Annotated in this window: 53 protein-coding genes and 1 pseudogene (1 of these 54 running past the window's edge); 29 read left to right on the top strand and 25 right to left on the bottom strand. The window is 70.1% G+C overall.

Annotation, left to right across the window (positions count from 1 at the left end):
- Positions 1 to 553 carry the 5' portion of a hydrogen peroxide-inducible genes activator gene (locus CS062_RS10490; RefSeq protein WP_099861596.1) on the bottom strand. Its footprint begins 368 nt before the window's first position, so 553 of the gene's 921 nt are visible here — the first part of the coding sequence; it begins with the start codon at positions 551 to 553; its stop codon lies beyond the left edge, outside the window.
- Between the two features lie 95 nt (positions 554 to 648).
- On the opposite strand from CS062_RS10490, the gene panB reads away from it, so the two are divergent.
- The 3 genes from panB to CS062_RS10475 all read left to right on the top strand — a co-directional run bounded on the left by panB (position 649) and on the right by CS062_RS10475 (position 3,258).
- Positions 649 to 1,497, top strand: coding sequence for a 3-methyl-2-oxobutanoate hydroxymethyltransferase (gene panB, locus CS062_RS10485; protein WP_099861595.1), 849 nt, complete (start codon positions 649 to 651; stop codon positions 1,495 to 1,497).
- A 2-nt stretch (positions 1,498 to 1,499) separates the two neighbouring features.
- A complete protein-coding gene (gene panC, locus CS062_RS10480; RefSeq protein ID WP_099861594.1) occupies positions 1,500 to 2,333 on the top strand; it encodes a pantoate--beta-alanine ligase in 834 nt (277 codons plus the stop codon).
- Positions 2,334 to 2,538: 205 nt separating this feature from the next.
- Positions 2,539 to 3,258, top strand: coding sequence for a peptidylprolyl isomerase (locus CS062_RS10475; protein ID WP_099861593.1), 720 nt, complete (start codon positions 2,539 to 2,541; stop codon positions 3,256 to 3,258).
- A gap of 202 nt (positions 3,259 to 3,460) precedes the next feature.
- Here CS062_RS10475 and recG read toward each other — a convergent pair whose 3' ends face one another.
- The gene (gene recG, locus CS062_RS10470; protein ID WP_099861592.1) at positions 3,461 to 5,635 is read right to left on the bottom strand and encodes an ATP-dependent DNA helicase RecG; all 2,175 of its coding nucleotides are present in this window, start codon (positions 5,633 to 5,635) and stop codon (positions 3,461 to 3,463) included.
- A 130-nt stretch (positions 5,636 to 5,765) separates the two neighbouring features.
- Between recG and CS062_RS10465 the strand changes: the two genes are divergently transcribed.
- The 5 genes from CS062_RS10465 to CS062_RS10445 all read left to right on the top strand — a co-directional run bounded on the left by CS062_RS10465 (position 5,766) and on the right by CS062_RS10445 (position 12,235).
- Positions 5,766 to 8,132, top strand: a complete 2,367-nt coding sequence (locus CS062_RS10465; RefSeq protein ID WP_158238742.1) for a YCF48-related protein — start codon at positions 5,766 to 5,768, stop codon at positions 8,130 to 8,132.
- Positions 8,133 to 8,341: 209 nt separating this feature from the next.
- On the top strand, positions 8,342 to 9,091 hold the full coding sequence (locus tag CS062_RS10460; protein ID WP_099861590.1) for a substrate-binding periplasmic protein: 750 nt from the start codon (positions 8,342 to 8,344) through the stop codon (positions 9,089 to 9,091).
- 94 nt (positions 9,092 to 9,185) lie between these two features.
- Positions 9,186 to 10,229 (top strand): tRNA preQ1(34) S-adenosylmethionine ribosyltransferase-isomerase QueA, encoded by a 1,044-nt coding sequence (queA, locus tag CS062_RS10455; RefSeq protein ID WP_099861589.1) that lies wholly within the window; start codon positions 9,186 to 9,188, stop codon positions 10,227 to 10,229.
- 125 nt (positions 10,230 to 10,354) lie between these two features.
- A complete protein-coding gene (sigJ, locus tag CS062_RS10450) occupies positions 10,355 to 11,413 on the top strand; it encodes an RNA polymerase sigma factor SigJ (protein ID WP_099861588.1) in 1,059 nt (352 codons plus the stop codon).
- Positions 11,414 to 11,560: 147 nt separating this feature from the next.
- The gene (locus CS062_RS10445; protein WP_099861587.1) at positions 11,561 to 12,235 is read left to right on the top strand and encodes a PEP-CTERM sorting domain-containing protein; all 675 of its coding nucleotides are present in this window, start codon (positions 11,561 to 11,563) and stop codon (positions 12,233 to 12,235) included.
- A 121-nt stretch (positions 12,236 to 12,356) separates the two neighbouring features.
- Here the strand turns inward: CS062_RS10445 and argG are convergent, their stop codons facing one another.
- A complete protein-coding gene (argG, locus tag CS062_RS10440; protein WP_099861586.1) occupies positions 12,357 to 13,697 on the bottom strand; it encodes an argininosuccinate synthase in 1,341 nt (446 codons plus the stop codon).
- Between the two features lie 219 nt (positions 13,698 to 13,916).
- Between argG and CS062_RS10435 the strand changes: the two genes are divergently transcribed.
- Positions 13,917 to 14,258 carry a helix-turn-helix domain-containing protein gene (locus tag CS062_RS10435; protein WP_099861585.1) on the top strand — a complete coding sequence of 114 codons (342 nt, stop codon included), beginning with the start codon at positions 13,917 to 13,919 and terminating at the stop codon, positions 14,256 to 14,258.
- Between the two features lie 4 nt (positions 14,259 to 14,262).
- The gene (locus CS062_RS26165; RefSeq protein WP_158238741.1) at positions 14,263 to 14,409 is read left to right on the top strand and encodes a hypothetical protein; all 147 of its coding nucleotides are present in this window, start codon (positions 14,263 to 14,265) and stop codon (positions 14,407 to 14,409) included.
- Here CS062_RS26165 and CS062_RS10430 read toward each other — a convergent pair.
- Positions 14,406 to 15,002, bottom strand: a complete 597-nt coding sequence (locus CS062_RS10430; RefSeq protein WP_099861584.1) for an IMPACT family protein — start codon at positions 15,000 to 15,002, stop codon at positions 14,406 to 14,408. The two genes, CS062_RS26165 and CS062_RS10430, sit on opposite strands and share 4 nt — an antisense overlap.
- Before the next feature lie 39 nt (positions 15,003 to 15,041).
- Positions 15,042 to 15,821 carry a substrate-binding periplasmic protein gene (locus CS062_RS10425; protein ID WP_158238740.1) on the bottom strand — a complete coding sequence of 260 codons (780 nt, stop codon included), beginning with the start codon at positions 15,819 to 15,821 and terminating at the stop codon, positions 15,042 to 15,044.
- Between the two features lie 112 nt (positions 15,822 to 15,933).
- On the opposite strand from CS062_RS10425, the gene tgt reads away from it, so the two are divergent.
- A complete protein-coding gene (gene tgt / locus CS062_RS10420) occupies positions 15,934 to 17,061 on the top strand; it encodes a tRNA guanosine(34) transglycosylase Tgt (RefSeq protein WP_099861582.1) in 1,128 nt (375 codons plus the stop codon).
- 41 nt (positions 17,062 to 17,102) lie between these two features.
- Positions 17,103 to 17,675: pseudogene (cysC, locus tag CS062_RS10415) on the top strand (adenylyl-sulfate kinase); the annotation flags it as partial.
- Between the two features lie 7 nt (positions 17,676 to 17,682).
- Here the strand turns inward: cysC and CS062_RS10410 are convergent.
- The gene (locus CS062_RS10410; protein ID WP_158238739.1) at positions 17,683 to 19,152 is read right to left on the bottom strand and encodes a tetratricopeptide repeat-containing sulfotransferase family protein; all 1,470 of its coding nucleotides are present in this window, start codon (positions 19,150 to 19,152) and stop codon (positions 17,683 to 17,685) included.
- Between the two features lie 78 nt (positions 19,153 to 19,230).
- Here CS062_RS10410 and CS062_RS10405 point away from each other — a divergent pair, with 78 nt between their 5' ends.
- Positions 19,231 to 19,758, top strand: coding sequence for a hypothetical protein (locus CS062_RS10405; RefSeq protein WP_099861579.1), 528 nt, complete (start codon positions 19,231 to 19,233; stop codon positions 19,756 to 19,758).
- Between the two features lie 104 nt (positions 19,759 to 19,862).
- Here CS062_RS10405 and CS062_RS10400 read toward each other — a convergent pair whose 3' ends face one another.
- The 5 genes from CS062_RS10400 to CS062_RS10380 all read right to left on the bottom strand — a co-directional run bounded on the left by CS062_RS10400 (position 19,863) and on the right by CS062_RS10380 (position 25,077).
- A complete protein-coding gene (locus CS062_RS10400) occupies positions 19,863 to 21,803 on the bottom strand; it encodes an MFS transporter (RefSeq protein ID WP_099861578.1) in 1,941 nt (646 codons plus the stop codon).
- Positions 21,804 to 21,861: 58 nt separating this feature from the next.
- Positions 21,862 to 22,689, bottom strand: a complete 828-nt coding sequence (locus tag CS062_RS10395; RefSeq protein WP_099861577.1) for a DUF2145 domain-containing protein — start codon at positions 22,687 to 22,689, stop codon at positions 21,862 to 21,864.
- Complete coding sequence (locus CS062_RS10390; RefSeq protein WP_099861576.1) at positions 22,686 to 23,129, bottom strand: hypothetical protein; 444 nt, start codon at positions 23,127 to 23,129, stop codon at positions 22,686 to 22,688. Before CS062_RS10390 ends, CS062_RS10395 begins: the two co-directional genes overlap by 4 nt.
- A 56-nt stretch (positions 23,130 to 23,185) precedes the next feature.
- Positions 23,186 to 23,656, bottom strand: coding sequence for a YiaA/YiaB family inner membrane protein (locus CS062_RS10385; protein ID WP_099861575.1), 471 nt, complete (start codon positions 23,654 to 23,656; stop codon positions 23,186 to 23,188).
- 176 nt (positions 23,657 to 23,832) lie between these two features.
- Positions 23,833 to 25,077: an amidohydrolase family protein gene (locus CS062_RS10380; protein WP_158238738.1), complete on the bottom strand. Its 1,245-nt coding sequence runs from the start codon at positions 25,075 to 25,077 to the stop codon at positions 23,833 to 23,835.
- Between the two features lie 138 nt (positions 25,078 to 25,215).
- On the opposite strand from CS062_RS10380, the gene CS062_RS10375 reads away from it, so the two are divergent.
- Positions 25,216 to 25,980: a helix-turn-helix domain-containing protein gene (locus tag CS062_RS10375; RefSeq protein WP_099861573.1), complete on the top strand. Its 765-nt coding sequence runs from the start codon at positions 25,216 to 25,218 to the stop codon at positions 25,978 to 25,980.
- A 55-nt stretch (positions 25,981 to 26,035) separates the two neighbouring features.
- On the opposite strand, the gene CS062_RS10370 is transcribed toward CS062_RS10375, so the two are convergent.
- The 4 genes from CS062_RS10370 to CS062_RS10355 are packed head-to-tail and all read right to left on the bottom strand — an operon-like array spanning position 26,036 to position 29,046.
- Positions 26,036 to 26,710: a CAAX prenyl protease-related protein gene (locus CS062_RS10370; protein ID WP_099861572.1), complete on the bottom strand. Its 675-nt coding sequence runs from the start codon at positions 26,708 to 26,710 to the stop codon at positions 26,036 to 26,038.
- Positions 26,711 to 26,764: 54 nt separating this feature from the next.
- Positions 26,765 to 27,172, bottom strand: a complete 408-nt coding sequence (locus tag CS062_RS10365; protein ID WP_099861571.1) for a DUF2000 domain-containing protein — start codon at positions 27,170 to 27,172, stop codon at positions 26,765 to 26,767.
- Positions 27,173 to 27,212: 40 nt separating this feature from the next.
- Complete coding sequence (locus CS062_RS10360; RefSeq protein ID WP_099861619.1) at positions 27,213 to 28,100, bottom strand: AraC family transcriptional regulator; 888 nt, start codon at positions 28,098 to 28,100, stop codon at positions 27,213 to 27,215.
- Between the two features lie 37 nt (positions 28,101 to 28,137).
- On the bottom strand, positions 28,138 to 29,046 hold the full coding sequence (locus CS062_RS10355; RefSeq protein WP_368372852.1) for a LysR family transcriptional regulator: 909 nt from the start codon (positions 29,044 to 29,046) through the stop codon (positions 28,138 to 28,140).
- 136 nt (positions 29,047 to 29,182) lie between these two features.
- On the opposite strand from CS062_RS10355, the gene CS062_RS10350 reads away from it, so the two are divergent.
- Positions 29,183 to 29,824, top strand: coding sequence for an NAD(P)-dependent oxidoreductase (locus CS062_RS10350; RefSeq protein WP_099861570.1), 642 nt, complete (start codon positions 29,183 to 29,185; stop codon positions 29,822 to 29,824).
- Positions 29,825 to 29,919: 95 nt separating this feature from the next.
- Here the strand turns inward: CS062_RS10350 and CS062_RS10345 are convergent, their stop codons facing one another.
- A complete protein-coding gene (locus tag CS062_RS10345) occupies positions 29,920 to 30,774 on the bottom strand; it encodes a 23S rRNA (adenine(2030)-N(6))-methyltransferase RlmJ (RefSeq protein WP_099861569.1) in 855 nt (284 codons plus the stop codon).
- A gap of 30 nt (positions 30,775 to 30,804) precedes the next feature.
- Positions 30,805 to 32,013, bottom strand: coding sequence for a right-handed parallel beta-helix repeat-containing protein (locus tag CS062_RS10340; protein ID WP_099861568.1), 1,209 nt, complete (start codon positions 32,011 to 32,013; stop codon positions 30,805 to 30,807).
- A 278-nt stretch (positions 32,014 to 32,291) separates the two neighbouring features.
- Between CS062_RS10340 and CS062_RS10335 the strand changes: the two genes are divergently transcribed.
- The gene (locus tag CS062_RS10335) at positions 32,292 to 33,368 is read left to right on the top strand and encodes an alkene reductase (RefSeq protein WP_099861567.1); all 1,077 of its coding nucleotides are present in this window, start codon (positions 32,292 to 32,294) and stop codon (positions 33,366 to 33,368) included.
- Positions 33,369 to 33,401: 33 nt separating this feature from the next.
- Here the strand turns inward: CS062_RS10335 and CS062_RS10330 are convergent, their stop codons facing one another.
- From CS062_RS10330 to CS062_RS10320, 3 genes are all read right to left on the bottom strand, one after another.
- Positions 33,402 to 33,974, bottom strand: a complete 573-nt coding sequence (locus CS062_RS10330) for an MOSC domain-containing protein (protein ID WP_099861566.1) — start codon at positions 33,972 to 33,974, stop codon at positions 33,402 to 33,404.
- Positions 33,940 to 35,286 carry a GAF domain-containing protein gene (locus CS062_RS10325; RefSeq protein WP_158238737.1) on the bottom strand — a complete coding sequence of 449 codons (1,347 nt, stop codon included), beginning with the start codon at positions 35,284 to 35,286 and terminating at the stop codon, positions 33,940 to 33,942. Before CS062_RS10325 ends, CS062_RS10330 begins: the two co-directional genes overlap by 35 nt.
- 174 nt (positions 35,287 to 35,460) lie before the next feature.
- Positions 35,461 to 36,390 carry a DMT family transporter gene (locus CS062_RS10320; RefSeq protein WP_099861564.1) on the bottom strand — a complete coding sequence of 310 codons (930 nt, stop codon included), beginning with the start codon at positions 36,388 to 36,390 and terminating at the stop codon, positions 35,461 to 35,463.
- 107 nt (positions 36,391 to 36,497) lie between these two features.
- Between CS062_RS10320 and CS062_RS10315 the strand changes: the two genes are divergently transcribed.
- Together CS062_RS10315 and CS062_RS10310 are read left to right on the top strand one after the other, a co-directional pair.
- Entirely contained in the window at positions 36,498 to 36,968 is a 471-nt protein-coding gene (locus CS062_RS10315; protein WP_099861563.1) for an Lrp/AsnC family transcriptional regulator, read from the top strand.
- A 232-nt stretch (positions 36,969 to 37,200) separates the two neighbouring features.
- Complete coding sequence (locus tag CS062_RS10310; RefSeq protein WP_099861562.1) at positions 37,201 to 39,069, top strand: phosphoenolpyruvate carboxykinase (GTP); 1,869 nt, start codon at positions 37,201 to 37,203, stop codon at positions 39,067 to 39,069.
- A 201-nt stretch (positions 39,070 to 39,270) separates the two neighbouring features.
- Here CS062_RS10310 and CS062_RS10305 read toward each other — a convergent pair whose 3' ends face one another.
- Positions 39,271 to 39,513, bottom strand: a complete 243-nt coding sequence (locus CS062_RS10305; RefSeq protein ID WP_091729319.1) for a hypothetical protein — start codon at positions 39,511 to 39,513, stop codon at positions 39,271 to 39,273.
- A 297-nt stretch (positions 39,514 to 39,810) separates the two neighbouring features.
- Here CS062_RS10305 and CS062_RS10300 point away from each other — a divergent pair, with 297 nt between their 5' ends.
- Both CS062_RS10300 and CS062_RS10295 read left to right on the top strand, forming a co-directional pair.
- On the top strand, positions 39,811 to 40,755 hold the full coding sequence (locus CS062_RS10300; RefSeq protein ID WP_099861561.1) for a LysR family transcriptional regulator: 945 nt from the start codon (positions 39,811 to 39,813) through the stop codon (positions 40,753 to 40,755).
- The gene (locus CS062_RS10295; RefSeq protein WP_099861560.1) at positions 40,752 to 41,564 is read left to right on the top strand and encodes a UPF0149 family protein; all 813 of its coding nucleotides are present in this window, start codon (positions 40,752 to 40,754) and stop codon (positions 41,562 to 41,564) included. Before CS062_RS10300 ends, CS062_RS10295 begins: the two co-directional genes overlap by 4 nt.
- Positions 41,565 to 41,732: 168 nt before the next feature.
- On the opposite strand, the gene CS062_RS10290 is transcribed toward CS062_RS10295, so the two are convergent.
- Complete coding sequence (locus CS062_RS10290) at positions 41,733 to 42,521, bottom strand: IclR family transcriptional regulator (protein ID WP_099861618.1); 789 nt, start codon at positions 42,519 to 42,521, stop codon at positions 41,733 to 41,735.
- 257 nt (positions 42,522 to 42,778) lie between these two features.
- Between CS062_RS10290 and CS062_RS10285 the strand changes: the two genes are divergently transcribed.
- The 3 genes from CS062_RS10285 to CS062_RS10275 are packed head-to-tail and all read left to right on the top strand — an operon-like array spanning position 42,779 to position 45,763.
- A complete protein-coding gene (locus CS062_RS10285) occupies positions 42,779 to 43,708 on the top strand; it encodes a Bug family tripartite tricarboxylate transporter substrate binding protein (RefSeq protein ID WP_233218013.1) in 930 nt (309 codons plus the stop codon).
- A 16-nt stretch (positions 43,709 to 43,724) separates the two neighbouring features.
- Positions 43,725 to 44,927, top strand: a complete 1,203-nt coding sequence (locus CS062_RS10280; RefSeq protein WP_099861558.1) for a CaiB/BaiF CoA transferase family protein — start codon at positions 43,725 to 43,727, stop codon at positions 44,925 to 44,927.
- On the top strand, positions 44,924 to 45,763 hold the full coding sequence (locus CS062_RS10275) for a citryl-CoA lyase (RefSeq protein ID WP_099861557.1): 840 nt from the start codon (positions 44,924 to 44,926) through the stop codon (positions 45,761 to 45,763). The genes CS062_RS10280 and CS062_RS10275 overlap by 4 nt, the downstream gene beginning before the upstream one ends.
- Here the strand turns inward: CS062_RS10275 and CS062_RS10270 are convergent.
- Positions 45,750 to 46,592, bottom strand: a complete 843-nt coding sequence (locus CS062_RS10270; protein ID WP_099861556.1) for a metallophosphoesterase — start codon at positions 46,590 to 46,592, stop codon at positions 45,750 to 45,752. The two genes, CS062_RS10275 and CS062_RS10270, sit on opposite strands and share 14 nt — an antisense overlap.
- A 180-nt stretch (positions 46,593 to 46,772) precedes the next feature.
- Here CS062_RS10270 and CS062_RS10265 point away from each other — a divergent pair, with 180 nt between their 5' ends.
- On the top strand, positions 46,773 to 47,195 hold the full coding sequence (locus CS062_RS10265) for a universal stress protein (RefSeq protein ID WP_091729294.1): 423 nt from the start codon (positions 46,773 to 46,775) through the stop codon (positions 47,193 to 47,195).
- Positions 47,196 to 47,243: 48 nt separating this feature from the next.
- Here CS062_RS10265 and CS062_RS10260 read toward each other — a convergent pair whose 3' ends face one another.
- Positions 47,244 to 47,465, bottom strand: a complete 222-nt coding sequence (locus tag CS062_RS10260; RefSeq protein WP_099861555.1) for a hypothetical protein — start codon at positions 47,463 to 47,465, stop codon at positions 47,244 to 47,246.
- Positions 47,466 to 47,737: 272 nt separating this feature from the next.
- On the opposite strand from CS062_RS10260, the gene CS062_RS10255 reads away from it, so the two are divergent.
- The gene (locus CS062_RS10255) at positions 47,738 to 47,950 is read left to right on the top strand and encodes a hypothetical protein (RefSeq protein ID WP_143742308.1); all 213 of its coding nucleotides are present in this window, start codon (positions 47,738 to 47,740) and stop codon (positions 47,948 to 47,950) included.
- A 31-nt stretch (positions 47,951 to 47,981) separates the two neighbouring features.
- Here the strand turns inward: CS062_RS10255 and CS062_RS10250 are convergent, their stop codons facing one another.
- Complete coding sequence (locus CS062_RS10250) at positions 47,982 to 48,944, bottom strand: LysR family transcriptional regulator ArgP (RefSeq protein ID WP_099861553.1); 963 nt, start codon at positions 48,942 to 48,944, stop codon at positions 47,982 to 47,984.
- Positions 48,945 to 49,117: 173 nt separating this feature from the next.
- Between CS062_RS10250 and CS062_RS10245 the strand changes: the two genes are divergently transcribed.
- The 4 genes from CS062_RS10245 to CS062_RS10230 all read left to right on the top strand — a co-directional run.
- Complete coding sequence (locus tag CS062_RS10245; RefSeq protein WP_099861552.1) at positions 49,118 to 49,738, top strand: LysE/ArgO family amino acid transporter; 621 nt, start codon at positions 49,118 to 49,120, stop codon at positions 49,736 to 49,738.
- Positions 49,739 to 49,792: 54 nt separating this feature from the next.
- Positions 49,793 to 51,106, top strand: a complete 1,314-nt coding sequence (locus CS062_RS10240; RefSeq protein WP_099861551.1) for a D-amino acid dehydrogenase — start codon at positions 49,793 to 49,795, stop codon at positions 51,104 to 51,106.
- Between the two features lie 126 nt (positions 51,107 to 51,232).
- Positions 51,233 to 52,552, top strand: coding sequence for an Hsp70 family protein (locus CS062_RS10235; protein WP_099861550.1), 1,320 nt, complete (start codon positions 51,233 to 51,235; stop codon positions 52,550 to 52,552).
- Between the two features lie 114 nt (positions 52,553 to 52,666).
- On the top strand, positions 52,667 to 55,190 hold a 2,524-nt coding region (locus tag CS062_RS10230; RefSeq protein WP_099861549.1), incomplete at its 3' end, for an alpha/beta hydrolase family protein.

The following is a 55,190-nucleotide window of genomic DNA, read 5'->3' as shown; positions in this document are numbered from 1 at the left end:
CCTCGGCGCTGATGCGCTCCTTCTTCGCCAGCGGATGCACCGCCGGCACCGCGACGACGAAGGACTCGTCGTACAGCGGCGCCACCGCCAGGCCGGCGTCGGGGAAGGGCTCGGCCATGATCGCGCAGTCCAGCTCGCCGGTGCGCAGCATGTCCAGCAGCTTCTGGGTGAAGTTCTCCTGCAGCATCAGCGGCATGCGCGGGTAGAGGTCGATGCAGTGCCGCACCAGCTCGGGCAGCAGGTAGGGGCCGATCGTGTAGATGATCCCCAGCCGCAGCGGTCCGTCCAGCGGGTCCTTGCCGCGCTTGGCGATGTCCTTGATCGCGCTGGCCTGCTCGATCACCGACTGGGCCTGGCGCACGATGTCCTCGCCCAGCGGGGTCATCGTCACCTCGTTGGCGCCGCGCTCGAAGATCTTGACGTCGAGCTCCTCCTCCAGCTTCTTGATCGCCACCGACAGCGTCGGTTGCGAGACGAAGCAGGCCTCCGCCGCACGGCCAAAGTGGCGCTCGCGGGCGACGGCGACGATGTAGCGCAATTCGGTGAGGGTCATGGGCCGGCATTGTCCTCAGAAAGCGGCCTTCTGGCACCGTCCCGGTACACTGCCGCCCCACCCCAGGGCCCCGGCCCATCCTCCAGGGGACATGCATGACCGAACCGACCACCCCCTACGCCGCGCCGCGCCCGCAGGCGACCGCCGACCGCAAGCCCGTGACGCTGCAGCGCCTGCTCGACATGCATGCCGCCGGCGAGAAGATCGCGATGCTCACCGCCTACGACGCCACCTTCGCCCATGCGATGGAGGACGCGGGCGTCGATTCGATCCTGATCGGCGACTCGCTGGGCAATGTGGTCCAGGGGCTGCAGACGACGGTGCCGGTGACGCTGGACGCGATGGTCTATCACACCGAATGCGTGGCGCGTGCGCGCCGCCTGGCGTGGATCCTGGCGGACCTGCCCTACGGCACGTACCACGAGTCGCCGCAGGTGGCCTGGCGCAACGCGATGCGGCTGGCGCAGGCCGGCGCCCACATGGTCAAGCTCGAGGGCGGCGGCTGGACCACCGGCACGGTGCGCTTCCTGACCGAGCGCGGCATTCCCGTCTGCGCCCACCTCGGGCTGACGCCGCAGACCGTCACCGCGCTGAGCGGCTACAAGGTCCAGGGTCGCGATGAAGCCGGCGCGGCGCAGATCCGGGCGCATGCGCGCGAGCTCGTCGACGCCGGCGCACAGATGCTGCTGCTGGAGATGGTGCCCGCCGCGCTGGCCGGCGAGCTCACGCGCACGCTGGGCGTGCCGGTGATCGGCATCGGCGCCGGCGCCGAGTGCTCCGGCCAGGTGCTGGTGATGCACGACATGCTGGGCGTGGGCAGCGGCCGCAAGCCGCGCTTCGTGCGCGACTTCATGCGGGGCGCGGCCTCGGTCGGCGAGGCCTTCGCGCGCTACGTCGCCGACGTCAAGTCCGGCGCCTTCCCGGCGCCCGAGCACAGCTACTGATCATGAAGATCCACCACGACATCGCCGGCCTGCGCGCCGCGCTCGCGGGCGGCCGCCCGGTCGCCTTCGTGCCCACGATGGGCAACCTGCACGACGGTCACCTGGCGCTGGTGCGCCAGGCCCGCGCGGCGGTGGGCGAGGGCGGCCAGGTCGTGGCCAGCATCTTCGTCAACCGGCTGCAGTTTGCGCCGCACGAGGACTTCGACCGCTATCCGCGCACGCTGGCGCGGGACGCCGAGCTGCTCGAGGGTGCGGGCTGCGACCTGGTCTTCGCGCCCGACGAGCGGGAGATGTATCCCGAGCCGCAGGGCTACAAGGTCCATCCGCCGGCCGAGCTGGCCGACATCCTCGAGGGCCACTTCCGGCCCGGCTTCTTCATCGGCGTCTGCACCGTGGTGGCCAAGCTCTTCCAGATCGTGCAGCCGGACGTGGCCGTCTTCGGCAAGAAGGATTACCAGCAGCTGATGGTGATCCGTCGCATGGTCGACCAGCTGGCGATGCCGATCCGCATCCTCGCCGGCGAGACCGAGCGCAATGCCGATGGCCTGGCGCTGTCCTCCCGCAACGGCTACCTGAGCGAGCAGCAGAAGCAGGACGCGCTGCTGCTCTCGCGCACGCTGAAATCGATGATCAGCCGCTGGCAGGCGGGCGAGCGCGACCTCGACGGCATCGAGGCGGACGCGATGCAGGCGCTGCGCGACGCGGGCTGGGTGCCGGACTACCTCACGCTGCGCCGGCGGCATGACCTCGGCCCGGCGCGCGAGGGCGAGGCGCTGGTCGCGCTGGCGGCGGCCAGGATCGGCCAGACGCGGCTGATCGACAACCTCGAGTTCTGAAACCGGCGGTGTCTTTCTGTCGCTGATCCTGGGCGGTCCGGGATCGCTGGGTGAAGCGCATCACCTTGTGAAGGCGGCGTTAGGGAAAGCCCGACCAGTTTTCGTGCGGGGCGCGCACCGGGGCCATGACGCATGTCGAGGCGACCACGATACTTCGCGCTTCTTTGCCAGAAGCGGGGGCCACAAGCTCCCATTGCGAGCCCCCATGAAGACGACTTCCTTCTCTTCCTCGATCGCCGCCGCTCCCCGGTGGCTGGCCCTGACGGCCGCCCTGGGCGGTGCCCTGATGCTGGCCGCCTGCGGCGGTGGCGACGATGACGACAGCGGCAGCCCGGCCCAGAGCCCGAAGCCGAACCCGGTGACGACGCCGCCGACGCTGAGCTGCAGCGCCGCCGGCATCGCCGCGTCGAACGCGAGCACCGCGGCGCACACCGTGTGCATGCTGACCAGCGACGGCGAGATGGTCGTCGAGCTGGATGCCCGCACGCCGATCACCACCGACAACTTCCTGAAGTACGTCAACGCGAAGTACTACGACAACACGATCTTCCATCGCGTCGTGCCGAACTTCGTCGTCCAGGGCGGCGGCCTCTCGACCGGCTACGTGGCGAAGAACCCGGGCGCCAATCTGGGCGGCACGATCAAGCTGGAGACCAACGTCGGCCTCTCCAACACGAAGTACACGATCGCGATGGCGCGTGGCACCGCGGCGGACTCGGCGACCAGCCAGTTCTATTTCAACTCGGTCGACAACAGCGCCTCGCTGGACTACAAGAGCGCCTCGCAGCCCGGCTATGCCGTGTTCGGCCGCGTGATCTCGGGCCAGGCCACGGTCGACAAGATCAATGCCGAACCCCAGCTCTACAGCGGTTCCGAAGTGACCGCCACCGAAGTGCTCCTGTACTGGGCCATCCAGCTGAAGTAAGTCCCGTCAGGGGTCCCACCCACCGCGCCGCTCCCCACCGACCGGCTCGGTGATGGAGGGGCCCGGGCAGGGCTTGGGGGTCCTGGAGGGATCCCCCATGCCCTGGCGGGGCCAAGCTCGGTCGCCCGCAGTCAGGGCGACTCACGCAGTGCCCCGGACCTTCCCAGACCTGAACTGAAGCGTCAGGCCCCACCCCTTGGGGCTAAGCCTTGAGGTACTCGGTCTTGTGACCGAGCCAGCGCTCCACCTGCAGCCTGGCCGCCCGCGGCTGTTCGTCGAGCAGCTTCGGCGCCAGTGCCCGCGCCGCGCTCAGCAGCGGCGCGTCTTCCTGCAGGTCGGCGAAGCGCAGCAGCTGCGCGCCGCTCTGCCGCGCGCCCATGAATTCACCCGGACCCCGGATGTCAAGGTCGCGCCGCGCGATCTCGAAGCCGTCGGTGGTCTCGGCCATCGCGCGTAGGCGCGACTTGCCGGTGTCGGAGAGCGGCCCGGTGTAGATCAGCACGCACACGCTGGCGACCGAGCCGCGGCCGACGCGCCCGCGCAGCTGGTGCAGCTGCGACAGGCCGAAGCGTTCGGCATGCTCGATGACCATCACGCTGGCGTTGGGCACGTCGACGCCGACCTCGATGACGGTCGTCGCGACCAGCACCTGCATCTGTCCGCCGCTGAACAGCGACATCACCGCCGCCTTCTCCGCCGGCGCCATGCGGCCGTGGAGCAGGCCGACCATCTTCCCGGGCAGGGCGGCGCCGAGCTCGGCATGGGTCTCGGTGGCGTTCTTGAGGTCGAGCGCCTCCGACTCCTCGATCAGCGGGCAGACCCAGTAGACCTGGCGGCCGTCGTCGACCGCGGCGGCGATCTTCTCGATCACGTCGTCGCGGCGGCTGTCGGCGAACACGCGGGTCACGATGGGGCTGCGGCCGGGCGGCAGTTCGTCGATCGTCGACACGTCCAGGTCGGCGAAGTAGGTCATCGCCAGCGTCCGCGGGATGGGCGTGGCGCTCATCATCAGCAGGTGCGGCTCGAGCGGGCCTGAACCGGGCGGCACGCCGGGCCCGGCGGTCGCCGCGGCGCCGGCCGCCTCGTCCGCGAGCTTCTTGCGCAGCGCCAGTCGCTGTGCGACACCGAAGCGGTGCTGCTCATCGATGATCGCCAGCCCCAGCCGGTGGAAGCGGACCTTGTCCTCGATGACCGCGTGCGTGCCCACGACCAGCGTCGCCTCGCCCGAGGCGGCCGCGTCAAGCATCTTCTGCCGCGCCTTGCCCTTGACGCTGCCGGTGATCCACGCCACGCGGATGCCCAGCGGCTCGAGCCAGCCGATCAGCTTGCGGAAGTGCTGCTCGGCCAGGATCTCGGTGGGCGCCATCAGCGCGCACTGCCAGCCGGCATCGATGGCCACGGCCGCCGCAAGCGCCGCCACCACCGTCTTGCCGGAGCCGACATCGCCCTGCAGCAGCCGGTGCATCGGCTGGGAGCGGGCCAGGTCGGCGGCGATCTCCTCGGCGACGCGCCGCTGCGCGCCGGTCAGCGCGAAGGGCAGCGCGGCGAGCAGCCGTTCATGCAGCCCGCCGGGCGCGCCGCGCAACATTGGCGCGCGCAGGTGAGCGCGTTCTCGCTGGGCGCGCTGCTGGCTGAGTTGCTGCGCGAGCAGTTCCTCGAACTTGAGCCGCTGCCAGGCCGGATGGGTGTGGTCTTCCAGCGTCGACAGGCCGGCCGACGGCGGCGGGTGATGGAGGAAGTTCAGCGCCTCGCGCAGCGGCGGCAGGCCGCGCGGAATCAGCACCTGCGGCAGGACCTCGTCCAGCGGCGCACGACGCAGCGCCGACGCGACCGCCTTGCGCAGGTAGGCCTGCGGCAGTTGCGCGCTGGTCGGATACACCGGCGTCAGCGACGCGGCCAGCGGGGTGTCCGCCTCGACCTTGCGGAAGCTGGGGTGGACCATCTCCCGGCCGAAGAAGCCGACGCGGATCTCGCCGCGCACGCGGGCCCGGGTGCCGACCGCCAGCGTCTTCTGGTGCGACGGATAGAAGTGGAGGAAGCGCAGCGTCAGCAGAGCGCCGTCGTCGTCGCGGAGCTTGACCAGCAACTGCCGCCGCCCGCGGAGCTCGATGCGGCTCTCGATCACCTCGCCCTCGCACTGGAGCGTGTCGCCATCCCGGGCCTGGCCGAGCGGCGTCAGCGTGGTCTCGTCCTCATAGCGCAGCGGCAGGTGCAGCGCGAGATCGATGTCGCGCGTCAGCCCCAGCTTCTCCATCGCCTTCTGCGGCGCCGACTTGGCGATCGGCGTCTCCGCCGCGGTCGCGCGCTCGCCCGGGTCGGCCCCCGCGCGTTTCGCGGCGGGCGACGGCGACGGGACGGTGCTGCGGGCCTCGGACATGGCCGCGATTCTGCCTCGGCGTCTCCCCCGTTCGGGTGGAGCGGGTGGACCCGAGGCTGGCTCGCCCCAGGCCTGGGGCAGAATCCGCCCGCTTCAAAAAGAAGACAAATTGATACATCGGGAGGATTCCTTGAACAAGAACGAAAGCATGCGCGCCGGCTGGGCTGGCGTGCTGATCAGTGCTGCGCTGCTGAGCGCCTGCGGCGGAGGCGGTGGTGGAGGCGAAGCGCCGGCACCGACGCCGCCGGTCCAGGGCGTGGCGATTCCGGACAACCTGGCGATCGCCGCCGCCGCCTCGACCGACGTCGCGGCCGGCACCGCCTTCACCAGCAATGCCGCGGCGACGACCGGCCTGAGCTTCGCGTGGAACTTCGGCGACGGCACGAGCAGCACCGAGGCGAGCCCCAAGCACGACTACGCCAAGGTCGGCGACTACGCGGTGACGCTGAAGGTCTCGAACGCGGCCGGCGCTTCCAAGGAAGTGAAGTGGACGGTGTCGGTCAACAACCGCGCCCATGTGCAGGGCCTGAGCTGCACCGGCGCCGATGGCGCCGGCTGGTGCTGGCAGGCGCCGCGGCCGACCGGCACGGTACCGCTGGCCTTCTTCTTCATCGACGCGAGCAATGGCTGGTCGGTCGGCGACAACGGCGAGATCCTGCGCACCCGCGACGGCGGCGTCAGCTGGACCAAGCAGCCCACCGGCCTGACGACGCGGCTGACGACGATCCGCTTCTCCGACGCCAACAACGGCTGGGCGGCTGGCGACGCGGGCGCGCTGCTGCGCACCACCGACGGTGGCGCGCGCTGGACGCTGCAGCCGACCGCGCAGCCGCCGATGACCGGCGCCTCGTTGCAGCTGGCCGGCGCCAGCACGATGGTGATGTCGATGAACGGCCAGGTCCGCGCGACCACCGACGGCGGCGCGACCTGGAGCCAGGCGTCGCTGGCGCAGGAGCCGATGCTGTCCGCCGACGGCGCGCTGTGGTGGTTCGACAATGGCGCGCTGCGCAAGTCCACCGACCTGGGCAAGACCTCGACGGTGGTGCTGCCGGCCGCGCCCAGCGTGCCGCTGAGCGGCTTCCAGGTCTTCGGCAATGCGGTGGTGGCCTCCGGGACGAGCTCGAACTATGTGAGCGGCCAGGGCTGGGTCTACACCCTCTCGATCCGCCGCAGTGCCGACGGCGGCCAGAGCTGGGAAGCGGTCGTCCCGCAGGGCCTGCCGTCGACCGGCTACTTCTCGCAGGGCAATCCGCAGTTCTCCGATGCGTCCACCGGGGCCATCGTCGCCAACGGCACCCTGCACCGCAGCATCGACGGGGGACGGACCTGGACCGCGGTGGCGGCGCCGGCGAATGTCTACCCCGGGTTCTCGGTCAGCTATGGCGTGATCGCCCGCGGCGTCTGGATGCGGCAGTACTACCCGGCGTCTGGCGCCGGCACCGTGACCGACATCAGCACCGATCTCGGCCTCACCTGGCGCGCCGCGCGGCTGGACTACGGTAGCCAGCTCACCCAGATCGATGCGCAAACCTGGCTGGTCACCGGCTGGGACAACGTGACGCGGATCAGCACCGACCTGCAGAACTGGAAGCGCATCGCGGGCCCGGATGCCGATGCGGTGGGCAAGACGCTGCAGGCCTTCTGGTTCTTCGACGCCAAGCGCGGTCTGGCGCTGTCGGCCAAGGGGGACCTGATGGAAACCGCCAACGGCGGCCTGGACTGGACGGTCAAGGTCGGCGGGCTGACCACCTCGGGCTACTACTCGATGCTGCCGCGCTTCCAGTTCGTGGATGCGAAGAAGGGCTGGCTGCTGGCCGCGGACGGTCGCATCTACCTGACCGACGATGGCGGCGTGAGCTGGCTCACGCCGCTGCAGTCGAGCGGACGCAGCATCACCGCCTTCCACTTCATCGACGCCGCCAACGGCTTCGCGCTGGCGAGCGAGTACCAGCAGTCGCAACCGCGTCAGCTGCTGCTCGCGACGACGGACGGCGGCAAGTCCTGGACGCAACAGGCGACACTGGACGGCCGCTACAACGACCTGAAGTTCAGCAACCCGCTCAAGGGCACGCTGGTCGGCAACGGTGGCGCGGTGGTCGTCACCACCGATGGCGGCAAGACCTTCACCGGCCGCTTCTCCGGCACCAGCGCGGCGATCAACCAACTGGCCTTCAGCGATGCCGACACCCTCTGGGCCGTCGGCGATGCGGGCCTGCTGATGTCGAGCAAGGACGGCGGCGCGAGCTGGACCCTCCAGACCAGCGTCAGCCTGCCCATGACCGGCCTGCGTGGAATCCGATTCCTGACGGCGCAGCAGGGCTGGGCGGTCGGCGACAGCGGCACCGTGCTGATGACCACCGATGGCGGCGCGACCTGGAGGAAGCAGTTCGTCGGCACGCAGAGCGCGCTGACGCAGGTCTTCTTCGTCGACGCCCGCACCGGCTGGGTCGCCGGCAACGCCGGCACCCTGCTGGCCACCGGCACCGGCGGCCAGTAAGCCGTCGCGCGACCTGCCGACGGGCCGGTCGCCCGTCCCCCGAAGCCGGCCCGGTCGCCAGACCCGGCCGGCTTTTTCATGGCCCGGCGTGATCGATTGCCGCTTCCGGGACCGCAACCGGGCATTTCCCCCGGGTCGACGAGGCGTCAGTCGCCACGGTCGGCTGCTAGGCTGTGCCGACCTTCTGGCCAGCCCGTCTCGACCCGATCATGACCACCCGCCGCGACAGCCTCCTCTGGCTCGCCGCCGCCCTGCCGGTGCTGCCGGCGCGCGCGGCGGAACGGCCGCTGCGCATGGTCGCGACCGAGTTCCCGCCGTACACCGGCAGCACGCTGCCGGGCGGCGGCGTGGCCTGCGAGGTCACCCGCGCCGCGCTGCGGCAGGCGGGCCGAGAGATGGAACTGAGCTTCCGGCCCTGGGCGCGTGCGCTGCTCGAGTTCCAGCGCGGCGACCACGACGGTGTCATCGGCACCTGGCGGTCCGAGGAACGAGAGCGCACGATGCGCTTCCCGCATCCGCTGGGCATCGTGAACCAGGTCGGCTTCATGACGCGGACCGACCGCAAGCGCCGCATCGACGACCTCGGGGCACTGGCGGGGCTGCGCATCGGCGTCGTCCACGGCTATGTGAATCCGCCCCGCTTCGAGGCGGCGAACCTGTCCGTCGAAGGCGCGGTGGACGATCTCGCCAATCTGCGCAAGCTGCTGGCCGGGCGCGTCGACCTGGTGCTGATCGACAAGGGCGTCGGCGCCCACCTGCTGGAGACGCAGCTGCGCGAGGCGGCCGGCAAGCTCGCGTGGCTCGACCCGGCGGTTTCGGAGATCCCGCTGTACACGGTGTTCTCGAAGGTCCGGCCCGAGGGCGAGCGCTTCGCCGCGGCGCTCTCCCGCGGCGTCGGCGAGCTGCAGGGCAACGGCCGGCTGGCGGCGCTGCTGCACCAGGGCGCGCGCTGGCAGTGAGCGTCCGCGGGCGGGGCGCGCCGGGGCCGCGTGGGACAATCGCCGCTTCCGTTTCTCCTCCGATTGGCACGGGTCCGTCCGGCCCTCAACGCGCATGTCCCGTCTCTTCACGGTGAGCGATTTCGACTTCGCTCTGCCTCCCGAACTCATCGCCCAGCATCCTGCCGCCGAACGCAGCGCCTCACGGCTGCTCGATGGCCGCGTCGACCCGCCGGTCGACCGCGTGTTCCGCGAGCTGCCCGAGTTGCTCAACCCCGGCGACCTGCTGGTGTTCAACGACACCAAGGTCATCAAGGCCCGCCTGTATGGCGCGAAGGCCAGTGGCGGCGCGGTCGAGGCCCTGGTGGAGCGCGTGCTGCCCGGCACGCGCGAGGTCTGGGCCCACATGCGCGCCAGCAAGAGTCCCAAGCCCGGCGCGGTGGTGCGTTTCGCCGACGCCTTCGATGCCGAGGTGCTCGGCCGCTGCGGGCCGGACGACGGCCTGTTCCACCTGCGCCTGTCGGGCGATCCGTTCGAGCTGCTCGAGCGCCATGGCCATGTGCCGCTGCCACCGTACATCGCGCATGGCGACTCCGCCGATGACGTGCGGCGCTACCAGACCGTGTTCGCGCGCGAGCCCGGTGCGGTCGCCGCGCCGACCGCCGCGCTGCATTTCGACGAGGCGCTGCTGGCGCGCCTGGCCGAGCGCGGCGTCGGCACCGCGCATGTGACGCTGCACGTCGGCGCCGGCACCTTCCAGCCGGTGCGGGTCGAGTCGCTGGCCGAGCACAAGATGCACAGCGAGTGGTTCCAGGTGACGCAGGACACCGTCGACGCGATCGCGCGCTGCCGCGCCGCCGGCGGGAAGGTCACGGCGGTCGGCACCACGACGCTGCGCGCGCTGGAGTCGGCGGCGCTCGGCGGCGGCCTGAAGGCCGGGGCGCGCGAGACCGACATCTTCATCACGCCCGGCTTCGACTTCCAGGTCGTGGACCGGCTGGTGACCAATTTCCATCTGCCCAAGAGCACGCTGATGATGCTGGTCTCGGCCTTCGCCGGCTACGAGCCGATCATGGCGCTGTACCGCCATGCGATCGCCCAGCGCTACCGCTTCTTCAGCTACGGCGACGCGATGCTGTTGGAACGGGCCCGCGTCTGAGCCGCGCGCCGGCCGGCTCCGCCGGCCTCGTTGGGGCGGCGTCCCGCGCCGGGGCGCTTCCGGCCGATGTCACGAACGGCTAGGCTGCGTCGTCTTGTGAGCAAGACGACAACGGACCATCCGCCATGCCCCCTTCCGATGCCTCGGCCGGCCCTCCGCCCGGCGCCACGCTCGATTCCGCCGCCCAGACCCGGCCGGACGGCCAGCCGAGGCCGGACCTGTCCGCCGCCGCCCGCGCGCTGCGCTTCGACCGCGACCATGCGCGCCCGCTGCGCGCGCTCGCCTACCGGATGCTGGGATCCCGCGCCGAGGCCGAGGACATCGTCCAGGAAGCCTGGCTGCGCTGGGCCGACGTCGACGAGACCGCGGTGCGGCATGTGGGGGCCTTTCTGTCGCGCCTGGTGACCAACCTCTGCCTGGACCGGCTGCAGTCGGCGGCGGCGCGCCGCGAGCAGTACGTCGGTGTCTGGCTGCCCGAGCCCCTGGTCGACGAGGCCAGCGACTGGTCGCCCAGCCCCGAGGTGCAGGCCGAGTTCGCCCAGGACGTGTCGGTGGCCTTCATGCTGACGCTGGAGCGGCTGTCGCCGCTGGAGCGGGCGGCCTTCCTGCTGCATGAGGTCTTCGAACTGGACTTCGACGAGATCGCGCGCCGCCTGGGGCGCAGTGCCGCGGCCTGCCGCCAGTTGGCGAGTCGGGCGCGGCAGCATGTCAAGGCGGACTACGCCCGCCACGAGGTCGAGGACGAAGAACGCCAGCGCCTGTTCCAGGCCTTCATGGGGGCGCTGCAGTCCTTCGACGTCGAGGGCCTGGCCCGCGTGCTGACCGACGATGCGGTGCTGCTGGCCGATGGCGGCGGCAAGGTGTCCGCGGTGCCGCGGATGCTCGAGGGCGGCGCGCTGGTGGCGCGGACCTTCGTCGGCTTCGTCCGGATGCGCACCAGCCGCGACTGGCGGGTGCGCCCGGCGCAGGTCAACGGACTGCCGGGCTACATCGTCTACGACACCGCCGGCGAGCCGATCCAGACGGTGGCGCTGCGACCCGCGACGGCGCCTGGCCGCATCAGCGCGATCTATGTCCAGCGCAATCCGGACAAGCTGGGCCACCTGCCACGCATCGACCCGCTCGCGACGCCCGCACCGGATCCGTCCGCGCCGCCCGACATCGGTGCGGGCACGACCCCCTGAAGGGCGGGGGGCGCCCGCATGGGGCGTGACGCAAGTCCCGACCCCCGATCTGGACTGTGGTGTCCCCCCGCGCCCACGGGGGGTTGTGAATCCCTAGCTTTAGGGAAAATCGCCAGCACAAGACCTACTCACCGCTCGGGATCTGGCATGACGCTGTTCGTTCGTACTTCCATCGCTGTGGCCGCCACGCTGTTCAGCGGCCTCGCCGCCGCCACCGCCATCGGCGGACTGGTGAACACCGGTGCCGGCCTGGCCGCCGGCAGCACCGACAGCCACTACTCGTTCAGCGCGATCGGCAACGCGGCCGGCCTGACCGGCAACGGCATCGTCAGCAACGGCAGCCTGGATCCGTTCCCGAGCTGGCTCGCCAACACGGCCAGCTCCTCGTGGCTGATCCCCGGCGCCAACCAGAACACGAACTACAGCCCGACCTCGAACTCGACCTTCACCTGGTCGCTGAGCTTCGACCTGACCGGCTTCGACGCCAGCAGCGCCTCGTTCAGCGGCCAGTGGGCGGCGGACAACAAGGGCGTGCTGCTGCTCAACGGGAATGTGATCTCGACGATCTCCAGCGAGCGCGGCTATGCCGGCTGGACCTCGTTCGCGGCCTCGAGCGGTTTCCTGGCGGGCGTGAACACGCTGCAGTTCGTCGTCACCGACACCGTCGACCGCACCTACAACTTCACCGGTCTGCGCGCCGAGTTCCTGAGCTCCAACGTCAACGCGACGATCGCGCCGTCGGTGCCGGAGCCGCACAGCTACGCGCTGATGCTGGCCGGCCTGGGCGCGCTGGGCTTCGTGGCGCGTCGCCGCCGCAGTTGAGGTCCGGACGCCCACCGGGCGTCGCGCTCACGAAGAAAAAGCCGCTGATCGCTCAGCGGCTTTTTGCTTTCCGGCCCGCGCGGCCGGTCCCGAAGCAACGGACCCGTCAGGGCCCGCCGGATCACTCGTCGCCGCCGGTCAGCAGCGGGATCGAACCTTCCGAGTTCTTGCCCAGCAGGCCGCTGCGGCTGTAGACGCCGAGCTTGTCGCGGGTGTCGGCGATGTCCAGGTTGCGCATCGTCAGCTGGCCGATGCGGTCGGCCGGCGTGAAGGCCGCGTCCTCGACCTTCTCCATCGACAGGCGCTCCGGCGCGTAGGTCAGGTTGGGGCTGACGGTGTCGAGGATCGTGTAGTCGTTGCCGCGGCGCAGTTCCAGCGTCACTTCGCCGGTGATCGCGCGGGCGACCCAGCGCTGGGCGGTCTCGCGCAGCATCAGGCACTGCGGGTCGAACCAGCGGCCCTGGTAGAGCAGGCGACCGAGCTTCATGCCGTTCATGCGGTACTGCTCGATCGTGTCCTCGTTGTGGATGCCGGTGACCAAGCGCTCGTAGACGATGTGCAGCAGCGCCATGCCGGGGGCTTCGTAGATGCCGCGGGACTTGGCCTCGATGATGCGGTTCTCGATCTGGTCGCACATGCCCAGGCCGTGCCGGCCGCCGATGCGGTTCGCTTCCATGAACAGCTCGACCGGATTGGCGAAGGTCTGGCCGTTGATCGCGACCGGGACGCCTTCCTCGAATCGCACGGTGACCGTCTCCGACTTGATTGCGACGTCGTCCTTCCAGAAGGCCACGCCCATGATCGGGTTGACGATGTGCATGCCCTTGTTGAGGAACTCCAGGTCCTTCGCCTCGTGGGTGGCGCCCAGCATGTTGGAGTCGGTCGAGTAGGCCTTCTCCACGCTCATCTTGTAGTCGAAGCCGTTGGCGATGAGGTACTCGCTCATCTCCTTGCGACCGCCGAGTTCGTCGATGAAGGTCTGGTCCAGCCAGGGCTTGTAGATCTTCAGGGACGGGTTGGCGAGCAGGCCGTAGCGGTAGAAGCGCTCGATGTCGTTGCCCTTGAAGGTCGAGCCGTCGCCCCAGATGTTGACGCCGTCCTCGCGCATCGCCACGACCAGCGCGGTGCCGGTCACGGCGCGGCCCAGCGGCGTCGTGTTGAAGTAGGTGGCGCCGCCGCTCTTGATGTGGAACGCGCCGCACTGGATGGCGGCGATGCCTTCCGCCACGAGCTGCGCGCGGCAGTCGATCAGGCGGGCGATCTCGGCGCCGTAGGCCTTGGCCTTGCGGGGGATCTCGTCGTAGTCGCTCTCGTCGGGCTGGCCGAGGTTGGCGGTGTAGGCGCAGGGGATGGCGCCCTTGCCGCGCATCCAGTGCACCGCGGCGCTGGTGTCCAGGCCGCCGGAGAAGGCGATGCCGACGCGCTCGCCGGCGGGAATCTTTTGGAGGATGGTTGCGGCCACGGGCAGTCTCGCGCGGAAGTGGGGAAAGCAGCCCGCGATTCTAGGGGCCGTGGGGGACACAGGCTTCGCGGATGGGCGATGCAGGGGTGGCGTGGCGACGGCGGAACGCCTCGGTCAATAGGTGGCCCTGAGTAGACGTTCCCGTTGCATAGTGGCCCTTTTAGAGTACGCTAAGCGACAAAAATATCGGTTTACGGTCTCTATAAAGGCCAATATCACATGGACTTCAGACTGGCTTCCGCAGGGCAGATCCAGGGCGAGATCGGCGCTCGGCTGCGCCACCACCGGTTGCGACGAGGTTGGACCCAGCAGGAGTTGGCCAGGCGCGCGGGAATTGCCTTGAATGCCGTCAAGCACCTCGAGTCCGGCGGCAATGCCACCGTGTCGTCGATGGTGAAGGTGCTGCAGGCCCTGTCGCTGATCAATGAACTCGGTGATTCGTTCAAGCCCAGGGAGACGCTCAGCATTGCTGACCTTGAGCGCCTCGACGAGCCTCCACGTCAGCGGGCCAGGAGCCGCAAATCCTCCACTCCAACTGGCGCGAGCGCACGACATCGCTGACAGCGTGGCCGCGCAGACGATCGACGCGATGTGTGAGGCCGCGCAAGAACTCGAGCCGGCGCTGGACGCGGAGGGCGTCCGCCGCGCGACGCGCAAGTCGATCGCGACCGCCGTGGAGGCCAACGTGCGCCGCTGCGTGGCGGCCGGCTAGCCGCCCTCGGACTTGAGCCAGCCGATCCGCCCCTGCCCCGCCTCGTTCAAGCCCGCGACGAATGCCGCGGCCACAGCGTCAGGCAGCCGCAGCGTGACCTCGACGAGCGCCCCATGGGCCACTTCCACGAGCTCGGCGCCCGCCTTCTCTGCCTCGCGGCGCAGCAGCCCTTCCTGCGCATAGGGCAGGGTGCAGCGCAGCGTGCGCAGCCGGACCACCGGGACCTTCTCCGCCTTCAGCAGCGCCTGCGCGATGGCGTCGGTGTACGCGCGAACCAGGCCGCCCGCGCCGAGCTTCACGCCGCCGAAGTAGCGCACCACCGTCGCCAGCACGCCGTCCAGGTCCTGGTGCCGGAGCACCTCGAGCATCGGCCGGCCGGCGGTGCCGCCCGGTTCGCCGTCGTCGTTGGCGGCGGACTGGCCGCCTGCCATCAGCGCCCAGCAGACATGCGCGGCGCCGGGGTGCTCGGCGCGGAGTCGCGCGACGCGCGCCAGCGCGGCGGCCCGGTCGGGCACGGCCTCCACGCAGCCGATGAAGCGGCTCTTCTTGATGATCAGTTCGGCGTGGACCGGGGCGGCGAGACTCGAGGGCATGGACGCGATTGTCGCGGCCCGCCGCTCATGCCCTCGCGCTCAGGGCATCTCGGACAGGTTGCCGAGATGCCGCCGCTTGATCGATTCCACCGTGCCGTCGCGCAACATCTCGTCCATGGCATGGCGCATGCGGTCGCGGTCCTGTTGTGGCACGCGCTGTCGGGAGAGCGCCAGCGCGCCGATGCTGCGTTCATGGGGGGCATAGGACATCGCCACGAAAGCAGCGAAGGCGGGATCCGCCCGCCGGGCGCTCGCCAGGCTGTGGGCGCCGAGCACGACCGCATCGCCCCGGCCGGCCTTGAAGATGCGGACCGCGGTCGGCTGGTCGGGGGCATCGTCGATGCGGCCCTGGGTGCGCAGCGTCGCGATCCAGGACTCCAGCGTCGGGGTGAAGGCATAGCCGCGCACCACGATCAGACGCCGCTTCGAATCGGCGAGGAAGGCCGCCGGTGTCGTGAGCGCGCCCGCCAGCGCCGGCCGCAGGACCACGTACTGCCGGGACTCGATGTAGGGGATGAACTCGACGAGCAGCTCGCGCTCAGGTGTCATCAGCGCGGAGACCGTCATGTCCATCTGGCCGGCGCCGATCTGGGCCCAGATGCGCACGCGGGACTCGGTGCGGGGGACGAGCTTGCAGCCGCTGCGGCGCGCCAGCTCGTCGATGACGTCCTTGTCGATGCCGGTCCAGCGGCCCTGCGCGTCGCGGTAATAGAGCGAGCTGTACTCGTAGAGGCCGACCGTATATGGGCCGCAGGCATGCGCCGGGGCCGCGCCCAGGCAGGCGGCCGTCGCGGCAAGGGCGGCGATCCAGGACCTCACGATGCTTCTCCCAGGAGTCTGCGCTCCCACTTGGGTCGGGAGTCTACGTCGCCACTCGGGGGAGGGGGCGGGTCAAAGCCCCATCGAACGGGGGCCGATAATCGCGCCCATCATGCTGAAGTTCGAACTGCTCAAGACCGAGGGCCGCGCGCGACGCGGCGTCATGACGCTCAATCACGGCGTCGTGCAGACGCCCATCTTCATGCCGGTGGGCACCTACGGCACCGTCAAGGGCGTGATGCCGCGCTCGCTCGAGGACATGGGCGCGCAGATCATCCTGGGCAACACCTTCCACCTGTGGATGCGGCCGGGCCTGGACATCATGAAGCAGTTCGGCGGCCTGCACCGCTTCGAGAGCTGGAACAAGCCGATCCTGACGGACTCCGGCGGCTTCCAGGTCTGGTCGCTCGGCGAGATGCGCAAGATCAGCGAGGAGGGCGTCAAGTTCGCCTCACCGGTCAATGGGGACAAGCTGTTCCTGACGCCCGAGATCTCGATGCAGATCCAGACCATCCTCAACAGCGACATCGTCATGCAATTCGACGAGTGCACGCCGTATGAGACCAAAGGCCAGCTGACGACGGAGAAGGAAGCGCGGTTGTCGATGGAGATGAGCCTGCGCTGGGCCAAGCGCTGCCAGGACGAGTTCGCGCGACTGCAGAACCCCAATGCGCTGTTCGGCATCGTGCAGGGCGGGATGTTCGAGCACCTGCGCGACGTGTCGCTGGCGGGGCTGAAGGACCTGGACCTGCCGGGCTACGCGATCGGCGGGCTGTCGGTCGGCGAGCCGAAGGCCGACATGCTGCGCATCCTCGATCACATCGCGCATCAGCTGCCCGACAACAAGCCGCGCTACCTGATGGGCGTGGGCACGCCGGAAGACCTGGTGGAAGGCGTGCGGCAGGGCGTCGACATGTTCGACTGCGTCATGCCGACCCGCAACGCGCGCAATGGCCACCTGTTCACGCGCTTCGGCGACCTGCGCCTGCGCAATGCCCGCTACAAGGCCGATGAAAAGCCGGTGGACGAGACCTGCAGATGCTACTGCTGCCAGAACTTCAGTCGGGCCTACCTGCATCACCTGGACCGCTGCGGCGAGATGCTCGGCCCGATGCTGACCAGCGTGCACAACCTGCACTACTACCTCAACCTGATGAAGGAAGTGCGCGAGTCGCTGGACGCTGGCGATTTCGAAGGCTTCCGCCAGCGCTTCCAGGCCGACCGCGGACGCGGGGTCTGAGGGCTCGCCCGATGAGCGTCCCGCTGCCTCTCGCCCCGCAGCTGCAGGTGGATCGTGCCGCGCGGGGCCTGCTCAAGGGCCATCGCCCCGCCGTCGTCTGGCTGACGGGCCTGTCCGGCGCAGGCAAGTCGACGGTGGCGGACCGGCTTGAGCAGCGTCTGCATGCGCGCGGGCTGCACACCTACCTGCTCGACGGCGATCTGTTGCGCGGAGGGCTCAACCGCGACCTTGGCTTCGCCGCCGCGGACCGCGTCGAGAACATCCGTCGTGTCGGCGAGGTGGCGCGCCTCATGGCTGACGCGGGGCTGATCGTGATCGTCGCGTTGATCTCGCCGTTCCGGGCGGATCGTCAGGCGGTGCGCGAGCGCTTTGCGCCTGGTGAGTTCTTCGAGGTGCACGTCGACGTGCCGCTGGAGGTGGCGGAGCAGCGAGACCCGAAAGGCCTCTACCGCAAGGCGCGGGCCGGGCTGCTGAAGGACTTCACCGGCATCGACTCTCCGTACGAGCCGCCCGTGGAACCGGAACTGCTCCTGCGCACCGCCGCCGTGACGCCCGACCAGGCTGCTGACGCGGTGCTCGAACGGCTGCGCGAAGCCGGCATCTTCGGCGCCTGAGCACCGTTCATTCGCCGGCGAAGTGCCCGAGCGCGGTGCGCAACGCGCCGAGGTGGCGTTCGTAATTCCGCCACCGACCGGAGGAGCGCTGGTACAGCGGCTGCCGAACCTGCCAGTTGCTCGGTGTCGCGACGGTCGACTTGCTCGTGTGGAAGTCCAGACAGGCGTCGTGCCAGCCCAGGCCGACATGCGCCAGCGCGGCTTCGATCTGCGGACGCGGATCGGTGACCAACGCGTCGTAGTCAACGTCGTGAATGTCGTCGCCATAGAGCGACTGCCAATGCGCCATCAACTTGCGGTACTGGCCGTACCAGTGGGCGATATCGCCCAGGTCCAGCGCATAGGGCATCGACGGCCCGAGGTGCAGGAAGAACACCGACAGGCAGTTGTCCAACGCCGCGCGACGCGTGTGCAGGATCTTCGCGCCGGGAAACAGCTGCTTGATCAGTCCGACGAACAGGAAGTTGTCCGGCCGCTTGTCGGTGAGCAGCGCCGCATCGGGAAAGCGCAGGGCGACGCCATCGCGGTACTCGCGGCGCATCCGGTCTGCGAGTTCCGCGGACAGCGGCCGGTCCGGCTGGGACAGCCGTGGGAGGAACTGGCGGTGGGCAAGTTCGGGCAGCAGATCGATCTCCCCACCGGGAGTCACGTCGGGATGGCTGCCGAGGATCTGCTCGATCAGCGTCGAGCCCGATCGGAACATGCCGCAGACGAAGACCGATGGCGCCGGTGTGGCGACCACGGCCGCCGGAGCCGGCTGGCGCGACTGTCGGATCAGCGCGTCGACCAGCCGCTCATGCGCCTCCCGGTCATAGCGCAGCGGCGTGCGGCCATGGCTGTGGCGTGCGGCCTGGTTGGCGAGTCCGTAGGCGGCGAAGGCATCGTCGTACGCGCCGGCGTCGTCGAGCCCCTTGCCCAGCGCGTAGGCCAGATCGGCCTGCTCCGCCGGATGGCGACCCGGCACCCGCAGCGCCTGCCGCAGGCGCTGGATCAGGGGGTCGGCGGGCGAGTCGACGCGGCGCAGATTGGCCAGGCGCGACAGCGCCAGCGCATGCCCGGGCTCGACGGCCAGCGCCTCCTCGTAACGGCGCAGCGCGGCGGCGCGTTCGCCGCGCTGCTCATGCAGGTTGCCGAGGTTGACGAGCGCCGGCAGGAAGCGCGGCGAGATCGCAAGCGCCCGTTCGAGCTCCGCCATCGCTTCGTCGGGGCGGCGCAGGTCCTCCGCGAGGATCACCGCCCGATTCAGATGGATCTCCTCCGGTCCGGCGGCGCCGAGCAGCCGGGCGCGATCGTAGGACGCCAGCGAGGCCTCGAAGTCGCGCTGAAGCCGCTGCAGATAAGCGAGGTTGAACCAGTCGTCCGGCTCCCCGGGCGTGACGCGCAGCAGAGCCTCGTAGGCGGCGATCGCCTGCGACGAGCGGCCGGCCGCCAGATGGTCGACGGCAGCGTCGCGCAAGGAGGAAACGGGGTCTTGCATGGAGGTCTTGTGCCGTCGGAGGGCGGCGGGCGATTCTGGCACGCAGGCCATGGCGGCGGCCCTGGCATGATCCCGGCCATGTTCAAGTCGTTGCTCGCACCGTTGCGCTGGCTGGTGCGCGTGTTGCTGGCCCTGGCCATCCTCTTCGAGGAATGGGGCTGGGAGCCGCTGCAGCGGGCGATGGCGGCGATCGGCCGGCTGCCGGTGCTGCGGCAGCTCGAGGCCGTCGTCCAGCGGCTGCCGCCGTATCTGGCGCTCGTCGTGTTCCTCCTGCCGGGCCTGATGCTGCTGCCGATCAAGCTGCTGGCGTTGTGGCTCATCGGCATCGGCAGGCCGGGGCTCGGGCTGGCCGTCATCGTGCTGGCGAAGGTCGTTGGCACCGCCGTCGTCGCACGGATCTTCGCACTCACGCATCCCGCGCTGATGACCCTGCCCTGGTTCGCGCGGCTCTACGCGCGTTGGACCACCTGGAAGGAAGGGCTCCTTGCCTGGGTCCGCGCCAGTGCGGCCCGGCGCACCGCGCGGGCGATCAAGCTCAGGATCAGACGTCTGCTGCGGCGAGACGCCCGCTCCGGGTGGAAGCGGCCAAGTGACTTTGGTGGATAGGGCGAGCGGGGGCGGAATGTCCCCCTCGAGGCACGGCGAGCGCGCCAGCTGACTGAACAACGGTTCTGCTTACGCGACCAACAAGCGCACCGCGCGCAGCGACTTCAAGATGGCGTCGGCGTCCTGCCGCTGACGCGTGCCGGTAGCTCGTCGGGTTCACCCAGCAGCCCGGCCACCCGCTCACGCAGCAGTTCCGGCGTCACTTCCCGCGCCGCGATCGGCGCATCGGCGACCAGGCCCACCCGGCTGAGGAAACCGCGCCGGAACGGCCGCACCATCGCCTGCCCCTGCTCCACGCGCGAGAAGAACGAGCCCCACAGGTTCTGCAGCGCCATCGGCACCACCGGCACCTCCGGCCGCCCCTCCACCAGCTTCATCACGCCGCCCTTGAACGGCTGCAGCGTGCCGTCGCGCGTCAGGCCGCCCTCGGGGAAGATGCCCACCAGCTCGCCATCGTCCAGCACCGCCTGGGCCGCGGCGAAGGCGGCCTCGTAGGTCGCGGGATCCTCCTTCTGCGGCGCGATCGGGATCGCCTTGGCCAGCTTGAACATCCAGCCCAGCACCGGCACCCGGAAGATGCGGTGGTCCATCAGGAATCGGATCGGCCGCGGGCTCGCGGCCATCAGCAGCACCGCGTCGACGAAGCTGACGTGGTTGCACACCAGCACCGCCGCGCCCTGCGACGGGATGTGCTGGTCGCCGCTCACCTTGAAGCGGTAGATCAGCCGCGACAGCACGAAGGCGAAGAAGCGCAGCAGGTACTCCGGCACCACCAGGAAGATGTAGAACGCCACCACCGCGTTGGCGATGCCCACCACCAGGAACAGCTGAGGGATCGACAGCCCCGCGCCCAGCAGCGCGGCCGCCAGGATCGAGCTGGCGATCATGAACAGCGCGTTCAGGATGTTGTTGGCCGCGATGATCCGCGCGCGATGCGACGGCTGCGCGCGCATCTGGATCAGCGCGTACATCGGCACACTGTAGAGACCCGCGAACAGCGCCAGCAGGCCCAGGTCGGCCAGCACCCGCCAGTGCGCATGCTGCGACAGGAAGCTGCCGACGCTCATCGCCGCCGACGGCGGCAGGCCCCGCGAGGCGAAGTACAGGTCGATCGCGAAGATGCTCATGCCGATCGCGCCCAGTGGCACCAGGCCGATCTCGACATGGCGGCGCGACAGCACCTCGCACAGCAGCGAGCCCACGCCGATGCCCACCGAAAACACCATCAGCAGCAGCGACGCGACCTGCTCGTTGCCGTGCAGCACTTCCTTGGCGAAGGCCGGGAAGTTGGCCAGGAACACCGCACCGAAGAACCACATCCAGGAGATGCCCAGCAGCGAGCGGAACACCGCCAGCTGGCCATGCGCCAGCTTCAGGTTGCGCCAGGTCTCGGAGACCGGGTTCCAGTTGATGACCAGGTCCGGATCGGTCGACGGGCTGGCGGGAATGGCCTGCGCCGTCGCGCGGCCCAGCACCGCCACGACCACGCAGGCGATCGCCACATGCTGCGGCCCGACGATCGGCGTCGCGACCAGCAGCCCCCCGGCCAGGTTGCCCAGCAGGATGGACACGAAGGTGCCCATCTCGACCATGCCGTTGCCGCCGGTGATCTCGTGCTCGTTCAGGTGCTGCGGCAGATAGGCGTACTTGACCGGTCCGAACAGCGTCGAGTGCAAGCCCATCAGGAACACGCAACCCAGCAGCACCGGCACGTTCACCGCGTAGAAGCCATAGGCGGCCGCGGCCATGATCACGATCTCCAGCGTCTTGACGAAGCGCATCAGCCGCGCCTTGTCGTACTTGTCGGCGAGTTGCCCGCTGGTGGCCGAGAACAGCACGAAGGGCAGGATGAACAAGGCCCCGATGGCCAGTCCGGCCTGCGCCGGCGGCAGCCAGCTGACGCTGAGCTGGTAGGTCACCAGCACGGTGAAGGCGAACTTGAACAGGTTGTCATTGCCGGCGCCGAGGAACTGCGTCCAGAAGAAGGGCGCGAACCGGCGTTGGCCCAGCAGGGCGAACTGGCTGGTGTGGGAAGAGTCGCTCATGGGAGGGCTCGCTGAGGGAGTCGGGGGGAGGGAAGGGGGCGGCGGCGGGACGCGCCGGTCAGGGAACAGCGGCGACGCGCTGCATCGCCTGGCCGCGGCCGGTGCGGTCCAGCCAGGTGAAGATCGTGTCGGCCGTCGTGGTCTCGATGTGACCGGCGAAGCGACGGGCCGACGGATGGTCGTCGAAGGCGACATTGGCCATGCCGATGCGCGCGCCCAGCCGCTTCGCGGTCGACAGGCGCAGGTCCGACGGCGTATAGCCCTGGCGCCTGAGCCAGTCCTGCGCCTGCGCGCGGTTGAAGACCTCGCGCGGCGCGGCCGCCGCGGCCAGGGTCTCCAGCGCCCACTGGTTGCTCTGCTGGTACTCGCGCGACCAGGGGTAGGCCACCATGCTGTAGGCCGGCGTGTGCATCGCCGCGGCGCGGGCGTTTTCGCGCAGCAGCGGCAGCAGCGCCTGCTGCAGTTCGGGCTGCAGCACCGAGAAGGCCGCCTCGTAGCGATAGGGGCTGTCCATGAAGAACTCGCCCAATCCCTGCCGGTACAGGTCGGCCTGCGCCGTGCCGCACTGGTTGAGCTTGTGCATCACGCGCCAGACCGGCCTGGCGGTCGCACCGCTGCCCGCCGTGTCACGGTAGACGAAGCCCACATGCGACCAGCGCAGGCCGTACTCGGACAGGTCCTGGCCGGCGCGCGCGAGCAGCACCACCTCGGCGCCGCTGCGGTCCAGCGCCGCCGCAGTGGCTTGGGCGAGGTCCATGCCGCGGCGGATCTGGTCGGGCGAAGGCGGCTTGTTCTCGCACGGCCGGCCCGCCTGCGCCGGACCTGCCGCCAGCAGCCCGCCCAGCGCGGCGGCAGCCAGCCACGACATGACACGGGCGCCGCTCATGGCGTGACGCGGTCCCTGTGGGTGACGCGCTCGTTGTGCAGCAGCGAGGCGCCGATCTCGTTGGGGATGAAGGCGATCGCCTCGCCGGCGGCGGACAGCACGTAGCCGGTGCTGATCGCGGTCACGACGACGGCGGTGCCGATCGAGGTCGCCACGCCGGCGACCACCTTGCCGGAGAACTCGACGCTGATGCGCGCCCCGTCGGAGGCGCGCTCCAGCACCCAGACGGTGCCGCGGGCGGTGCTCTCGATGGCGACGACCACGAAGGTCGCGCCGGCGGACAGCACCACCGACGGCGCGACCACCGAGATGGCGACCGGCACCGCGGACAGCGCCGCGCTGGCGTCGCTCGGTCCGCCGTGGGCTCGGGCCGCGCCGCTCGCCGCCAGGGCGAGGGTTGCGGCGGTCAGGACGCTGATCAGGGACAGGCGGGCACGCATGTGGGGTCTCCTGGAAGTCGGGTGAGCAGGCAGGGGCAGCGAGGCGAGCGCACAGGTCACTCGGCGGCCGCGACGGCTTCGCGGTGGGCCTCGCGGCGGCCTTGCAGGCGGGCCTCGGCGAGGTCGGCCTCATGCGCGTCGCGCAGCATCTTCGCCAGGGTGAACACGTTGGAGATCAGGTACAGCCAGCACACCAGCAGGTAGGCCTTCCAGACGGGCTGGATCTCCATGCGCCAGAGGCCCCAGCCGGTGAGCGCCATGGCCAGGCCAAAGCCGCTCCACACCACCAGGCCCCACATCGGGGTGTCGGTGCGGGCGGCCTGGTTGTCGCGGATGTACTTGGACAGCGCGAAGGCCGTGGACAGGCAGAACACATAGCCCATGACCATGAAGGCCCGGTCCAGGTCGGCGCCGGGCAGCCAGGCCAGGCCGATGGCGCACAGCGCCACGCTGATGCCGAAGGAGATCCACACCTGGTAGCGCCAGGCTTGCGTGTCGCGCTGGACGCGGATGTGCGGGGTGTTCATGTCGTCGTTCCTCCTCGATGAAGGTCCCTCTGGACCGATGGGTTGCCGGTGGCGATGGCGCGACTGTCGCCGCCCTCGCCCCGGTCCCCCTGCTGTTTGGCGGCGAGTATCGCCCGCCGCCCATGCCGGTATCGACCCGTGCTACCACGCTGGGCGACCCGGTTCAGGCCGGGCGGTCAGGCAGTTGCCGGGCCGAAATGCCGGGCGGTCGCATAGACCGACGCACCCAGCGCATCCCCCTGCCAGCGAGCCAGCCGCTTGAGGGCGAGATCAAACATCAGCGGGTGGTGCTCCCGCAACGCCCCCAAAGGAGCGACGTGCGCTTCATCCAGCACCCCCGCCCGGACGAGTTGCGGCAGGCGCACCAGCGGCAGCACGCCCGGCAACGGGTAGTCGGAGCCATGCAGCAGCCGGTCATGCCAGTCCTGACGGCGCAGCACGGTCCGCCAGACTTCCGGCCGCCGATTGAACTGGAACATGGCCGAGACGTCGCCGAGCAGCTGTCCCCGCCAAGCCGGTTCATCCATCAGACGGGCGAAGAGTTCGAAGGCCTGGACGGACCGGGGTCGAGGGAGGTCGAGGTCCGTCGCCATGCCGAGCGAGGCGCAGTGCGCCGCGATTACCCGCACGCCATGGCGCAGCGGCTCGCGCAGCAGCAGCGGATTGCCCAGGTCCTGCCGGCCGGCTCCAGGGACGGCATGTTCCTCGCCGCAATGAACGATCAGCGGCAGCCGCGCGGCGGCGAGGCGGTCGTAGAAGGGCCGCAGCCGCGGGTCGCGGAGGTCGATCGCCATGCTGCTGGGTAGCCATTTCATGGCGAGCGCGCCGCCGGCGATCGCGCGGTCCAGGCGGACCAGCGCGTCCTCGCGGTGCGGATGGACGCTGGCCACCCAGCTGAAGCGGTCGGGTCGCGCCTCGGCGACCGAGCGGGCATAGGCGTCCGGCACATGGAAGGTGGTCCAGTCCGGCCTGCGCCGGCCATCGGTGCCGATGGCCTCGTCGAAGGCGAACAGCAGCCAGCGTGCGCCGACAGGGAACGCGTCCGCCAGCGCGGTGAGGCGGCGCAGGTAGGCGCGGTCGACCTCGCCGGTCGCGGCGGCCCCGCCATCCACGCAGGCGCCGTTGAGGATCGCCTGCTTGCGGGCGAACTCGACCGGATGCCACCACTGCGACAGCGACGGCGCGATCCAGCAGCCGGAGCCGGAGTCGCCGGTACCGATCAGGTGGGCGTGCACGTCCCAGAGCTGCGCGGGATCGAGGCCGTCCCAGATCCGGGCGAGCCAGTCGGAATCGACACCCGGGATCGGCGCGGCGGGCGCCCCGCAGGGGTTGCGCAACGGACCCATGTCCGCCGCGAGCGCGCTGAAGAGACCGGCCGCGGCGGCGGCGCCGCAGCACAGGAGATGACGTCGTCGGAGCATGGTCGCGTCCGCAGGAGTGGCAATGGCCGCGATCGTCGACAGGACCGGCCGCCGGGACGCCATCCGAAGGCCGCGGTATCGCGCGGCGCGACGCGAGGGCTCGATCGGCGCGACCGAACTGCGCTAACGTCCGCCGCCATGGCGAGCACGCAATCCCTCATCGACCTCATCAAGTCCGAGCTGAAACAGGCCGGCGTCAGCTATGCGCAGCTGGCGACGGCGCTGGACCTGTCGGAATCCAGCGTCAAGCGCATGTTCGCGTCGGGCGGCGAGATGCCGCTGTCGCGGATCGACGAGATCTGCCGCGTCCTCAAGACCGACTTCGCCGAGCTGTCCCAGCGCCTGGCGCAGTCCCAGCCGCTGCGCCGCGAACTGACGCTGCAGCAGGAGCGGGAGGTGGTCGCCGACGAGAAGCTGCTGCTGACCGCGATCTGCTGCCTGAGCCAGTGGAGCTTCGAGCAGATCGTGGCGACCTACCGGATGAGCGAGGCCGATGTGACGCGCGCGCTGGCGCAGCTGGACCGGCTCGGCATCATCGAGTTGCGGCCGCTGAACCGCTACCGGCTGCAGGTCGCCAAGACCTTCCGCTGGCGACCGCAGGGGCCGGTGATGGGCTTCTTCCGCGAGCATGTCATGCAGGACTTCTTCGCCGGCGGCTTCGACAACGACGCGGAACTGCTGATGCTGGTCCACGGCCAGCTCAGTCCTGGCATGGCGCGCGAGCTGCGCGACCGGCTGCAGCGCGTCGCCGAGGACTTCGCCCGCCAGCACCTGCTCGACCAGAAGCTGCCCGACCAGGAGAAGCGCCAGTTCACCCTGGTGATGGGCATGCGCTGCTGGCTGTTCGAGCGCTTCAAGCACCTGCAGCGGCCAGCCGGCGTCACGAAGGCCATGAGCCGCTGATCCGGCGCGATCGCCTCGATCGCGATTGATCGAGATCGACGGCGATCGATGCCGGTCACCAGAATTCCCAGCGGCCGCTGTAGACGACCCAGATGCCGAGCACGCCGTTCGTGACCGCGTGCGCGATCACGGCGCACCAGAGCTTGCCGGTGCGGACGTAGAGCCACGCATAGGCCGCGCCGGCCACGATCGCCGCCAGCCACAGCGTGTGGGCGAGCATGAAGACGAAGGTCGACAGCACCAGGGCCCGCAGGCCCGCCGCTCGCGGATCGACGGTCTCGAACTGCGGGCTGGCGATCCAGCGCATCAGGAAGCTGCGCCAGAAGAGTTCCTCCATCACCGGAACGACCAGGGTCGCGCCGATCCAGCGCACTGCGATCAGCGGCCAGTCGGGCGTGCCGGCCGAGGTCATCGGCACGAAGGGCGCGGTCGCGTCGCCGAGCCGCATCCACGGCGCGTCCAGCGAGATCCACAGCCCGAAGACCACCAGGCCGACGACCACGCTCAAGCCCGCCTCGCCGGCGGTGGGCCGGTTCTGGCGGGCGAACTCGCCATAGCCGCGCCAGAACCAGGCCAGCGCGCCGCCAACGATCAGGAGGTTCAGCCCGTAGATCCAGCGCGGATCCAGGCCCCAGGCGTTCTGCTCGGGCAGGGCGCCCCGCAGCGCCAGCAGCAACATGAACAGGGCGAAGGGGACGATGCGGGCCCAGGCGGCTTGACTCAATGGCATCCGGCGAATGTAGCGGCCCCGCGCGACGGCTCCATGCGGACAACCGAGCGCCTGTCAGCGGTGCAGCGACAGGCCCTTGGCCGCCTTGTCGACCGCCTTCTTCGGGCCGCGCAGCGCCAGGCCCACCAGGTCCGGATGGTCCGCGTCGCCGGCCAGGAAGACCTCGCGGTTGGCTTCATCGTGGCCGGTCGAGAACATCGCGTGGACATACGGCACCAGCGTCAGGCCGCTGTCCAGGCCCTTGCGGTGCGCCGCCTGCAGGCCGGCCAGGTCGGCCTCGAAGACCAGCATCGGCTGTCCCAGCATCGCGGCGTAGCGGCGGCCACGGGCGTCGACATAGGGCTGGCCGAGGGCTTCCGGCGCCGAGGCGGCCACGCCGGTGGCCAGGAAGGCGACGACATTCAGCCGTTGCCAGGTCGCGAGGTCGTTGCGGACGATGAGCGCCACTTTCGTATCGAACATGAACGTCGCACTGCGTGCTTCAACAAGGAAGCCGGCATCGTCAGGGCTCGCCCGGCTCGAGGTCTAGAACGTTTGTGCAGCGGCGCCGATAGTCGGCCGGCGTGAGGCGGTAGGCGCGCTGGAACCAGCGGCCCAGGTGGCTCTGGTCGGAAAAGCCGACCGCCGTCGCGACCTCCGACGGCCGATGGCCGCCCGCGAGCAGCGCCCGCGCCGCGCGCAGTCGCAGGCTGACCAGATAGGCATGCGGCGACTGGCCGAAGGCCTGCTTGAACTGCCGCGTCAGGCGGAATCGGTCCATGCCGGTGTGGGCGGCCAGTTCGTCCAGGCCGACGTCACCGGCCATGCCGTCGTGCAGGAAATCGCGGGCGCGTGCCATCGGCCGGGCGGCGTCGCCGCGCGGCGGTGCCTCGTCCAGCTGTCCGGCAAGCAGCCCGATCAGCCGGTCCAGTTGCTGGTCGCAGGCCAGGCGGCCCTCGTCGAGGTGCAGTGCCAGGAAGGCTTGCCGGATCGCCAGGCTGAGCCGGCCATCGTCGGCCAGCGTGTGCCGGAAGGCCGGCTGCAACGCGGTCAGCCCGCCCAGCTCGTGGCGTGCCAGCAGCTGCGCCGTCCAGGCCTGCGGCAGGTAGAGCATCGCGTAGGTGAAGCCGCCGGGTTCCGGCGCGTGGCCGTCGTGGATCGCGCCCGGCTCGATCAGGATCGCCCGGCCGGGCGTGCTGGTGTGCAGCGAGCGGTGGCAACGGAAGCGCTGCACGCCCTGCAGCGTGACGCCGATGAGCAGTTCGTCATGCCCGTGCGGGTCGTAGGCGTGGCCTTCGAAATGGGCGCGCACGGTCTCGATGCCGGTGCGCGCGTCACGTCGCAACTGGAGCCAGTGACCGTCCGCCGCCGCGTGGTCCGGAGCGTCCACCTTGGTCGCCGTTGGAGTCATCGTCGCCATCGCCATGCCCGCGTGAAGCCGCCGCCGATCATCCGCCGACGTCGCGGACCGCGCCGAAGGCATGGCGCAGCGCCTCGATCGCGTGCCGGACTTTGGCCGGCTGCGCATCGCGCTGCGGCGTCATCACATAGACCGGCAGCGTCGGCAGCGACCACCCTGGCAGCAGCGGCAGCAGCCGACCCTGCGCCTGCGACTCGTCGACGTCCTCCGCGCCGAGCATGGCCAGGCCCATGCCGGCCTCGCAGAACTGCTGCAGGCTGAGCTGGTTGTTGCTGCTGGCGCGCGGGCTGATGCGCAGCATCTCCTCGCGGCCATCCGGACCCGTCAGCGAGAAGCCCCGGATGGCGCCGGTGTCCGAGCGCAGGAGCAGCCAGTCGTGCCGCGTCAGGTCCGACATCGAGACCGGCACGCCGCGGCGCGCCAGGTAGGCCGGCGCCGCGTACAGGCCGACCGTCTTCTGCCCGATCCGCTGTGCCGCCCAGCTGCTGTCGGGCAGCCGGCCGAAGCGCACCGCCAGGTCGATGCGCTTGGCGACGAGGTCGGTGAAGCCGTCGTCGACTTCCAGGTGCAGGCTCAGCCCCGGATGCGCCGCCAGCAGCGGCGCCAGCGCCGGCCCGATCTGCCGCGCCGCGCCGACCGGCGCGCAGATCCGCAGCTCGCCTTCCGGGGCGTCGCGCAGGTGGTGCAGCTGGGTCTGCGCTTCGCGCGCGGCGGCCAGCATCGCCTGACAGCCCTGCACGAAGCGCTCGCCGGCGGGGGTGAGGCCGATGCGCCGGGTGGAACGGTGCAGCAGCGTGACGCCCATGTCGCGTTCCAGCGCACGCAGCTGCTGGCTCACGGCGGAGGTGGTCGTCTGCAGCTGCCGGGCCGCCGCGACCAGGCTGCCCTGTTCGACCACGGTGGCCAGCACGGCCATGCGGCGGAGTTGATCCAGCATCGAGGGATTGTGTAGAGGATCTAAAGAATGAAGGCGGATTCTGAGGACTTCATCGGCGATTGTGAAGTTCCTACAGTGGATCCCGTCGCGACGCTCCTGTCGCATCCCCTCGGAATCTCCCTCGAAAGGACCCCTCATGAAAGTCGCCCTGATCGGACCGACCGGCTTTGTCGGCAGCGAAGTGCTCAAGGAACTGCTGGCCCGTGGCCACGCGGTGACCGCGCTGGCGCGTGACCCGTCCAAGCTCGAAGCGCGCGCCGGCATGACCGTGGTCAAGGCCGACGCCAAGCAGGCGGATCAGGTGGCCGCCGCCGTCGAGGGCGTCGACGCGGTCGTCAGCGCCTTCAATCCCGGCTGGACGGTGCCGGACATCCACACCGAGTTCCTCGAAGGGACCCGCGCCATCTATGCCGGCGTGAAGCGCGCCGGCGTGAAACGCCTGCTGGTCGTTGGCGGCGCCGGCAGCCTGTACGCGGCGCCGGGCGTGCAGCTCGTCGACACGCCGGAATTCCCGGACCAGTGGAAGCAGGGTGCGCTGGCCGCCCGCGAGGCGCTCAACCTGATCCGCCAAGAGTCCTCGCTGGACTGGACCTTCCTGTCGCCGGCGGTGCACCTGGAGCCGGGCGAGCGCCGCGGCAGCTACCGCGTCAGCCTGGACACGCCGGTGATGGACGCGCAGGGGCCGGCCCATGTGTCGACCGCCGACCTGGCCGTCGCGATCGTCGACGAGCTGGAGCGCCCGCAGCACATCCGCCGGCGGTTCACGGTCGGGTATTGATCGGGCAGAGGGCGCCGCGCAAGGGCGCCGCGCAAGCGCAACGCGCGCCGTCGAGGCGCGCGTTGTCGTGGCGGGAGCGCTCCGACGCTCAGGGCTCAGGCGGTCTGCTGCTCGAGCAGGTAGTTGGCGTCGTCGTACTGGCCGAGCGTGTCCACCAGCGTGGGCAGGCATTCGGCCAGTTTGTCGTGCAGCACGAAGGGCGGATTCACGACGAACATGCCGCTGCCCATCATTCCGAAGCCGCGTTCGTCCGCCTGCGCGACGGTCAGGCGCACATGCAGCCAGCCCTTCTTCGCCGCCGGCTCGGCCGCGGCCTTCAGGCGCTGCACCAGCTGCACCGACTCGACCGTCTGCAGCTGCGGATACCAGATCGCGACGGTGCCGTCGGCAAAGCGCTGGAGCGACTCCCGCAGCGCGGCGATGACCTTGCCGTAGTCGGCCTTGATCTCGTAGGGCGGATCGATCAGCACGACGCCGCGGCGCGACGGCGGCGGCAGCTCGGCCTTCAGCGACGCGAAGCCGTCCTGCTGGAGGACCTGGGTGTTGGCCCGATCCTCCAGGTAGCTCGCGAGGATGCGGTGGTCGGTGGGATGCAGCTCGTAGCAGCGCAGCCGGTCGTCGAAGCGCATCAGCATGCGCGCGATGGCCGGTGAGCCGGGGTACTGCTCCAGCTTCTTGCCGGGGTTGAAGTCGTGCACCAGCTGCACGTACTGCTGCAGCGGCCCGGGCAGGTCCTTGCGCGCGTAGAGGGCGGCGATGCCGCCCAGGTGCTCGGCGTTCTTCTGGGCGTAGCGGCCGTCGAGCGCGTAGCCGCCGGCGCCGGCATGGGTGTCCACCACGGTGTAGGCCTTGTCCTTCTCCGCCATGTAGCGGAGCACCTCGGCCAGCACCAGGTGTTTGAGCACGTCGGCGTGGTTGCCGGCGTGGAATGCGTGTCGGTAAGCGAGCATGGGCAGGACTGTAGCGTGCCGGCCCCGGCCTCACAGCTGGAAGGCGCCCGGCGAATACGGCGTTCCCGCCGGCACTTCCTTGAGCGCGCAGGGATGCAGGTACTGCATCGCCGGCTTGAGCGGCTGCCCGTCGACCGCGCCCGGGTCGACGGCCCGTCCGATCAGCGGCGAGGCCGGCCGCAGCCGGAAGTCGAGACGGTCCGGGTCGATGAAGCTGTCCAGCTCTACGAAGTAGTTGTGGTGCTGTTCTCGGTCGGGCCCGGCCGGCAGCTCCTGCTTGCCGCACAGCAGGTTGTTGATCAGCCGCAGCTGCTGCGCGCGCTGCGCCATCCGAAGGTAGACGCCGCCCGCCGGCCGCCGGTCGACCAGCGTGTTGTTGATCAGGTGCAGCTCATGGCGCCGGTGCGTCAGCCCCTCGCTGCCGTAGGCGATCAGGTGGTAGTTCTCGGTCGACGGACTCTGCTGGATCAGGTTGCCCATCACCAGCGCCACGCCGCCGTTGGGAAACTCCAGCTCGAAGCTGGCGCGCCCGGTTTCGTCGGTCAGCCGGTTGTAGAAGATGTGGTTCACTGCCGCCCGCGACTTCAGCAGGTGGCCCGACGCGCCATGGTGGAAGTAGCTCGCCAACACCGTCAGGCGGCCGATCGCGCCGACGTAGCAGGTATGGGTGCGGCCCTCGCCAGGCGCGATGGGCCCGAAGTCGCAGGACTCGATGCGCAGCTCGATCGTCGGGTCGTTGCCGGCGAGCAGGCCGTTCTCGTTGTCCTGGAAGCGGCAGCCGCGCAGCGTCAGCGACCCGCGCTCCAGCCGCACGCCGGCGCCGTTGCGATCCGGCACGCGCGCGCCGATGAAGTCGAAGCCCTCGATCGTCATCCGCCGGCCGGTGGTGACGAAGAGGCCCTTGCCCTGCGCGTGCGCCCCATTGGCCAGCAGGCGCACCCGACCGCCGACGGCGCGCAGCGTCAGGTCGTCCTGCGGCCAGACGGCCACGTCGCCCGGGTAGTCGCCGGCCTGCACCTCCACCGTCATGCCGGGCCGGGCCTGGGCGGCCGCGGCGCCCAGCGTCTTCACCGGATGGTCAGGGCCGACCCGCAGCACGGCCGTCCCGCCGGCCGGGGCTTGCGCCCGTGACGCGGCGAGCCAGGGCGGCAGCGTCAGGAGGGCGCCCGTCCGCAGCAGCTGGCGACGGTCGACGCGGGGGGCGGCACGAGGGGGATCGAACGCGGGATCGGACGTCATCAGGGGGCTCCCAGGTCATGACGGGATCAGCGGGGCGGGATGCGCCGCGCCTGGCCGACAGGGCGCGGTAAGGGCGTGATGGCCCCCGCGCGGCCGGGCGAGTGTAGCCAAGCGACCTGGCGACCCATTGGCGCTTCCGCAAGTCCCCAGCGAGCGTCCGGGCTGTCGCCTAGGCGCAGCGCCGGCCGGGTTCGCTCGCTAAGCTGCGGCCCATCCTGAATCGGCGCCCCCCCATGCGGGCGCTTTCGCCTCACGTCCTTTCGCACTCCAGATTCACCATGCCCAGTCTCTTCGACCCCTTGCAAGTCGGCGCCGTTTCCCTGTCCAACCGCGTCGTGATGGCGCCGCTGACGCGCAACCGCTCCGTCGGCCTGGTGCCGGGGCCGCTCGCTGTCGAGTACTACCGCCAGCGCGCCTCGGCCGGCCTGATCATCAGCGAGGGCGCCCAGATCATTCCCGAGGGCCAGGGCTACCTCGACACGCCGGGGATTCACTCGCCGGAGCAGATCGCCGCCTGGAGGCAGGTCACCGACGCGGTGCATGAAGCCGGCGGCAAGATCGCCGTGCAGCTGTGGCACGTCGGCCGCATCTCCCATGCGGACTTCCAGCCCGGTGGCGCCCGGCCGCAATCGGCGACCGACCGTCCGGCCAACAGCAAGACCTTCACCAAGGACGGTTTCGTCAACGTCGCCGCGCCGCGGGCCCTGACGACCGACGAGCTGCCCGGCATCGTGCAGGCCTACGTCCATGCGGCCCATGCCGCGATGGCCGCGGGCTTCGATGCGGTCGAGGTGCACGGCGCCAACGGCTATCTGCTGGACCAGTTCCTGCGCGACAGCATCAACGATCGCACCGACGCCTACGGCGGCTCGATCGAGAACCGCGCGCGCCTGCTCCTCGAGGTGATGCAGGCGATCGCCGATGCGATCGGCGCGGATCGCACCGGGCTGCGCCTGTCGCCGGTCACGCCGGTCAATGACGCGGGCCAGGACAGCGATGCCCAGGCGCTTTTCAACTATGTCGTCGAGCAGCTGTCGCCGATGAAGCTCGCCTTCCTGCATGTGATCGAAGGCCACACCGGCGGGCCTCGTGACGTCGCGCCGTTCGACTACGGCGCGCTGCGCCAGCGCTTCAAGGGCGTCTACATCGCCAACAACGGCTACACCCGCGAGATGGCGATCGAGGCGGTGTCCACCGGCCACGCGGACGCGGTGGCCTTCGGCCGCAGCTTCATCTCGAATCCGGACCTGGTGCGCCGCCTGAGGCTCAATGCGCCGCTGCAGAAGGCTCATTCGGCCACCATGTACGGCGGCGGCGCCGAGGGGTATACGGACTATCCGGCGCTGGCGGACTGAGCGGGGGCGGGGCCCTTCACCCCGTCCGCTCGATCAGTCCTTGCCCTTGGTCTTCGACCGGAAGAGTTCGGCGATCGAGACCTCGCGCGGGCCGGGGCGGACGGTGAAGGCCTGCCCCGCCGCGATCGTGCCGGCCTGCCGCACCGCCAGGTAGAAGCCGCACCAGCCGCTCTGGGTCATCATCTTCGCGGCCTTGTTGAAGCCCATGACCGCGTTGAACTTGAAGCAGGGATAACGCGGCTCGCTGATGGCGAGCTCGCAGTCGGGAAAGACCAGCACGTCGCCGATCCATGCGTCGCCTTCGAGCAGGCCGGCGATCGACAGGTTCTCGCCCACCGCCCCCCAGGGCAGCGGGGCTTCCCAGCCGGCGACCTGCGCCTGGGCGCGCACCGTGCGCCAGAAGTCGTAATGCTCGGTGGGGTAGGCGTAGACGGCCTTGGACAGGCCGCCGTGCACGCTGGGATCGGCTTGCTCGTCGCCGTCCAGGCCGAGGGGGTGCACCTCGCGCGCATCGGCCACCGGCCGCTTGCGGATGCCGGTCATCACCGGCCGGCCATCGATGAGCAGCGGTTCAGCGCGGGCCGTGTTCAGACTGATCAGTTGCATCCGGCGATTCTGCCGCAGGCCTTGACGTCGCCTCGGGGCGGAAGGCCGCCGGCGTGGTCTCGACGAGGCCGGACTCCTGCCCGCGCAGCGCATCGCGCAGGACGTCGAGCTCACGCGCCTGATGGCGCTCTCGCCGCAGGTGCTCGAGGGCGAAGGACAGGTCGCCGGCCATCTCGTCCAGGAGGCCCAGCACCTGCGGATCGAAGAAGCCGGGCTCGCCGGCGAGCAGGCTCAGCGCGCCCACCACCTCGCCGCCGCGGCGCAACGGGAAGGCCGCCATCGACTCGACGCCCGGCGGGATCAGCGGCGCGCCGGGCACGGTGAGGCTGGGGTCCTCGAGCGCGCGGTTGCTGACCTGGTGCGTCCCCTCGAGGATGGCGCGGGTCGCCATCGAGCTCCGCGCGAACGGGGCATCCCGCCGCCAGCGCTGCGGCGCGCCGGGCATCAGGCGGTCGGCGGGACCGTGCTCGGCGACGCGCTCGAAATGGTCGCCGTCGACCAGCACCACCGCCGCGAAGCGCGCATGGCCGGTCTCGACGCAGATGCGGCACAGGTCGTCGAACAGGTGCTGCTCGGCCCGGGGATCGTCGAAGGCCTCGGCCTCGCGGCGCACGATGCGCTGGTTGGTCTGCGACAGCGCCTGGTAGAGCCGCTGCAGCCGCTGGCGGGAGTCCAGGCCGGCGCGGCGCTCCTCGTCGTAGCGGGTCCAGACGGTGCAGACGACGATGCCGCACAGGCCCGCGGTGAGCAGCACCAGCAGCAGGCCGAGGTGGGCGGCGTCGGTGGCGCCCTGCCGGGCGCGTTCGGTGTCGACGCGGGCCTGGCTGAGCTGGAAGGCGATCAGCTCGTCGAGCAGGCGCATCGTCGCCAGGCGGCGCTGGTTGAGATCCCTCAAGGCTTCGGGCGTCGGCGGCAGGTTGGCGGTCAGCGCAGCCCAGAGCTGGTCCAGCTGCGGTTGGGTGCGGGCGATCAGGGCCGTCTCGGCCGGCACCATGCGGGTGGCCAGGTAGCGACGCCAGAGCTCGCGGGTGGCATCGGTCAGGCGGCGGCCGGCGCTGTCCAGCTGTGCGGCATCGGGTTGCTGCGCCTGGGTGATCAGCAGCGCGCCCAGCTGTTGCGCGCCGAGCGTGTGCTCGATCTCCCGCAGCAGGTCCACCGGCACGAGGCGGTCCTCATAGAGGGATTGCGCGATGCCGGCCAACCGGTTCGATTGCCACCACCCCAGCAGCGCCGACGCGGCCACCAGCGCGAGCGCGAGGCCGAGGACCAGGTACAGGCGGGCGCGGAGGCTGAGACCGGTGGGAGCGGACATGAGCGTCGGGAACCTCGCGGTGGACGCGCCGAGCATAGGGGCTTTCGGCGTGCCGGCGCGGTCCCGGCGGGTCGGGACTTGCCCGAGCGGCGCGTGGGCGCCGGCAGGCGGTTGCCGGTCGAGTTCCGCTCCCGACGGGGATGTGAAGCGCTGCCCGCGGCGCTTCGGCGTGGTTCAGCGGGGCGCGTTGCTCGCCCGGACGGCGAGCACCACGCCCAGGCTGACCACCATCACACCCAGGGCGGTCAGCGCCGTGGGCGATTCGCCCAGCAGCGGGATGGCCAGCATCGTCGCCAGTACCGGGGCGAGCGCGCCCACCATCGCGCACTTCGGCGCCCCAAGCAGTCGGATCGACATGCCGTACAGCAGCGTCGAGAACAGGCCGACCCCGACACCCTGGACCGCGGCGAACATCAGCAGCTCGTTCACCGGCGCTGCCGCGAGCCGGGACTCCACGAGTCCGGAGCCGACCAGGGCGGCGAGCGCGACCACCGACGGGTAGGTCACGACCATGACGCCGGACAGCGGGTCCAGTCCCGCCAGCCGCAGGCCATGGGTGTAGATCCCCCAGAGCAGGCTGGCGAGCAGCAGCACGCCCGCGCCCACCAGGGCATGCGGCGACTGCGCGCCGAAACCCCACACCATCAGGGCCACGCCGACCAGGATCAGCGCCAGCCGCCGCAGGCGCGGGGCGGAGACCGGCTCACGCCACAGCAGCCAGCCGATCACCGCGAAGGACACCGGCGTGGTGCCGGCGATGAGCGCGCTGACATGCGCGGCGGAGGTGAACTTGCCGCCGAGCGAGGCGATCAGGAAGAAGGGCAGGCCCGCGCCGCAGGCCACCATGACCCAGCATTTCGCCGGCAGCGCCTTGAGCGCGGCCAGTCGCGAGGGCAGGAAGGGCGCCAGCGCGAGCGCGGGCACCAGGAAGCGGATCAGCGCCACGTCGGTGGGCGCGAGGCTCGAGGCGCCGATGGCGCGGATCGACAGCGAGAAGCTGGCCCAGATCACCAGCGTCAGGCCCATCGTCAGCCAGCCCACCCATGGGCGGGGCGGTGCGGCGGGAAATGGCAGCGGCGAGGAGGTGGGCTGGAGGGACTTCATGGCGCTCTCGGGGGATCCGCGAATTCTCGATTCGGGGGTCCGGCGGAAGCGTTCAAAGTCGCGAGGAAAGTCCTAGCGAATTGGCAGAAACTGCTAAGGTGCTTGGGATGGACAGCAAGGACTACCAAATCATCGCCGCCCTTCAAGCCAACGGGCGAATGACCAACCAGGAGTTGTCGGAGCAGGTGAGCCTGACGCCGACGCCCTGCCTGCGCCGGCTGCGGATGCTGGAGGAGTCCGGGATGATCCGTGGCTACACGGCGGTCGTGGACGAGGAGGCCTTCGGCCTGCCGGTGACGGCCTTCGTCGGCGTGAAGCTGAAGGAGCACACCGCCGACGCGGTCCGCAAGTTCGAACGGGCCATCCAGGCCGTCGATGCGGTGCTGGACTGCTACGTGATGACCGGGCAGGTGGATTACCTGCTGCGCGTCCTGACGCAGAGCCTGAAGGACTACGAACGCTTCGTCCGGCAGGAGCTGCACGCCATTCCGGGCATCCAGTCCATCGATACCAGCTTCGCCTATGGGCGGGTGAAGCGCAGCGTGGTGTTCCCCAGCGTGGGGGAGGGCACCCGCTGACGCGAGGCGGTCCTGGACCGCCCCGGCATCAATCCATTCCAGAAACGCATAACCCCGCCGAGCACGCGAGTTACGGCGTGATTACATTGGAACCAGTGTTCGGCGAGACACCCGCGATGACGTGCGGCATTGGGTCAGCTCCGCGGTCTTCTCCTCTGTCAGACAGAGCGGGAAGCCACCGGAACGGAGCTGACCCAATTCCGCTTTTCATATCCTCAGATCGGAAATCGCCATGAACCAACCTGTAATGGAAGGCTTGCGCCTGAACGTGCCGGCTTACGTCAAACACCAGCGCCTGGTCGCCTGGGTCGCCGAGATCGCCGCGCTCACCGAAGCCAAGGACGTCTACTGGTGCGACGGCAGCCAGGCCGAGTACGACCGCCTGTGCCAGCAGCTCGTTGACGCCGGCACCTTCCAGAAGCTGAACCCGGCCAAGCGTCCGGGCAGCTATCTCGCCTGGAGCGACCCCAGCGACGTCGCGCGCGTCGAGGACCGCACTTTCATCTGCACCAAGGACAAGGCCGACGCCGGGCCGACCAACAACTGGATGGCGCCGGCCGAGATGCGCACGCTGCTGCAGACCGGCGACCAGGCGCTGTTCAAGGGCGCCATGCGCGGCCGCACGCTCTACGTGGTGCCGTTCTCGATGGGCCCGATCGGCTCCCCGATCGCCCACATCGGCGTCGAGCTGTCCGACAGCCCCTACGTCGCCGTGAACATGCGCATCATGACCCGCATGGGTCGCGCGGTCCTGGACACCCTGGGCGACAACGGTGAGTTCGTGCCCTGCGTCCACACCGTCGGCGCGCCGCTCGAACCCGGCCAGGCCGACGTCAAGTGGCCCTGCAACAAGACGAAGTACATCGTCCATTACCCCGAGACCCGTGAGATCTGGTCCTACGGCTCCGGCTACGGCGGTAACGCGCTGCTGGGCAAGAAGTGCTTCGCGCTGCGGATCGCCTCGACGATGGGCCGCGACCAGGGCTGGCTGGCCGAGCACATGCTGGTGCTGGGCGTCACCTCGCCCGAAGGCAGGAAGCACCATGTCGCCGCCGCCTTCCCCAGCGCCTGCGGCAAGACCAACTTCGCGATGCTGATCCCGCCCGCCGGCTTCGAGGGCTGGAAGGTCACCACCATCGGCGACGACATCGCCTGGATCAAGCCCGGCAAGGACGGCCGTCTGTACGCGATCAATCCGGAAGCCGGCTACTTCGGCGTCGCCCCGGGCACGAATTCGCAGACCAACCCGAACTGCATGGCCAGCCTGGACAAGAACGTCATCTTCACCAACGTCGCGCTGACCGACGATGGCGACGTCTGGTGGGAAGGCATGACCGACACGCCGCCCGCGCACCTGATCGACTGGCAGGGCAAGGACTGGACGCCCGCGATCGCCAAGGAAACCGGCGCCAAGGCCGCGCATCCGAACGCGCGCTTCACCGTCGCCGCGACCAACAATCCGGCGCTGGATGCCGAGTGGGACAACCCCGCCGGCGTGCCGATCGACGCCTTCATCTTCGGCGGACGTCGCTCGACGACCGTGCCGCTGGTGACCCAGGCGCGCGACTGGACCGAGGGCGTCTACATGGCCGCCACCATGGGCTCGGAAACGACCGCCGCGGCCGCCGGCCAGCAGGGGGTGGTGCGCCGCGACCCGTTCGCGATGCTGCCCTTCATGGGCTACAACATGGCGGACTACTTCCAGCACTGGCTGACGCTGGGCGCCAAGCTCGCGCAGTCCGGCGCGAAGCTGCCGGCGATCTTCTGCGTCAACTGGTTCCGCAAGGGCGCCGACGGCAAGTTCGTCTGGCCCGGGTACGGCGAGAACATGCGCGTGCTGAAGTGGATGCTCGAACGCGTGGACGGCCAGGGGGCGGGCGTGGAGCATGCCTTCGGCACCAGCCCGCGCTACGAGGACCTGAACTGGCAAGGACTGGCCTTCACGCCGGAACAGTTCAAGACGGTCACCCAGATCTCGAACGAGGACTGGGCGACCGAGCTCAAGCTGCACGACGAGCTCTTCACCCAGCTGGCCCAGGGCCTGCCGGCCGAACTGCCGGCCACCAAGGCCAGGATAGAACAGCGCCTGGCCCAGGCCTGATCGACCGCGGGCCCACACCGGCCCGCAGCCCCGAGGGCGGCGCCTACACCGGCGCCGCAAAAGGCAAAGCCCGCTCGAAGCGATTCGAAGCGGGCTTTTGTTTTGCTCGGCTTGGAGCGCCTTTCAAGGAGAGCCTGCGCTCACCTCACTAGGTTCCTGGCTTCGCGACCGGGCCTGTACAGCGCCCGGTGGGCCGGCAGTTCAGCCGTTGCGACGGGCGTTGGCGGCGCGCAGTTCAGCGGCGAAGGAGGGCATGCTCTCTTCGTACTGGGCGGCGAGGGCCAGCAGCTCGCGCTCGGCGCGGGCCATCTTGGCCGACTCGATGCGGGCCTTCACGTTGGTGATCGTGCGGGCCCAGACGCGGGCACCGATGGTGGCGAACGTGCCGCCGCGACGCACCGTGCGGCTCAGCGGCAGACCGAAGGTTTGGGTAGCGACGCTCATGGCGATTTCCTTTGATTGGCTTGGTTTTGCGGCTCTGTAGAACCGACGGAACGAACTATAGGGTTTCCCCTAGGAATGACGCCAATGAAAGATGGGCATCGAATGTATAAACGCCGTGCATATCATTGCGCGGCTTGCGGCTGGACCGTGACCTGAATCACGGGATGCGTCGCGACCTGCCAAGGAATGCACAGCCGGCACCCCCGTCCACCTCTTGAGGGCCACCCGGCGAAGGGTGCCGAGACGCCGACATCTCCCTGTTTCCCGTGAAGAAGTGCCTGCCTTGGAGGGGCCGCGATGAGCTTCCGTAACCTCGATCTCAACCTCTTGAAGGTCTTCGACGCCGTGATGGCGGAGCGCTCGATGACCCGGGCCGCGGAGCGGCTGTCGATGACGCAGCCGGCGGTGAGCCATGCGCTCAAGCGGCTGCGGGAGGCGCTGGGCGAGGACCTGTTCGTGCGTCAGGCCTTCGGCATGAAGCCCACTTCCCGCGCCGAGGGCTTGTGGCCGGAGGTCCGGTCGGCCTTGACCCGCCTGCGGGTGGCGCTCGATCCGGGCGACTATCAGCCGGGATCCGAGGAATACACCTTCCGGCTGGCGATGGCCGACGCCACCGCGGCGCTGATCCTGCCGCCGCTGATGCAGCAGCTGGAGCGGATGCGGGCGCTGGCCAATGTCCATGTGCTGCCGCTGACGACCCGCGATCCCCGCTCGCTGCTGGAGCAGGGCGAGGCCGACTTCGCGCTGGGCTACTTTCCGACCGCCGTCGCCGCGCTCAAGGGGCAGGGCGACATGGCGGCCATCCGCCAGCAACGGCTCTATGACTCCTACTACGTCTGCGTGATGCGGCGTGGCCACCCGCTGGCGGACCAGGAGCTGACGCTGGACGTCTTCTGCCAGGCGCATCACCTGCTGGTGAGCTTCTCCGGCCGGCCTTACGGCTTCGTCGACGAGGCGCTGGCGGCGCTCAAGCGCAGCCGCCGGATCGCGTTGACGGTCAACCAGTTCTTCACCGCCGGACGGGTGGTCGCCCATTCCGATCTGCTGACGGTGCTCCCCCAATCCTTCATCACGGCCACCGGTTATCAGGAGTCGCTGATCTACCGACCGCTGCCGATGCAGCTCTCGCCGGTGCATGTGGACCTGCTCTGGCATCTGCGCAATGAAGACCGCAGCGCCCAGCGCTGGATGCGCGAACGGCTGATCGATTCGGTCGCGCCCGGCGACAATCGCGCCCCATGAGCATTGCCCACGACCTTTCCGACGCCGAGTTCGACGAACTCGACGACCTCCTCGCCGCCACGCCGGCGCCGCTCGAGCCGCTCGACGCGTCGATGCTGGACGGCTACCTGGCCGGCGTGCTGGTGCAGCCGCGCCTGATCCCGATCGAGGAGTGGCTGCCGCCGATCTTCGACTACGAAGGTCGCCCGCTGCCCGACGACGTCGATCCTGCCTGGCTCGCCCGCATCCGCTCGCTGGTGGAGCGCCGCTTCGCCTCGCTGAACCACAGCATGCTGGAGCAGGGCTGGTTCTACCCGTTGGTGCTGGACCTGGACGCCGAAGACGAGGCCACCGGCGAGGGCGGCGATGAGGCCGAGGAGCGGGCGGAAGACGCCGTCGAAGCCGCCGCCGAGATCGCGGCCGCCGAAGGCATCGATCCCGACGCGGTGACGCCGCCCGAGGATCCGATCACCCGCGCGCTGCTGCCGTGGGTCGGCGGCTTTGAATATGCCGCGGTCACCTTCCCCGACCTGCACGAGCAGGCCGACGACAACGTCAACGCGCTGCTCGCCCGCTTGTACCGCCACCTGCCGGCCGAGACGCCGGAGGAGCGGGAGATCGTCGAGCTGCTGGACCGGGAACACCCGCTCAAGAACATCGACGAGGCCATCGAGGATCTGATCCTGACCGTGGTCGACCTCCAGGAAGCGACCGAGTCGCAGCGCTATCACGTCGAGCAGGTCCGCCGCGACACGCCCAAGCTGGGCCGCAACGATCCCTGCCATTGCGGCTCGGGCAAGAAGTTCAAGAACTGCCACGGCGCCGCCTGATCGCCTTGCCACGAGGCCGCCGTCGCTGAGGCGGGCGGCCTGATTCGAACTGACGCCGGCCTTGCGCCGGCGTTCTTCATCGGGGGCCGATCGAGCGAGGCGGGGAGGATGGACGCCCCCCACCGCTTCAAGCGCATGCGGCCTTCGTCGGCTTGCGCGTCGAGGCGCTCAGGTGCCGCCGCTGAACTGGTCGATGCTGAGCCCGCGCAACCCGGCCTCGAGCCGCGCGACATCGCCACCCAGCAGCCGCGTCGCTTCGCGGGCCGCGCCCAGCACCGCCTGGCACGCTGCGAGCATCGTCGTCGGCGGCGAGAGGCGGATGCGCGGTCCGGACACCGCGATCGCCCCGTGGGCCCGTCCGTCGACACCGAACACCGGCGCCGCGACCGAGGCGGTGTCCGGCTCCCGCTCGCCGTAGGAATCGGCCCAGGCCCGCGTGCGGATCACCTCCAAGTCCGCGCTCAGGTCTTCCGAGAACGCGCACAGCACCTTGCCCGAGGCGCCCTGGCGCAAGGCGTATTGCTGGCCCACCGCCACCGCGGCGCGCACCGAGCGTGCCGGTTCCCAGCGGTAAAGCGCGATGCGGGCGTCGCCGTGCCGGACGTAGAAGGACGCGGTCTCGCCGGTCTCGGCGCTGAGCTGCTTGAGCAGCGGTTCCACCGCCGGCCCGACCTGGAATGAGCGCTGGTAGATCGTCGCCAACCGCAGCGGCGCCGGGCCGATCGCGTACTGCCCGTCGGGCAGCCGGCGCACGAAGCCACCGTGTTCCAGCGCGCCCAGCAGCCGAAGCACCGTGCTCTTGTAGAGGTCGGTCCGGCGCGCCAGCTCGGCCAGCGAGAGGCCGTCCTCGTCCTGACCGAAGGCCCCCAGGAGCGCGAAGGCGCGGTCGAGGACCGCGACCCCGCTGGTGTCGGTGCCGGATTCGGCGCGCGCCGCGGATCCGTCTCCCGAGGCGATGGGAGGCGCGGCGGGCCGGGCGGATGGAGGAGCGCTGTTTCGTTCGGGCACGGGTAATCCCTGGTCCACGGCTCTTTTCAGGGCCTGGTTGTCGTCCTACAGTTCTATCAGACAAATCAACGTTCTGCTAGATAGAACAAACACGGAGACGAGACATGACGAGATCGAGCCGAAGCCAGCCCCTTCGACCGTCCCTGGCGGGCGCGACGGGATCCGCCGCGGCGGCATTCCTAGCCCTCGGGGTCCTGGCCAGCGCGATGCCGGCCGTCGCGCTGGCCGCGGAGGCCGCCTACCCGGCGCAGCCGATCAAGCTCATCGTTCCGTTCCCCCCGGGCGGCGGAACGGACATCGTGTCGCGGCTGATCCTGGACAAGGTCCGCGAGGACACCGGCTGGACCTTCGTCGCCGACAACAAGGCGGGCGCGGGCGGCAACATCGGCCTGGACGCGGTGGCCAAGAGCAAGGCGGACGGCTACACGCTCGGCATGGGCCAGACCGCCAACCTGGCCATCAACCCGACGCTGTATCCGCGCATGCCCTACGACGCGGCGAAGGCCTTCACGCCGGTGGCGCTGGTCGCAGGCCAGCCGGTGGTGCTGGTGGTGACGGCGGCCTCCCCGTACAAGACGCTGAGCGAGCTGGTCGCCGCCGCCAGGGCCAAACCAGGCACGTTGACGATGGCCTCGGCCGGCAACGGCACCGTGGGCCACCTGACGGGGGAACTCTTCTCCCGCCAGGCCGGCATCCGGGTGACCCACATCCCCTACAAGGGGGCCGGACCCGCGGCGACCGACCTCCTCGGCGGACAGGTCGATTACTACTTCGCCACGCCGCAGACGGTGGTGTCCTTCCTGAAGGCGGGCCGGCTGCGAGCGCTCGCCGTGAGCTCCGCGACGCGGCTGCCGGTGCTGCCGGATGTGCCGACGGTGGCCGAGAGCGGCTACAAGGGTTTCGACACCTCGGACTGGAAGATGATCGTCGCGCCCGCCGGCACGCCGGCGGCGGTGATCAATCGGATGAATGCGCAGGTGCAGAAGGCCCTGTCCAAGGCCGCGATGATCGGCCAGCTGCAGTCCGAGGGCAGTGTGCCCATGGCCGGCACGCCGCAGCAGGCCGCGCAGTTCCTGGCGCGCGAGCAGCAGCGCTGGGGCGAGGTGGTCCGCGCGGCCAACGTCAAGGTCGATTGAGCGCGCGGAGATCCCCATGAGCCTCTCACCGCTGCGCGGCATCCGCGTGCTCGACCTCACCAACGTGCTGGCCGGCCCTTTCGCCTGCCATCAGCTCGCGCACCTGGGCGCCGACGTCATCAAGGTCGAGGCCCGCGAGGGCGGCGACCTCGCCCGCCAGCTCGGCGCCGACACCGCGCTCAACCAGGCGCACATGGGCGCGTCCTTCCTGGCGCAGAACCCGGGCAAGCGCTCGATCACGGTGGACCTCAAGCGCGACGCGGGCAAGGCGGTGTTCCGCCGGCTCGTGGCCAGCGCCGACGTGGTCGTCGAGAACTTCCGGCCCGGCGTGATGCAGCGCCTGGGCGTGGGCTTCGACGAGCTCCGCCGCGAGCATCCGCGGCTGGTCTACTGCGCGATCTCGGGCTTCGGCCAGGACGGTCCCTTGCGCGACCTGCCCGCGTACGACCAGATCATCCAGGGCATGTCCGGGATGATGAGCATCACCGGCGACGCCGCCACCGCGCCGTTGCGCGTCGGGTACCCGGTGGCCGACACGATCGGGGGGCTCACCGCCGCGATGGCGATCGCCGCGGCACTGGCCGACCGCGAGCGCCAGGACGCGACCTTCATCGATGTCTCGATGCTCGAGGCGGCGATGGCGACGATGGGATGGGCGGTGTCCAACCTGCTGGTGGCCGGCCGCGAGCCCCAGCCGATGGGCAATGACAACGTGACGGCCAGCCCGTCGGGGACCTTCCGCACCGGGGAGGGCCTGCTCAACATCGCCGCCAACAAGCAGGAGCAGTTCGAGGCCGTCTGCGCGGTCGTAGGTCATCCCGAGTGGACGACCGACGCCCGCTTCGCCGATCGGCACGCGCGGCTGAAGCATCGGGCCGCGCTGACGCACCTGCTGGAGGCGGCGCTGAGCGAGCGGCCGGCGGTCGACTGGTGGCCGAGTTTCATCGACGCGGGCGTGCCCGCCGGGCCGGTGCTGTCGGTGAAGGAGGCGCTCGCGCATCCGCAGATCGCCGAGCGCGGCCTGATCGGCGGCTTCGAGGACGTGCCCGGCGTGGGCCGCGACATCCGCGTGCTGCGCACCGGATTCAAGCTGGACGGCCAGGCGCCGCGCGTGGCAACGCCGCCGCCGCGGCTGGGGCAGCACACCGAGGAGATCCTGGCCGAGCTGGGTTATGGCGCTGACGAACGCGCCGCGCTGAAAGAGGAGAAGGCGGTATGAGCGACGGCAAGCTGAGCGACGGCAAGCAGGATCCCCGCGTGTCGGACTGGTGGCGCACGTCCATCATCGAGATGTCCCCGGGCGTGATCCGCTACCGCGGGCATGCGATCCAGGACCTGATCGGGCAGGTGAGCTTCGCGCAGATGATCTGGCTGATGACGCGCGGCGAGCTGCCCGGCGCGGAGCAGGCCCAGCTGCTGGACATGGCGCTGATGGCGGCGGTGGACCATGGGCCGCAGGCACCGAGCATCGCGATCGCGCGCATGGCGGCGACCTGCGGCGTGGGCCTGAACAATGCGATGGCCTCGGCGATGAACGTGCTGGGCGACGTGCATGGCGGCGCGGGCGAGCAATGCGTGGAGATGCTGCAGTCGATCGCGGCGCGGATGGACGGCGGCGCGACGCTGGAGACCGCCACCGCTGCCGGCCTGGACGAGGCCATCGCGCTGCGCGGCAAGTTCGTGTCGGGCTTCGGCCACCGCTTCCATCCGGTGGATCCGCGTGCGCCGCGCCTGCTGGCGCTGGTCGACGAGGCCGCGCAGCTCGGCGTGGTGTCGGGCCGCTTCGCGGCGATCGGGCGCGCGGTCGAGGCCGAATTGCAGCGGCGCAAGGACGGTCGGCGCATTCCGATGAACATCGACGGCGCGACGGCGGTGATCTACGCCGAGCTCGGCTTCCCGGCACCGCTGGCGCGCGGCCTGTTCTGTCTTTCCCGCTCGGTGGGCATCCTGGCTCACGCGTGGGAACAGACGCAGCAGGGCGGCCGCAACAAGGGCCCGATGCCGCGCGACTACCTCTGGACCTACGACGGCCCGCCGCCCGTCAGACCTCGATGACGAGGTCGGGCCGGTAGTCCTCCTGCTCGCCCTTGCTCGCATAGCCCAGCGGATTCGCGACGACCCGGCACCGGTGGGGCAGCTCGCCGCGCGGACCGGCCGGCGACTCGACGACATAGTCGTGGGCGCAGTGCAGGTGCCCGTGCAGCCACAGGTCGGCGAAGGGCAGCAGCTCGTCGAGCGAGTTGCAGAAGCCGGCAGTGCCCGGCGTCAACCCATAGCGGGGATCGGCGCTGCGCAGGCTCGGCGCGTAATGCGTGACGACCACCGTCTTGCCGTCGAAGGGCGCGGCCAGCGCCGCGCGCAGCCAGGCCTGGCAGTCGAGCGCGAGTTCCCGCTGCCCTTCGGCCAGCAGATGTTGTCCGTCGACCAGCGTCGAATAGCGACGCAGATAGAAATTCGCGGCCCGGAAGGCCTTCTCGCGTGCCGCCAGCTGTTTCGTCACGGTGGCTTCGCGCGCGGCCAGCGCGTCGAAGTCGGCCCACAGCGTGGTGCCGAGGAAGCGCACATCACCGATGACGATCTGCTCCCGATCGAGCCATTCGATGCCCAGATCGGCACAGGTTTGACGCAGCCGAGCCTGGGCGGTGCTGAACTCGAGGCCGTCGTACTCGTGATTGCCCGGCACGTAGAGCACGCGCCGCCATGGCGCGTCGGCACGCCTCGGCGAGAAGCGGCCCAGGCCGAAGTCGTCGGTCACCAGCCGCGATCCGGCCTGGTACGAGCCGACGTCGCCCGCCAGCACCAGCAGATCGACGTCGGGCGCGGCGACGGTCTGGAAGTCGGTCTGGCGCTCGAGGTGGAGGTCGGAGATCAGTTGCAGGCGCACGGCGGGTCGGCGGATGAAGGGTCCTGAGGCGCGGCTCGGGCGCCTCGCGACCGGCCGGGGAGCCCACATTGTCCAACGTCAATTCAGCTGCGGCCTGTGCCAAGGGTGCGGCTTTCCGGAGCACGCTCTGTGCCACACTGCCCCGCGGCCGGTCGTCGGCCGACAGTGAGGGACACAACCATGAAGATCCTGGTCGCCGTCGATGGCAGCACCTACTCCAAGCGCATGCTGGCCTACCTCTCCGCCCACGACGAATGGCTGGGTGGCGCCCACGACTACACGGTGGTGCACGTGGTCGCCGGCGTGCCGCCCCGCGCGGCCGCGGTGCTCGACAAGGCCGTGCTCGCCGACTACTACCAGGAAGAGGCGGAGAAGGTGCTCAAGCCGATCCGTGCGTTCATGGACAAGCGCGGCATCAAGGCGCAGTACGTGGTCAAGACCGGTCACGCGTCGGATGCGATCACGGCCGTGGCCGAAAAGGGTCGCTTCGACCTGCTGATGATGGGTTCGCACGGCCACACGGCGCTGGGCAAGCTGGTGCTGGGCTCGGTCGCCACCAAGGTGATGGCGCACAGCGACGTGCCGGTGCTGCTCATCCGCTGACGCGGCCTCGGGCAACGAAAAAGGCGCCCATCAGGGCGCCTTGTCGATTCATCCGCGGCGAGCCGCCATCCAGGACAGCGGCGAGGTGATCGTCGCCGGTGGGGCGGCCTCGGACTCCAGGCCGTAGTCGCTGCGCCGGAAGTCCTCGTACTCGCTGTCGTCGCCGAAGCTCGCTTCCATGCCGAACGCGGTCCCCATGTCGGCCGGTTCCGGCTCGCGCGCGGCGGCACTGGGGCGACGGAAAAGGCTCAGGGCGGAGGTGATGCGCATGATGGACCTCGTCGGAAAGCACGGGGTGTATCCGCCGCGCGGGACCGATGGGGCGCCGCGCGATGAGCCACAGTTTGCGCGCCTTCGTCTTCAGGAGAATCCCCAGATCGCGGGTGCTCCGGAATCGTGTTCACAAATACACACAGATTGGGGTGAGCCCGCCACAGCTGAGGCGGAATAACCACGCACCCCACTTAGGTGTGATCCCCCCCTCAATCGGGGGTGACTATGCTCCGGGCCTTCCCTAATACGTCCGCCACCTGGCCCCCCTCATGTCCCCGTTGATTCACAAGTCGATGACCTGGGCCATTGTCAGCAGCGTCGTGCTGACCTCGGCGTGGCTGGCGAGTTCCGTCCAGGACAAGCACGAGCGTGGCGGTTTCCGCCTGCGCCTGGCCCAGCAAGGCGCCGCGCCTGCCTCCGCCGTCCTGGCCGCCCCGCACCAGCCGCAAGTCAAGATCCAGCTGGCCGCCGTCAAGCGCTGACGCGCCGCCATCCCGGACCGTCCCGCCGACCTCAGGCGGGCGTCAACGCCTCCCGCGCGCCCCGAGCCAGCGCCTCGCCGATCTGGTCCAGCAATGCCGGCGGTGTCCCTCCTTCAGGGGCCACGCGCTGCTGCTCCCCCCCGGCCGCCGTTTCTCCGCCCAGCTTCCACTGGTGCCAGTACAGCGCGACCGCCACCTGCACCTCTGGCCGCAACGCCACCAGTTCGCCGCTCGCCAGCAGCGGCCGCACCTGCAGTTCCGGCGCGACGCCGACCCCCCAGCCCATCCGCACCGCGTTCACATAGCCCTCGCTGGACGGCACATAGCGCGCGTTCAGCCTGGCCGAGCGCAGGCCCATCGCCTGACGGACCCATTGCTGCTGCGCGTCGTCCTTGCGGTTGAAGACCAGGAAGGGCACCTGCGCGAAGTTGGCCGCCCCCAGTCCATGGGGCAGCATCCGCGCGGCGAAGTCCGGGCTGGCGATGGCGATGTAGCGCATCACGCCCAGCGGCTGCGCGATGCAGCCGCGCAGCGCCTGCGGCACGGTCGTGACACAGCCCAGCACCTCGCCCTGGCGCAGCCAGTCGTGGGTGAAGTCCTGGTCGTCGACGACCAGCTCTAGTCCGAAGCCCTCCCGCAGGCCGCGCTGCACCAGCGGGTCGAGCGCCGGCAGCACCCAGGTCGCAAGGCTGTCGGCGTTCACCGCGATCGGCAGCCGCTCCGCCTGGGCCGACTGCACGCCCAGTTCCCGGACGACGTCCGAGCGCAGCGCCGCCAGCTGGCGCGCGTAGCGCAGCAGGCGCTTGCCGGGCTCGGTCAGCCGCAGCGGCCGGGATCGGACGACGAGCAACTGGCCCACCTGCGCTTCAAGATTGCGCAGCCGCTGCGAGACGGCGCTCTGTGTGATCGCCAGCGTCTCCGCGGCGCGCTCGAAGCTGCGCTCGTCAGCGAGCGCGGCCAGGCAGTCCAGGCCGGCGGCGTCCAGATCCTTCATGGCGGAATCTCCGACTGCTTCTATTAGCAGTCCTAATGTACTCGCTGAGATATTAATCCCGCTTCATGGAATCAGGGTGGCTCACCACAATCCGCTGCTCAGCCCGCCCGGCCCCCGAGCGGGTGGAAACACGCGCCCCATCCCCCGCCCACCTCCCTTTTCTGCCGCCGCCGATGTCGTCCCCCAGCGCAGCCCTGTTGCAAGGCTGGCTCACCGGAGCCGGTCTGATCGTCGCGATCGGCGCGCAGAACGCGCTGGTGCTCCGGCAGGGCCTGATGCGCCAGCATGTGGCGCCGGTCGTGCTGGTGTGCGCGCTGTCGGACATGCTGCTGATCTGGCTGGGCGTGTTCGGGCTGGGACGGCTGATCGCCGCGAGCCCGCTGCTGATGGAAGTGTTTCGTTGGGGCGGTGCGGCCTTCCTCCTGGCTTACGGCCTCAAGGCCGCGCTGCGGGCGATGTCGCCGCAGGCCGGCCTGCAGGCGCAGGTGGGCGGTGCCTCGCTGACCTCGGTGCTGGGCAGCACGCTGGCGATGACCTACCTGAATCCCCACGTCTACCTGGACACCGTCGTGCTGCTGGGGACCGTCGGCGCGCAGCAGCCGGCCGGCATGCAACTCCCTTTCGCTGCGGGCGCCTCGGTGGCGTCCTGGATGTGGTTCTCGCTGCTGGGCTTCGGCGCGGCGGCGGTGGCGGTGCCGTTGCGCCGCCCGGCGGTCTGGCGCAGCATCGATGCCTTGATCGCCCTCGTGATGGCCATCCTGGGACTGCAGCTGATCCTGCGCCCGCTGGCCTGAAGCCCGCCCCACGCTGCATCGAAGCGGAACCACAAGTTCACCTGGAGCTCTCCCATGAAGGTCATCGTCCTCGGCGCCGGCATCATCGGCATCCACACCGCCTGGTACCTGCTGGACCAGGGTCACGATGTCGTCGTCGTCGACCGCCAGCCCGATGCGGCGCTGGAAACCAGCTTCGCCAACGGCGCGCAGATCTCGGTCTGCTTCTGCGAGCCCTGGGCCAATGCCGGTGCGCCGTTCAAGGTCGCCAAGTGGCTGCTGAAGGACGACGCCCCGCTGCTGTTCCGCCCGCGGCTGGATCCGGCGCAATGGCGCTGGGGCCTGTCCTTCCTGGGCCAGTGCACGACGGCCGCGTTCGAGCGCAATGTCGAGCAGCTGGTGCGCCTGGGCCGCTACAGCCACGAGTCGCTGCAGGCGCTCGTCGCCGAGACCGGCATCCAGTACAACCGCCTGCAGAAGGGCATCCTCCACTTCTTCGGCAGCGAGGCCGACTTCGAGGCTGGCGCGCAGGGCGCGGAGATCATGCGCCGTCACGGTGTCGACCGCCGGGTGCTGAGCCGTGACGAGGTCCTCGCGATCGAGCCGGCGCTGCGCTCCGCGCAACACGCGGTCTTCGGCGGCACCTACACGCCGAGCGACGAATCCGGCGATGCACGCGTCTTCACCCAGGCGCTGGCCAAGCTGGCAGAGCGCCGCGGCGCGCAGTTCCTGTGGAACCACGACATCGTGACGCTGCAGCCGCAAGGCAGCGAAGTCGCCGGCGTGCAGATCCAGTCCCGCGAGACCGGCCAGACGCAATGGCTCAAGGGCGATGCCTACGTCGTCGCGCTGGCCTCCTACGCGCCGGGCCTGACCAAGGCGCTGGGCGAGCACCTCAACATCTATCCGGCCAAGGGCTACTCGGCCACGCTGCGGTTGAAGCGGCCGGAGCAGGCCAGCACCGTCAGCCTGCTGGACGATGCGCGCAAGATCGCGATCTCGCGCCTGGGCGACTTCGTCCGCATCGCCGGCACCGCCGAGCTGGTGGGCCTGGACACCAGCCTCGACAGCCCGACCTCCAAGGTCCGCTGCGAGTCGCTGGTGCGTCGCTACGAGGAGCTCTTCCCCGGCGTGGCCGACCTGTCCGAGCCGAACTACTGGACCGGCCTGCGCCCCAGCACGCCGACCAACGTGCCCTACATCGGACGCAGCCAGAAGGCCTCCAACCTGTGGATCAACGCCGGCCACGGCACGCTGGGCTGGACGCACGGCGCCGGCTCCGGCCGCGCGCTGGCCGAGCTGATGAGCGGCAAGCGCCCGGACCTGGATTTCGGCTTCTACGGCGACGCGCTGCCGGCGCGCGCGGTGCGCAGCCTCCAGACCGCCTGAGCGCCTGAGCGCCTGAGCGCCCCGCCTGATCCGGCGGAGCCCCTGCCGGCGTCATCGGCACGACGGGACCCGGAAAAAGGGCGCGGCTAGAATCCGCGCCCTTTTCGCATTTCCGACCGCCGCGCCATGTCCTCCCCGTCCACCGACCTGCCGCGCGACTTCTGCGCCATCGACTTCGGCACCTCCAATTCGGCCGTGGCCGTGCCCGACGCGGCGCGTCCCGGTGCCATGCGCCTGGTGCCGCTGGAAGACGACAAGGTCACGATGCCGACGGCCGTCTTCTATTACGCCGAAGGCCGCCACGATGCCGACGGCCCGCCGCGTGCCTTCGGCCGCGCGGCGATGGCCGCCTACGAGGAAGGCGTCGACGGGCGGCTGATGCGCTCGATGAAGAGCATCCTCGGCTCCAGCCTGATCGACCAGGTCACCGATGTCGGCGGCGGACGCGGCGTGAAGTACGCCGACATGCTCGCCGGCTACCTGAAGCGCCTGCGCCGGCAGGCGGCGCGCGACGGGCATGAGCCGCGCCGCGTGGTGCTGGGCCGTCCGGTCTACTTCGTCGACGGCGAGCCGGAGCGCGACGCCGCCGCGCAGGCCTCGCTGGCCGCGGCGGCGCGGGCGGTCGGCTTCGAGGACGTGCACTTCCAGTTCGAGCCGATCGCCGCGGCCTTCGACTTCGAACAGCAGGCCGATCGCGAGCAGCTGGTGCTGGTCGCCGACATCGGCGGCGGCACCTCCGACTTCTCGCTGGTGCGCGTCGGACCCGAGCGCATCCAGCGCCTGGACCGCCGCGAGGACATCCTCGCCAACCACGGCGTCCATATCGCCGGCACCGATTTCGACCGGCACATCGAGCTGACCGGCATCCTGCGCGAATTCGGCTACCGCGCCCTCGGTCCCGCCAAGCCGGGCCAGACGCCGCGCGAGGTGCCCAGCGGCGTCTACTTCGACCTCGCCACCTGGCACCTGATCAACACCTGCTACAGCCCGCAGCGGGTGATCGAGCTGCGCAACATGAAGGGCTTCTACGGCGATCCGCGCCATCACCAGCGCCTGATGACGGTGCTGGAGGAGCGCCTGGGCCACGAACTCGCCCACCGGGCCGAGGAGGCCAAGATCGAGGTCGCGGCCGGCGGCGACTGCATGATCGACCTCGGGCTGATCGAGTCCGGCCTGTCGGTCACGCTGTCGGAGGGCGCCGCGATGAGCGCGCTGCGCGACGACATCGAGCGCATCGCCCAGGCGGGTCGCGAGACCGTCGAGCGGGCGGGGCTGAAGCCCTCGGACGTCGACGCGCTGTACTTCACCGGCGGCTCGACCGGCCTGACGGTGCTGGCGGATCGCATCGCCGCCGATTTCCCTGCCGCCCGGCCGGTGCGCGGCGACCGTTTCGCCTCCGTCGCCACCGGACTCGGGCTCCATGCCGCGCGTTTGTTCGCTGCGTGATTCGGCTGTGAGCGATCGGGCCTGAAACCTCGGGATCACCCCGAGGGACGCGCTCCGGCGGCGGCGGAAGGCGCTGCTAGATTGCCGCCTTCCTTCGCTTCACGGTGTCGATCCATGCCCCAAGCGCGCGTCTCGTCGCTGATCCCGCTCACCCTGTCCCTGGCCGCCGCGTTCGGCGGGTTCGCCGCCGGCACCGCCGGCGCCGCACCGGCGGACGAGCCGGCCGCCACCTCGGCGCTGACCTCGGCCGCGACGCTCGCGCAGGTCTACCAACAGCCATCGCCGGCGATCCGCGCGGTGCTCGATGCCAAGGCGCTGCCGAGCTACCTGGTCTCCCCCGACCAGCGCACGCTGGCGATCGTCGTGCCGCGCAAGCTCCGCACGATCGCCGAGCTGGCCCGGCCGGTGCTGCGCCATGCCGGCCTGCGCTACGACCCGGCGACTGACAGCCCGCAGCTGATCACCGTGATCGAGTCGCTGTCGCTGCGCCCGCTGCAGGGCGGTGCCGAGGCGATCGAGCGTCCCGTCACGCTGCCGGCCGGCGGCGCTTTCCACCAGCTGCGCTTCTCGCCCGACGGCAAGCGCTTCCTGCTGAACCGCCGTACCGACAGCGCGGTCGAGCTGTGGGTGGGCGAGGTGGCGACCGGCAAGCTCAAGGCGGTGCCCAAGCTCCGGCTGCACACGATGCTGGAGAACGATGTCGTGTGGCTCAACGACCATGAACTGGTCGCGCTGACGGTGCCCGCCAAGCGCGGACCGGCGCCGGTCTTCAGCGCGCCGTCGGGGCCGTCGATCCAGGAATCGATCGGCCGCAACTCGCCGGAGCGCACCCAGCAGGACCTGCTGGGCAATGCGCAGGAGGCGGCCGTCTTCGCGCATCACGCGAGCTCGCAGCTAGCGCGCATCGACCTGAACACCGGCGCCGTGCGGCCGATCGGCGAGCCAGCCCTCTTCAGCCACATCGAGGCGCTCGGCACGCCGGGCCAGCTGCTGACGATGCGGCTGCTGGAGCCGTTCAGCTATCAGGTCGGCTGGGACGACTTCGCCGCCCAGGCCGAGGTGCGCGGCATCGACGGCAAGGTCGTGCCCATCGGCCGCACGCGGCTCAAGGAGGGCGTGCCGGTCGAGGGCGTCATCACGGGACCGCGTCACTTCTTCGCGTCGCCGGGCGCGGACGACGCCGTCTACTGGGTGGAGGCGCTCGATGGTGGCGACACCCGCGTGCCCGTGCCGCATCGTGACCGTCTGATGCGCCTGGATCCGCCCTATGCCGGCGAGGCGCGCGAGGTGCATCGCGTCGCGCAGCGGTTGAGCCGGCTCGAGTTCCTCGAGGGAGGGCGGCAGGCGCTGGTGCAGGATGTCGACCTGGCGAAGATGCGCACCTCGACCGAGCTGGTCACGATGGACGGCGGCACGAACGCGCAGCGGCTGATCGAGCGCTCGGTGCGCGACCGCTATCGCGACCCGGGGACGCCGCTGCAGCGGATGCAGCCCACCGGCCGCGCGGTCGTGCGGGTCGACGACGGCGCGCTCTGGTACTTCGGCACCGGCGCCAGTCCCGAGGGCGACCAACCCTTCATCGACCGCCTGGTGCTGGCGGACAACAAGAAGTCGCGGGTGTTCCAGTCCGGCGCCCCGGTGAACGGCGGCGACGCCGCGCACTATGAGCGGCCGCTGGCGGTGCTCGACGGCACCGGCAGCCGCGTGCTGACGGTGCGGGAGAGCGCCAGCGAGCCCGGCAACGTGGTGCTGCGCAGCGGTGCCTCGCTGGCCGAGCCGACACCGCTGACGGACGTGAAGGACCCTTCGCCGCAACTGCGCGGGATCCAGCGCGAGTTCGTGCGCTTCAGGCGAGACGACGGCGTGGCGCTGTCGTTCTGGTTGTACAAGCCGCCCGGCTACCAGCCCGGCGAACGCCGGCCGACGATCGTGTGGGCTTATCCGCTGGAGTACACCGACGCCTCCACCGCGGGCCAGGTCAGCGGTTCCAGCAACCGCTTCAACGTCTTCGCGGGCACCAGCCCGCTGATGCTGCTGCTCGACGGCTACGTCGTGCTGATGGACGCGACGATGCCGGTGGTGGGCGACCCCAAGACGGTGAACGACAGCTTCATCGCGCAGATCACCGCCAACGCGCAGGCGATCATCGATAAGGCGGTGGACCTGGGCGTCAGCGATCGCGACCACATGGTGGTGGGCGGCCACAGCTATGGCGCCTTCATGACGGCCAACCTGCTGGCGCACACCCGGCTGTTCAAGGCGGGCATCGCGCGCAGTGGCGCCTACAACCGCAGCCTCACGCCGTTCGGTTTCCAGAGCGAGCGCCGGACCTACTGGGAGGCGCAGGAGGTCTACCAGAAGCTCTCGCCGTTCAACTACGCCGACCGGCTCAAGGAGCCGCTGCTGCTGATCCACGGCGAGATGGACAACAACCCCGGCACCTTCCCGATGCAGAGCGCGCGGCTGTACCAGGCGCTCGCGGGCACCGGCGGCGCGGTGCGCTATGTCACGCTGCCCTTCGAATCCCACGGCTACACGGCGCGCGAGTCGGTGGGACACACGCTCTGGGAAATGAGCGAATGGATGAAGCGCCAGGTCGGACCGGGCGCGCCGATCGCGACGCCGTCCGCCGTCGACG

The sequence above is a fragment of the Roseateles chitinivorans genome, from assembly GCF_002761755.1.
Lineage (GTDB): Bacteria > Pseudomonadota > Gammaproteobacteria > Burkholderiales > Burkholderiaceae_C > Roseateles > Roseateles chitinivorans.
Note: the sequence above shows the minus strand (reverse complement) of the source record. Positions and strands in the feature narration are given on the sequence as shown.

Bases quoted from the DNA above. Each gene is read 5' to 3' on its own strand.
- panB (WP_099861595.1), top strand. From the start codon at position 649: ATGACCGAACCGACCACCCCCTACGCCGCGCCGCGCCCGCAGGCGACC.
- panC (WP_099861594.1), top strand. From the start codon at position 1,500: ATGAAGATCCACCACGACATCGCCGGCCTGCGCGCCGCGCTCGCGGGC.
- CS062_RS10475 (WP_099861593.1), top strand. From the start codon at position 2,539: ATGAAGACGACTTCCTTCTCTTCCTCGATCGCCGCCGCTCCCCGGTGG.
- recG (WP_099861592.1), bottom strand. From the start codon at position 5,635: ATGTCCGAGGCCCGCAGCACCGTCCCGTCGCCGTCGCCCGCCGCGAAA.
- CS062_RS10460 (WP_099861590.1), top strand. From the start codon at position 8,342: ATGACCACCCGCCGCGACAGCCTCCTCTGGCTCGCCGCCGCCCTGCCG.
- queA (WP_099861589.1), top strand. From the start codon at position 9,186: ATGTCCCGTCTCTTCACGGTGAGCGATTTCGACTTCGCTCTGCCTCCC.
- sigJ (WP_099861588.1), top strand. From the start codon at position 10,355: ATGCCCCCTTCCGATGCCTCGGCCGGCCCTCCGCCCGGCGCCACGCTC.
- CS062_RS10445 (WP_099861587.1), top strand. From the start codon at position 11,561: ATGACGCTGTTCGTTCGTACTTCCATCGCTGTGGCCGCCACGCTGTTC.
- CS062_RS10435 (WP_099861585.1), top strand. From the start codon at position 13,917: ATGGACTTCAGACTGGCTTCCGCAGGGCAGATCCAGGGCGAGATCGGC.
- CS062_RS10430 (WP_099861584.1), bottom strand. From the start codon at position 15,002: ATGCCCTCGAGTCTCGCCGCCCCGGTCCACGCCGAACTGATCATCAAG.
- tgt (WP_099861582.1), top strand. From the start codon at position 15,934: ATGCTGAAGTTCGAACTGCTCAAGACCGAGGGCCGCGCGCGACGCGGC.
- CS062_RS10410 (WP_158238739.1), bottom strand. From the start codon at position 19,152: ATGCAAGACCCCGTTTCCTCCTTGCGCGACGCTGCCGTCGACCATCTG.
- CS062_RS10405 (WP_099861579.1), top strand. From the start codon at position 19,231: ATGTTCAAGTCGTTGCTCGCACCGTTGCGCTGGCTGGTGCGCGTGTTG.
- CS062_RS10400 (WP_099861578.1), bottom strand. From the start codon at position 21,803: ATGAGCGACTCTTCCCACACCAGCCAGTTCGCCCTGCTGGGCCAACGC.
- CS062_RS10395 (WP_099861577.1), bottom strand. From the start codon at position 22,689: ATGAGCGGCGCCCGTGTCATGTCGTGGCTGGCTGCCGCCGCGCTGGGC.
- CS062_RS10390 (WP_099861576.1), bottom strand. From the start codon at position 23,129: ATGCGTGCCCGCCTGTCCCTGATCAGCGTCCTGACCGCCGCAACCCTC.
- CS062_RS10385 (WP_099861575.1), bottom strand. From the start codon at position 23,656: ATGAACACCCCGCACATCCGCGTCCAGCGCGACACGCAAGCCTGGCGC.
- CS062_RS10380 (WP_158238738.1), bottom strand. From the start codon at position 25,077: ATGCTCCGACGACGTCATCTCCTGTGCTGCGGCGCCGCCGCCGCGGCC.
- CS062_RS10375 (WP_099861573.1), top strand. From the start codon at position 25,216: ATGGCGAGCACGCAATCCCTCATCGACCTCATCAAGTCCGAGCTGAAA.
- CS062_RS10370 (WP_099861572.1), bottom strand. From the start codon at position 26,710: ATGCCATTGAGTCAAGCCGCCTGGGCCCGCATCGTCCCCTTCGCCCTG.
- CS062_RS10365 (WP_099861571.1), bottom strand. From the start codon at position 27,172: ATGTTCGATACGAAAGTGGCGCTCATCGTCCGCAACGACCTCGCGACC.
- CS062_RS10360 (WP_099861619.1), bottom strand. From the start codon at position 28,100: ATGACTCCAACGGCGACCAAGGTGGACGCTCCGGACCACGCGGCGGCG.
- CS062_RS10355 (WP_368372852.1), bottom strand. From the start codon at position 29,046: ATGCTGGATCAACTCCGCCGCATGGCCGTGCTGGCCACCGTGGTCGAA.
- CS062_RS10350 (WP_099861570.1), top strand. From the start codon at position 29,183: ATGAAAGTCGCCCTGATCGGACCGACCGGCTTTGTCGGCAGCGAAGTG.
- CS062_RS10345 (WP_099861569.1), bottom strand. From the start codon at position 30,774: ATGCTCGCTTACCGACACGCATTCCACGCCGGCAACCACGCCGACGTG.
- CS062_RS10340 (WP_099861568.1), bottom strand. From the start codon at position 32,013: ATGACGTCCGATCCCGCGTTCGATCCCCCTCGTGCCGCCCCCCGCGTC.
- CS062_RS10335 (WP_099861567.1), top strand. From the start codon at position 32,292: ATGCCCAGTCTCTTCGACCCCTTGCAAGTCGGCGCCGTTTCCCTGTCC.
- CS062_RS10330 (WP_099861566.1), bottom strand. From the start codon at position 33,974: ATGCAACTGATCAGTCTGAACACGGCCCGCGCTGAACCGCTGCTCATC.
- CS062_RS10325 (WP_158238737.1), bottom strand. From the start codon at position 35,286: ATGTCCGCTCCCACCGGTCTCAGCCTCCGCGCCCGCCTGTACCTGGTC.
- CS062_RS10320 (WP_099861564.1), bottom strand. From the start codon at position 36,390: ATGAAGTCCCTCCAGCCCACCTCCTCGCCGCTGCCATTTCCCGCCGCA.
- CS062_RS10315 (WP_099861563.1), top strand. From the start codon at position 36,498: ATGGACAGCAAGGACTACCAAATCATCGCCGCCCTTCAAGCCAACGGG.
- CS062_RS10310 (WP_099861562.1), top strand. From the start codon at position 37,201: ATGAACCAACCTGTAATGGAAGGCTTGCGCCTGAACGTGCCGGCTTAC.
- CS062_RS10305 (WP_091729319.1), bottom strand. From the start codon at position 39,513: ATGAGCGTCGCTACCCAAACCTTCGGTCTGCCGCTGAGCCGCACGGTG.
- CS062_RS10300 (WP_099861561.1), top strand. From the start codon at position 39,811: ATGAGCTTCCGTAACCTCGATCTCAACCTCTTGAAGGTCTTCGACGCC.
- CS062_RS10295 (WP_099861560.1), top strand. From the start codon at position 40,752: ATGAGCATTGCCCACGACCTTTCCGACGCCGAGTTCGACGAACTCGAC.
- CS062_RS10285 (WP_233218013.1), top strand. From the start codon at position 42,779: ATGCCGGCCGTCGCGCTGGCCGCGGAGGCCGCCTACCCGGCGCAGCCG.
- CS062_RS10280 (WP_099861558.1), top strand. From the start codon at position 43,725: ATGAGCCTCTCACCGCTGCGCGGCATCCGCGTGCTCGACCTCACCAAC.
- CS062_RS10275 (WP_099861557.1), top strand. From the start codon at position 44,924: ATGAGCGACGGCAAGCTGAGCGACGGCAAGCAGGATCCCCGCGTGTCG.
- CS062_RS10265 (WP_091729294.1), top strand. From the start codon at position 46,773: ATGAAGATCCTGGTCGCCGTCGATGGCAGCACCTACTCCAAGCGCATG.
- CS062_RS10260 (WP_099861555.1), bottom strand. From the start codon at position 47,465: ATGCGCATCACCTCCGCCCTGAGCCTTTTCCGTCGCCCCAGTGCCGCC.
- CS062_RS10255 (WP_143742308.1), top strand. From the start codon at position 47,738: ATGTCCCCGTTGATTCACAAGTCGATGACCTGGGCCATTGTCAGCAGC.
- CS062_RS10250 (WP_099861553.1), bottom strand. From the start codon at position 48,944: ATGAAGGATCTGGACGCCGCCGGCCTGGACTGCCTGGCCGCGCTCGCT.
- CS062_RS10245 (WP_099861552.1), top strand. From the start codon at position 49,118: ATGTCGTCCCCCAGCGCAGCCCTGTTGCAAGGCTGGCTCACCGGAGCC.
- CS062_RS10240 (WP_099861551.1), top strand. From the start codon at position 49,793: ATGAAGGTCATCGTCCTCGGCGCCGGCATCATCGGCATCCACACCGCC.
- CS062_RS10235 (WP_099861550.1), top strand. From the start codon at position 51,233: ATGTCCTCCCCGTCCACCGACCTGCCGCGCGACTTCTGCGCCATCGAC.